Origin of the sequence: Aeromonas sp. YN13HZO-058 (assembly GCF_001921245.1) — a bacterium.
GTDB lineage: Bacteria > Pseudomonadota > Gammaproteobacteria > Enterobacterales > Aeromonadaceae > Aeromonas > Aeromonas allosaccharophila.
Genome location: NZ_MQSY01000080.1, coordinates 1 through 54,703, shown reverse-complemented (window position 1 = coordinate 54,703; position 54,703 = coordinate 1). Strand labels below are relative to the sequence as shown.

Genomic DNA, 54,703 nt, shown 5'->3' with positions numbered 1-54,703 from the left:
CTGTTGTGGGGTCATAGGGTGGTGTGCCTCGATGGTGCCGGTCAGGCGATCCGGCGCAGACCCCAGTTCGGTCGTGGCGCTCAGGATGTAGTTGTAGCGGTGCATTTGCCTGCTCCTTTGGTGGTGTCTATCTGCCAGCGGTACCCTCCATGTTTCTCCTGCTGGCCGGCAAGGCAGCGAGTGATGCCAACCCTAACAAAGCCGCCCTTGTTCTCGGCGTCGGTGACGCTATCGAACCGGACCACCTGATCCCCGCAAGTGCCAATGACTGGGGTCTTGCGCCACTGCGGCGGCTTCACTGCATCCACATAGAGGCGGCTGGTATGTCGGCCACTGCCGTTATTTCCAACTAGGCAGAAGTGCTCAACCCGGGTAGTGAAGCGGGACTCTCTGTGGATCTGTCCCATCACAACACTGGCCTCGCTGACAGTAAGGGAGAACTCGATCGCCACTTCAGGGCTGATAGCGCCCCCAGATCTAGAATGTACCCATTCTGCAACCTGCTGGATTAAGCTCATGCTGCCTCCCCGTCGTTCAGTGCCAGCATGAGCTGTTCTTCATTCGGATTCAGTAGATGCTTTGCCATCCGTGTGGCGTGGCTGAGCGTGTGATCTTCATCGGTACCATCATCCAGTAGATCTCGAATGTATCCTGCGAGCAGTCGGGTGTGGGCTGGAGTGAGTAGCTCGGCCTCATCAATCTGATAGATGACTGCCTTGATTGCCGGGAATTGCTGCCAGTCCTGGAGTGGCTCAATACCTGTAATGAGTGTGGCGAGTTGCCCCGATGCTGTTGGTTCAGCAATGACTTTTGCTTCTGGCACTGGAATTACTGGGCTGGTGGACGCGATCGCCCGGCTTGCCTCTTCGTTGAGTGCTACTGCCTGCCGGTGGATCATGTCGAGGATGAGTTGACCGGTGGTAACCAGGTCGTCACGGCGCAGACTGGCCTCTGGGCGGCGTTCCCCCTGCCAGCTGGTATCGAATATCACCACGGCGGAGGCGAAACCGCTGGAGCTTGGCTTATCTTTCTTCGGATCCCGCGGGACGTACCAGCTCGGCACCTCAAAGCCGATGCGACCGCTGATGAACTGGATAAAGTCGGCATCCTCCGGCCACCATGTTTCGCTGGTAGCGGCCTTGATAAGCAGCATGATCTTGGCACCAAGAGCCCGCTGCTCGCGGCAGTAGTTGAGGATTGACTCCATCCCAGTGATAGCATTGCCGTCGCTATCCACGCAGGGGCGGGAGTAGGGGGGGTTGGCGAAGGCAGCCCCCCCAAGGCGGCGCAGGTCTGCCGCCAGGTCCTGGATGAGTGCGTTGTCCTCGGCATCGTAGTAGTTAGGCAACAGGGAGTTGCAATCGTCGGCGAACATGTCGAGCACCACCGGTCCCAGAGTAGGGGCGAATTGGTGGAACAGGCCCCATGCCAGCGCCTTGGGGGTTTGCCACTGGTCCCCAATCTGCTTGAGTTCGTGGTCTGGCTGGGCTTGCAAGAGGGCCAGCGCCTCGGAGTAATGATTCATGTGTTCCTCATCAATCAGTTGTAATCCGTCCCCTGAATTAGGGTTTGGTCTTCTTGGCTGATACCGCCTTCTTTGCAACCTTTGCGACTTCACGGGCTGCTTTGAGGCACTCATCAAACACCTTCCCCTTGGCAAAGCTGGGTGTCCGATCGAAATGGCGTTTTGCTTCAGTAACACCAAGCGAGATTGCATGGGGAGGGAATTGTTCTTTCTCCAGCGTTTCCTTGATGTGTTTGGTAATAAAGTCGTTTGGGTGCATTGATGCCTCCGCCATTCCTTAACTGGTCTCATCACACAAGCGACAGGCAATGGGAGTCCGTGACCCGCTGATGGGCCGCTATCGCTTGTGGGATAAGGGCCCCGTTGCCGGGGCCAGGAGAGAGCATGTCGGGCTGGTTTGGCAGGGCCTGGAGCCCTGTGCCATCGTGAGCGGTGGAACTGCCCTTGATGGCGCCGCCATGGAGGTGACGGTTGGTGTTGCTTGTTGGTCAGCTGCCAGCCCGAGCAGCCAGATCAACATCAGGAGTAGTAACCACATGCGTTGCACCTGTGGTGAGGCTGAGCGCTTCACAGCGAGTCAGCCGTTCTTGTTGTCGGCACCAGTGCGCCCTCACGGGCAGACCTACCATTTAGAAACTGTCGCCTCTCGGCGAGGGCCTGGGTGGCGCTTCACAGCGGGACCAGGCGACCGCGTAACCCTGCGGTGGGAGATATGATCACCTCCTTGGGGTGGTCAAATCGGTTGGCTGTGGTGTCCTACGATTGCACTTCCTATCGGCACCTCCCGGCTGCTCGCAGCATATGGGATGGTTATCACCACAACTGTGGATTGCACTGGTTACTGAATCCGTGCCATGCAGGGCGGTAATCAGCTGTGGTTTTTAGCGTGGTTCCACTCCACCCCAATGCAATCCCAGTTGTGTCCCGGCCTTTCACCGGGTGGGTGGCTGGGGAGTCAGACCCGCCACTCGCTTTGTTCGCTGTAACTTCGCTGTCTTTCCAGCTGCCAGCCGGTCACTGATTTTGTTTTCCGGTCACCCTTATCGGCACGTATTACACCTTTCAAGGGGAGAGCGGGGAGGTGAATCAGCCCGGTTGCCGGTGTTATATTCCCAAGCGGTATGTTGCCACCGCTGCCAGTTTTCGCTGGCCCTCCGGCTGGGGTCGTCTTTCGCACTGAACACATATCCTAACTTTTGGTTAGGATATATCGGTTATTTTTTTGGTCAATAGCCAAAAGTTAAGTTTGTCGATTTTTTTTCAAATGGGTTCATTTGGTGCAAAAATGGATTTCTTTATGGGAGGGAGTCCATATGAGTGAACTGATGGAGTGTCGCGCTTGCCTCGCTCTGGCTGATGAAGGTGAGCGGGTCTGCCCTCAATGCGGGTCGAGTCTGCTGGGTAGCGTCGGGGAAGAGCTGTCGCAACAGTTGGCCGTCAAGCAACAGCTGGAGGCGTTTGTTGCCACCTATCACACTTGGGCCGAAGGAGCCTGGAATGGGGTAGGGATCGATCTAGTCCGCAATAAACTGGCGGTTCGTTACTACGATGGCTATCGCAACTGTCGCAAGATCATCCAGGGCGAGCAGGTCATAGGCGTGAAGGTGCATGAAACCGCTGGCGCAACGCACACCAAGACCAAGGGCGGAAGCCAGCTGGGGAGGGCGGTGATCGGCGGCGTGATGCTGGGAGGCGTCGGGGCTTTGCTTGGTGGCCTGACAGCCAAGAAGATCAGTACTGGTACGTTGGCAAGCATAGAGGTATTGATCTCCACCACAGACCAAGATTTTCAGTTGGTCACTATCACCCTGCTGGCAAGTGAGCACAGGGCTGATTCATCAGTGGTGGCGCACGCAAGACGAGCTGCAGAGATATGGGTAGCAAGAGTTGAAACACTCATCAAGCAGTGTGCGAGTAACGCGGTAGCGGCTGCCAAGATGAATGGCGGCAGTGTCGCTGACGAGCTGGGGAAATTGGTGTGGCTTCGTGATCGTGGCGAAATAACCCAGCAGGAGTTTGAGCTGCTCAAGGGGCAGCTGCTTGCAAATTGCAATGCAAGTTAAGATGCAAGCAGCTATTCAATCATCACCGAACAGACCAATACTGCACAGATGTGGACATCCTCATTAACCTGGAGCATTGGATATTGCGGGTTCAATGGCTTCAACCACCACTGGCCTGCATCCATCACCAGTTCTTTGAAGGTCATGTCGTTGCCATAACGGGCGATGACTTTCTTCCCGGGCGCCGGCTCAACATCGGGATCCACGATGATGATGGTGCCATCGGGATAAGATTTGCCCCCCATCGGCGCGACCATTGAGTCACCCTTCACTCGAACCGCATAGGCTCTGGTTCCCACGCGCACCGGACTTATTGTGGTTTCTTCAGCCTCTTCAAGGGTTGGTACATCCCCGCAATCCCTAAACTCGCCAGCGCTGACCCAAGCAATAAGTGGCACCTGATAGATGGGGAATGGCTGAGGCTCGACATTGCCTTCACCCGTATCGGTTCCTGTAAGTAGCCACTGCACGCTCTTACCGGTGATCCTGGCCAGCTCACCAAGTCTTTTAACCTCTGGCAAGCCTTCCCCTCTCAGCCATTTGCGCACCGATATTTCGGACAGGTCCTCTCGAAGAGTTCGCTTGAGCATGGCAATTCTGCCCCGCTGTGGCCATCCAAGTTCATCCAGAGCGAGGTTGAGTCGCTCGGCGAATGCCATTTTATCGGCTTCGTAACGCGCCATTTGTGTCTGTTTCTCATCCATATCCTAACGTCCGGTTATTATGTTGTGATCTGGTGCTAACTTTAACCTCTTGCTAGATTTGCTAACCAAGAGTTATGATTTGAGCTGTAAAAAAGACCAGAGGACGCCATGCATACCCTGATAACTCGATTTGGCTCCAAGAGTGCTCTCGCTAACGCACTGGACATTACTCCCGAGGGGGTAAGCAATGCGTTCCGGAGAGGCAAGGTCCCAGTGACCTGGGTACCCAAGCTCAAGCTGCAAGGTTTGAGCCAATCTGAACTTGCAGCTCTACCCCTCACTGATGAGGGGCGGGCGATTGTATCAGCATTTGCTGAACGGCAATAACTAGCAGTTAGGAACAACTATGACAGAGCAACGGAATGACACAATGGCAAAAGCTCAGGCAGTTTTCCGGTCATCTGATGTGATGGCTGCTGCCTACGGCATTGGTCATCGCTATAACGCCAGCGAGCTGGCGCGACTGATGGGCCGCAAACCTGGGGAGTTTTGCAAGAAGCTCAATCCTGATTGTGACGATCGCCACATCACACTGGCGGAGGCTGTCGCGATCACCGAACTCACCGGTGACAACGCGATTCTTGAGGCCTGGTCAGCCAGCCGCGGCAAGGTTCTGGTAGAGCTGCCTGCCGGCGTCGTCAGTGATGACGATCTGGTTGAGCAGGTGCTGTTGGCACAGGCGGTGTTTGGCTCGCTGATGCAGGCCATTCACGACGCTCGCGCTGACGGCATTATCGACCGGATGGAGCACGGCCAGATTGAGCGGATCGGCACTCAGGTCGCAGAGCATGTGTTGGGGCTGATCAGTACCACGGCAGTCAACGTTCGGCAGTTGCCAACGAGCGCCAGCAAGTAGAAACAAGGCGGCCCCGCACTGCGTCAACAGTCGGGGCCATGGTTCAAGCATCCAAGCATCGAACGAGGATGTGAACATGGAAAATCATACGGATATCAAGCCCATTGGGCAAGAGTGGGATGCCGCGGAGCTGGACGAGATTAATGCGTGGTCTCGTGCTCACCCCCCTGTTAAATCGTGCGGGAGCTGCAATGGCACCACCCGGCGCAACGTGATCCCCGAGGTACTGCCGCGCCTGGTTGATGGTACCAGCGGCACCTTTCTGGTCTACGGCAGCTTGAAAAGCGGGCTCAAGATCCCGGTTACCCCCGAGCAGGCCCAGCGCCATCTGCAATGCCTGCTGCAGCATCTGCAGGAGGTTCGCCATGGGTGATGTAGTTAGACTGGCGGCCTCTGTGGCCGCCCCTATCAACAGGAAGGCGAGCAGCAACATGAGTGACAACCGTCGCAGTGGTTATGTGGTGTGCTGGCGTTCGTTGCTGCAAGCAGACTGGGCCCGCAATGCCACCAAGCTGGCAGCCTGGATGCGGTTGATTGGTCTGGCCGCCTACGAGACGGGCTGTTTGCGCTACAAGGGCCGTGACTGGCACTTGATGCGTGGCCAACTGGTGATCAGTGCCACCGAGCTTGGACAGCAGCTGTGTGACGAACGCGGCCGAGGTCTCGACAAGAAGGCTACAGAGCGCCTGCTTGGCTGGTTCGCCAAAGAGGGGATGCTCGAACTACGTGGTACCCCTTGGGGCACCATCATCGAGATCTGCAACTACGACGACTATCAGGCAGCCCTGCAGCCGTTTACCTCTAATTGCGAGTCATTCGCAACAGAGCAGTTTGAGGGCGCGACAAATGGGGCACCCATAGGGGTACACATCGGGGTGCCGACCGTCCCGCCCAAAGCCTTTGCTGATGCGGCCTTGAGTGGTGATGCTGTCGCGCCGACTGTCGCGCCTATCGGGGCCCCGACCGTCACGACAACAGAACAAGAAGTAAAAGAATCAGATAGTACAGAGGATCTTAAACAGATCTCTTGTCCGGTTTCTGACGAAACCGAACGAGACCAGAAGCGCAAGGTCACTCTGGTGGTGAGCTCTGAGGCAAAGGAGGTTCTGGCGCACTTCAACGCAGTAGCTGATCGCCGCTATCAGGCCAAGCCTACCGCCCTGCAGAACATCAATGCCCGCCTGGCTGATGGCTACTCGGTCGCAGACCTGCAGCTCGTAGTGGACTTCAAGACTGCTCACTGGGCTGCTGACCTGAAAATGAGCGAGTACCTTCGCCCGATGACTGTGTTTGCCCCGCAGAAGTTCGAGAGCTATCTGGCAGCGGCCAAGCGCTGGAACTCCATCGGCCGCCCGCGCTGTGTGAACGGCGAGTGGGAGGGCTACGAGCGCAAGCGCCCCATGTCAAACCTGGTCAATGCCCAGAAACAGGCCCAAGCCATCATGGCGAACTCAGGAGTCGGCTATGACGACAACACAATCCTCTGAGGTGGCTGTGCTGCACCGAGGCGCTCTGCAGGCCGAGCACGTTGCTGCAGATCCGCTGACCCTGTTTCTGGCAAACGAGCTGTTCCCGATGATGATCGCTTACTGGCCTGCCAATGCCAACCAGCTGGACAGCAACGCCACCGGCACTGCGAAGGCTTGGGCCCTGACCATCAAGGGGTTCCCTGTCGGCTTGGTGCGTGAAGCGGTGCTCAAGCTGGCTGATGATGCCGATCGGCAGTTCGCCCCGCGCCCTGCCGAGGTGAAGGCGCTGATGGCGAGCATGATGCAGGCCGCTCAGCCTACCGCTCAGACTGGGCAAACCATATCGATTCGGGCATGCGAGATGATCGCCGAGGTCAGGGTGCTGAAGCGCGAAGGCGCGGCACCAGCTGAACGGGTGGCGGCCGAGCTCGCCAGCCTGCAGACATCGCTGCATCAGCGCGGCGTCACAGTGACAGGGAGGATTTAGTGATGGCCAGTCAATTCAGTGAAGTCGCCGAGCGCGATGTGCGTGAAGCCCCATTTTGCCGGGTTGCCATCTATCCGCCGGTGCGCGGCTGGGTGGGGGAGCGAGTGCAGCTCGAGGTTGCAATTTCACCGGAGAAGTTCGGAGAGACTGAATACCTGACTGATACCGGTTATTACCTGGTGGTTGGTGACCCTGAAGAGGTGCGGGAAGAGGCGGAGCGCATCCGTGGCAAGGTTGTCGAGCTGGTGAGGGTGGGGTCATGATGCACTACTACGCCCAGCACACGGCAACCCGCGACTGGTATGCCCCGGTGCTGACTATCGAGGAGGTGGAGCGCACCAGGGAGGCCGGCATGCCCATCATGATCGCGATCTACCTGATCGGGAAATACGGATTTGAGTCGGTGGCCGAGCAGGCAGCCGATGTTGTCGGTGATGCGCTGACCCGCGCATCTGAACACACCACCACCGGGAGGGGGAGGAGCTGATGAGCCTTGGATGGATGTTTCTGATACTGGGACTGCTTTGGCTGGCGTTGCTGGCCATGTTGATGGTTATTGTTCGCCAGTGGATTGCAGAGGAAATTGGCCCCGAACTGGACGGGGACGGGCCAGATGATGAGCCGCGGTTGGTATCGACCTGCCGCGAGCTGAGCGAACTGGCGGCCAAGACCCGGGAGGCCAGTCATGGTTAAGGGTTTCTTCTTGGTGATGTACGTCTTTGTGGCGCTGTTTGTGCTGGCCCATGTGCCCTATGAGGGTGGGGTAGGGTGGCAGATGCTACAGGCGCCGGTGGTGTGGGTGATCACGGCGGGTTGGGTGATAGTGATGTTCCCACGTCAGATCGCCCGCCTGCTACTCGCACCACTGCGGGCCGTGCTGCTGGCGGTGGTGTGGTGCGGGACCCTGTTCCTGGCGTTGGCAAAGGCGGTTCTGGTGAAGCTGAACCGCATGAATCGCGATCTGGCCGAGGAGGCCCATCATGACTGTTAAACCGAAAGAGCTGAACGAGCAGGGGTTGATCGACCTGACAGGAGTGAAGGTCTATATCGCTGGGCCAATGACCGGTTTGCCGATGTTCAACCGGCCAGCCTTTTTCGCCGCCGAGGCGTATCTCCAGGCACAGGGGGCAGTGGTAATGAACCCAGCGATCTTGCCTGATGGGTTCAGTCATGACGCCTATATGCGGATCGCCATTCCTATGTTGATGGAGTGTGAGGCAGTTGCGTTTTTGCCGGGTTGGCAGCAGAGCAAGGGGGCGCGGCAGGAGTTCACAAGGGCTCACGCATTCGGGCTTGAGCTGCTGCAATTGGATTTTGCGGCCCTGGCTTGCGAGAAGATGGTCTGCCAACATCTGCCATTACTGGTGTAGGTCATATACCACCTTGAGCACCTAACAAACGGTGATTGTTACCTGTATAAATAAACAGTAATATTTGGGTCTACCCCTATCCATGACAATCGGGAGAGTGACATGCAGGTGTTGAGTTTTGACAGCGCTGAGTTTGGCAAGGTGCGGCTGATCCAGGAGGATGGGCGCGTGTTGTTCTGCGCTGTCGATGTGTGCAAGGCGTTGGGCTACAGCAATGCGCGGGATGCCGTGAAGCGCCATGTTGATGAGGGGGATGTCGTGAAACGCGACACCCCCACAACCAGCGGAGTTCAGGAGGTCTCTTTCCTCGATGAGGGTGGGGTCTATGCCCTGATCTTCGGTAGCAAGCTGCCGGCGGCCAAGGAGTTCAAGCGCTGGGTCACTGGTGAGGTGCTGCCATCTCTGCGCAAAGTAGGCCACTACCAGATGGCGCCCAGCCCCGCGGTCAATGTGGAGGCGGTGCAGGTAGAGTTGCTGTTTGCTGAGACTGCCGCCCGCATGCTGAACGTCAGCAACTCCGGCAAGCTGGGGATGCTGCAGACCATCCAGCGCCAGCACGGCCTGCCTAATCTGCTGCCGAGTTACGCGATTGATGCGCCGAGCGATGCCACCGATGGCAGTTCGCGGGCTACCTTCTCGGCAACCGAGGGGCTCAAGCAGCATGGGGTGACCATTGGGGTGCGCTACTTCAACGCCCTGCTGGAGTCGAAAGGGTTGATCGCCAAGATGACCCGCCCATCCTCCAAGACACCGGATAAGCAGAAGGAGTTCTGGTCGATCACCCCAGCTGGCCTGCGCTATGGCAAAAACATCGTGGATCCGCGCTGCCAGCGTGAGACGGCGCCGCACTGGTATCAGAGCCGGTTTGCCGATCTGCTGGCAAAGGTCGGGCTGGGGAAGGTGGCGGCATGAGCAGAATTGAATTCGCTGTATTTAGTGAATGAAAAAGGGGCTGGAGCCCCCTTAGTTATGTCTGTAGTTTGGCGCCTTATTGGCGCTAAATAGTACGACTTGCGCAGTCACAGACAGGAATTGGGAACATCCTTCCTGACCGAGAGCGAATAATCTTTCCGTTCTTTGTGAAGTAGGGACGGAAGATGATGGAGCAATGGTTACCGCATTTCGAACAAATACCAGTGGCCATAAGGATTATCCTCAGATTAGCCGTCAATCCTGTAAACCCATACAGGATTGCCATTTTCAAGGAGAACCGCTAATCTGAGGGTGCGAATCTGAGATAAGCGGATGGGTTATCCCCCGTTGTCTTCGGAGCTTTGTGCGCTAACACTCAGCTCCATCCAAGGCCCTGTTCATACAACAGGGCTTTTTATTTTGCAAAATCAAAACTCAGCTGCTGAATGTTGAATCCCAGCAAGGTGAGCACATGCTCTGCAAACTGGTCTGCCTGCCACTCTGCATCTTCAATTTCCTCCGGAGGTTTCGGAGAGAAGTGCAGCATCGGCTTATGCCCAAGCAGAAGGTGGCCCAATTCATGGAACATGATAGAGAGCGAATCCTGATCCCGGTGGCAAGCAAGCTCATAAGTGCTCTGAGGAACACTGATCGTCATTGTGTCGGGATCGAAATGGCCTCTGGTGAGGTTATGTGTATCTTGTGCCCACTGTTCATCATCGACGACGTTTAAAGTGATGTTGTATTCCACAAGGGATTCGAAGAACTTATCGAAACGTTTGTATTTTTTGCCAATTTTAACTGCCCCGCAAAAGCCTTTTGCGAGGACTTCAATGCTGCGAGAAGACATTGGTAAAACTCTATTGCCACGCATCATGTAAGGCTGAGGGTCGTTCATTTATCACCTTTGTTCATTTGCTCGAGCAGTTCAGCAAAACGGGCCAGTTGCTCTGTTGTAAAGGGGGACTTGGCGAACCCTGCTACTAGCATCTTTTGTTGTGCAGAGAGGCCTTCCAGTCCTACGGATTCGTTAGATACTGCCGCGAGTTCTTCCAATTTGGGTACTGGGTAGCCCTTGTCTTCCAGGTATGTGCTGATTTTGCTAACCCATTCTTTGGAAACTTTTTTACTCCCAGTTTCAAGCCCGCTCAAAAATGACGATGACACGTTAAGTGCATTTGCCATAGTGAGAAGCGTTTCTCCAATCTGGATTCTCGCCATGCGGACGGCTTTGCCGAACTCAGTGAGAGCCATGGTGCATTCCTTAGTTGTGGTGGGGGTTACATCTATTTTGAACTTTATCCTACCTTATACAGGATTTCAACCTTTTTGGTGAATTTCCGTTTCGAAATTTAAAAATAATTTCATGTAATCTACCTGTAAGAGCTTGATGGTTCCCTGCACAACTTCATGGACAGCAACTGACTGGTTGTGCTGGAGGAATCTGGTCATGAAGCGTGGCTTCCTGGAGGGACCGTCTGAGGGTATAATTGGATAAGCAGGCGGCTCTCCTTGTATGGCGGTGTCGTCTCGGTCTGGCGAGTCGTGCAGATGTTGCCAAGGCCATCACTCAACAGCCAGCGGAGTACCAGGAGTATTTTCGCGATCGGCTGAACCACTACCGTGAGGTAAAGGGGTCACATGAATAGTAAATTCACCAGCCGCAGTGCTGCCAGAGCGCAGCACCTCCAGCAGCAGGCCAGCAACCCAGCTGGTGCCGCCATCAACGCCAGCGCCGAGCTGTTCCGCACTATCGACACATCCTGCCCGGGATTGACAGCCGCCGAGGCTGCCCGTCGCGTTATCGCCTCCGAATCAGCCACCCTGCGCCGTAGCGCCAGCTATCAGCTGCTCGCTCGCCTTGGCCCGTTGCTCGACAAGCTCGAGATGGTAGAGAAGCTGGGATGACCCCGACCCATCCGGTCTTTGTACCTGAGATGGGGATGGTGTTGCTGGCGGTAGGGGATGGGTTGGCCAGGCTGCGCGCATCCCTTGGCAATCGTCCGGCAATGCTGGTACCCGCCACAGAGAGGGGCGATCTGCTGGCTCAGTTCCCCGAGCTGGCCAGCTCGCTGCTTCACCCCGATATCGTCAAGGCTGCCGGTGGCGAACTGGCCTTACGCAGCGTGGGCCAGTGCCTGATCGGCGAGGGGTGTGTTGGCGAGACAGTCACCACCGAGATGGGTGGGCTGCCGCTCCCTCTGTGCTGGCACCACGATAACGAGTATCGGGATGGTCAGTTGCCATTCAACCCAGCCAAGCATTCCACTGCCATTGCGCGGGCGCTGCTGACTCGGGTTGCCGGGTGGTGCGGGGTTCAGCTTGCCCAGTTGCAGGCACGAGATCTCTGTTGGTGGGCCAGCGTTTACAAGGTGCAGGGGCATCTGCCGATCGTGGTGGTGCGCCACGCCTGCCGTTTGCCGCCACTGGAGCCTGAGCTGGTGCTGGTGCCAGGGCGCGGTTATCGGGAGACCGATGCCCGCTATCGGGTGAACCAGGATGCCCTGCTGGAGCAGGACCCTCTGGCTGAGTTGCGGCTCAAGATCCGCGCCAAGCAGGCTGTGAAGGCCATCGACCCTGATCCGCCGATGCTGCACATCCCCCGCCCCAAGATGAAGCGCTGGGAGTCAGCAAACTATCTGGCGTTCGTGCGCCAGCTGCCCTGCGTGGTGACAGGCCAGACCGAAGGGGTAGAGGCGCACCATGCGATCGGGCACGGCCTAAGCGTGATGGGCAGTAAGGCAAACGATCTGATGACCTTTCCGCTTAGTCACGATGCGCACATGGAATTGCACAACAAGGGTTGGCAGGAGTGGGAGCGTACCCACGGCAGCCAGCTGGTTCACGTCGCGATGACGTTAAACAAGGCCGCTGGCCTGGGAGTGTTTGGATGACGCCTTACAGTGGGAACAAGCCGGTAAAGGGCAGGGCACGGCCACGGCCGGTGCCAGGCAAGATGAACCAGACAGAGCAGGCCTATGCCGATCACCTGCGCCTGTTGATGCTGGCTGGGGAGATCCTCTCTTATGAGTTCGAGCCGCTCAAGCTGAAGCTGGCCGATAAGACCTTCTACACCCCTGACTTCATGGTGGTGGGCAAGGATGGCTTGATCGAGCTGCACGAGGTGAAGGGGTTCTGGGAGGATGACGCCCGGGTCAAGATCAAGGTGGCGGCCAAGCAGCACTGGATGTTCACCTTCTTCGGGGTACAGCGCAAAGGCGCCAACTGGTCATTGGAGGCATTCTGATGCGGCTTGAATATGCACTTTCAATCGGGGAGCCGCGTTCAGTGATGCTGCAGGCTATTCAGTCGCGCTCTACCGGTCCTTCTCACCTCACCCAGGCAGATGTGCTTGGGGCGCTTGGGCTGGTGCAGAAATATGAGGGCGTGGGGCTGGCGCTGATGATGGCCCGCTACACAAAAGAAAAGGCCAGTTATCGCAAGGCGGTGATCGGGGTGATGGCACACTGCAGCAAGCAGGCCCCCAAGTATGTGGGCACCATCAAGTCACGAGGTCATGCCATGGCCCTGAAAACCATTGCTGCACTGGCTGTTGAACACTATTGCCGCACCGCAGATACTCCGAATGCCGCTTGTCAGTGCAAGGGGAGGGGGAATGTCCGGGATATGGAAGCCTCCCGATTGCACGGCAAGCCCATAGACAAGGTTTGTCCACGTTGTGGCGGTACCGGCCTGCGACCTATTCCAGGCACGCAGATCCGACGAGCTATAGAGCCACGACTTGGTACCCTGAGCCGTGGTGAGTGGGAGCGGCAGTGGTACCAGTTCTATCAAGCAGTGTTAGCCTGGTGTCATGTGCAGGAGAGTGAGGTGGAAGCTTTCTACAAGCGAGTGACGACAGTGTGATGTTGGCCATCTATGACTTACCATGATAGATGCTTAAATTTCCTTAATTAAATGGTGATAGTTTAACCAGCGTGGAGATTCAAGCGAATGCGTCTAGACATCAGATTAAGCTGGTAATATTATGATTTAAAAGTTATTTTTCCGTAGAGAGCTTGAGAGGACGAAGTTATACGGAAGTAACTGCCAATGGATTAATACCGGTCGATAATATTATCGTAAATGTTTTTTATGAAGTTGTGAGGGTGGTATTATTGGTTTGTAGAGGTGGAATAGATAATAACGATGCGGTTAAGCATGACCCCCAATATTTGGTCTTTTTAGTTTAAGGTTTGGATTCTTTTTTACGGTGAATTTTTTTAGTCTTGGTGTAGCCTTACAGGAAGTTAGATATGGGTTTTATAGGTTTTTTAAAAGGCTTGTTTCGTTCCAATTCTCAATTTGAAAATATTGTGGAGACGGGCGCTAATGCAGTACTGATAGCAGATGAACCAGTCTCAGAGTCCGAATTTTCCGGAACCGACCTAGTTTTTCGATTAGCGAAAAAAACTGACCTACATTTCATTTGTTCTTTAATTACAAGCGAAGCGAAAAATGGGCATTTTAGTTCACAATTTCTTTGTGCAGGTGCAGTTGACGGTCTTCGTGAGCAGATTTTATCTACTATTGCAAATAGCAAAATGCCTGTCAATAAAGGGAAGTTCAAGGTAGCAAAACTTCATGTTCTTGCTACGAAAACGAACCCGATAGGATTTATGTGGATCACAAAATCAAAGTACGAGCATATCAATGGATGGGAGCTTTATATGTGTGCTCTTCAGCCTTCAGCTCGAGAAAAAGGGCTCGGAAGGTTGATAGTCAAGCATTCTCTTAACGTGATTAACGGCAATAAGCCAGTGTTTGTCCGCCTTTACCCAAAATCATTGGTTATGAAGAATATTTTAGAATCCCTTGGATTTCATTCTCGTAAAACAAAAGCAAGCACATTACTTTACGTATCTTATAAGAGGCGATAGGAAATTGATTGAACGGGAAAAAGATGTCCAAAGGTGGTCATTGATTTCCTGACTGTGGCGGATATTATGGTTCGTATGTACATAGACCTTTATGATTAATATCACTCTCAACATCATAATGCGTGGCAAGTTCTAACATGTCCCTGGTGGGAATTGCTGGATGGAGGACGTTGAAGCATGGGCTCCAGCCGTTTAAGTGAGAGGAAAAGCAGACTGTGAACGAAGTACTCCCTAAGGGACTCTCCTTTCAAGCATCAAAAGACCAGTGGAAAGCCCAGCACAAAGGCCAGATATATACATACAGTAGGGCCAGATACGGAGATGGGGCCAAGGATCTGGCCCAGAGAGCTCTAGAGCTAATGCAAGCCGGGACTTTTGACCCTGTAGCCGATGATCTGCTATTCAAACAGTCATGGAAGATGGATGACGTAGCCAGACAGCTTGGACTGTCTCTGGGGCAGCTCCGGCAGTGGATGCTGACAGGCATAGTAAACGGAAAGGAAATCCGGCCCCCCAAGCGGGACGTTAGAGGTGTAGACCGGATAACCGGTTATGAACTGATGATGGCACAAGAGCGCTTGCTACTTGAATAAAAGGAATGGTCATGGCTGAACGTATTGGATACGCAGTTTATAGCGAGATAGAAGGTGGCTATCTGTCCACCGCATCCCCAAGCAATTACCTCTGGGATCCTTCTGCAGCAATCATGTATGAGAATGCGGCTAAGGCGTGGGCGTCAGCGAACCGCCGCGGTCCCAAGTATGCGGTCGCAGTTGCCATCGTGCGTGATGAAAGCGGAAAGTTGCAACATGAAGAATTGCCTTTTCCAATGAAGGCAGCTCCTGGTAGTTGGATCGTGCGCATCGAGGATACCGGATTACCAATGGGTCCCCTCTATGTCACAAGCCTGAGCCGAGATGGAAAAACTCGTGCTTCCACAGAAATTCGTGATGCTAGAGGTTTTAGCCATGAGCAAGCTCTTGAGTTAGCGGCCCAACTCCAAAGTATGCCGAATCGTACCGCCAAAGTTGAGCAAGTATCGGTTTAAGGGGGGTGTGCTGGCCCATTGCCTACTGTATCGACTATCTTGATTCTCATATGAATCAAGTAGGTGAGGTCGCATGGATAGCAAATGGAAATGGCTGGCGTTGAAAGTCGCAAGGTGGGCTTTCAAGCATGGTGAGTTCTTTGACCTTTACGATGTGTCATATCTGCTTGGGATACCGACCAGCGATGCGGGTAAAGTGGTTCTCTATCTGAGGTCATTGCGCTGGGTGGAAAAACTGGCCGAGACTCGGCGTTGTAAGCCGGAACCAGGGCGAATGGCACGTCGCCGGGTCTTTCTCAAGGTTCTGGCCATTTATCCGGAGCCAGTAAAGCCAAAGGCTCCGGTGCAGGATGAAAGCGCTCTTACTTAATGCCAAACAAGATCAGCAACTATGTGAAGACGGTGGGTATTTCTCTGACACTTGTGGTGTATCGGGGGCTGAGCTGTTCCCGTTTCATCATCCACTCCGTAGTGTCCCGGCCCTTGGTGGCAAAGTAAACCTTGCCCAACCGTCCCTGATTGATCTGGTCAATCACCTTCATCAGTGCCTCGCTACGGGGATCCTGCTGCTGGTCAGCGAACAGGTCACCCTGGTACATGCTGGTCGGGGTGAAATCGGCCAACATGACGCCCCCCTTCATATAGCGGACACCATCTCGCCAGATCCGGCGCAGCAGCGGCTCAACCAGGGCCAGTAGGTCACGGGTGTCTGCGGTGGAGGCCTGCAACCGAGTCGATATCTGGTTGCCATAATAAGTCTCCTGCTCCGAGAAGGGGCTGCTCCTTATAAAGAGGGTGATGTGGCGGCACCGTTGCCCCTCGGCACGCAGCTTCTCTGCGGCCCGCTCCATGTAGCCGGCAAGGGCCTGGTGCATGGCGCCGATTTGAGTGATGCGTTCCCCGAAGCTCCTGCTGCAGATGATCTGCTGTTTGGCCTGCACAAGCTGCTCGAGGTCAGCACAGGGGATCCCCCGCAGCTCCTGCACAGTTCGCTCGACGACGACCCCATATCTCCTCCGCAGGATCTTGGCATCTGCCGACACCAGCTCTGCCACAGTGCGGATCCCCTGTGATTCCAGTTTTGCTGTCAGCCGCCGGCCAATTCCCCATATTTCTTCAACCGGAGTAATGGCCATCAGCCTGGCTCGTCTTGCCTCATCGCGCAGGTCAACCACTCCGACGGTGGCAGGCCACTTCTTGGCTGCGTAGTTCGCCAGTTTTGCCAGCGTTTTTGTCGGCCCAATCCCGACCCCTACCGTGAGGCCAGTCCACTGTTGCACCCGTTCACGGATCTGACGGCCGTATGCTGTGAGCTCACCTGCCCATGATTCGCTGAGCTCGATAAAGGCCTCATCGATGCTGTAAACCTCTACCGCTGGAGCCATACCTTCCAGGGTCGTCATGACCCGTTGCGACATGTCTCCATAGAGGGCGTAGTTGCTGGAGAACCAGACGCCGCCCATGGCTTCAAAGAACTGGCGGATCTGGAAGTAGGGAACTCCCATCTTGATCCCCAGCGCTTTCGCCTCTGCCGAGCGGGCCACAATGCACCCATCATTATTAGAGAGCACCACGATAGGTCGCCCCTTCAGGTCTGGCCGGAACAGGCGCTCGCAGGAGGCGTAGAAGTTGTTCACATCTACCAGGGCAATAGCCTTCGGCATGGTTTACCCCAGCTTGGTCTTGTGGAGTACGAAGGTGACGATGCCGAATATCTCCAGCTCCTGGCCTTCCTGCAGGGTGATCGGTGGGAAATCTGGGTTGGCAGGGAGCAGGGCTGGGAATGGGCGCTCTTGTAGCCGCTTGACGGTGAACTCCCCATCGAGGCATGCCAGCACGATTGCGCCATGGCTGGCTTTGAGTGCCCTATCTACGATGAGCAAGTCCCCGTCATTGATGCCAGCTTGCACCATGCTATGCCCACTGGCCCGGACATAGAAGGTCGCCGCGGGGTGCTCAATGCAGAGCTGGTTCAGGTCGATGGTTTGTTCGATGTAGTCCTGTGCCGGACTGGGAAAGCCGCAAACGACAGGCGATAGAAAAAGAGGCAGCTCAAGACTGTCCGGAGTTGGTTGTGGGATGGCAAACATGGTCACTCGCTTGTTACTGTTTTTTTATACAGTATAGCAATGTTGTTCAGTAATCGCAGCAGGTGTCTGTTGGATTGCATGATGTTTGGTTGTGTCGGACCGACAGAATCGGGGGCTGTGGGTTAGCTTCACCATCAGCATGGTCGAAATTGGTCAATACCAGTCTGAGACTTGTTCCGTTGATAATCCAAGGTGACACAAGCGCGGGATAATATTTTTAGGCTATTTTGTAGCCTCTTGTTGGCTCATTACATGATCCAGGCCAAGTTTATACCGATTTATACTTTCTTTATTTCATTCAGTCTTTATTATATTCAGTCTGTAATAAATTCTATATGCGAAATTGTAAGTGTTTTTATTGCATGGACCATTCGATGTAAAGTAGCAATCAAGAATTTGTTAGGCTGGATAATAGTTGATTTTTATAGTGGGAGTATTAAAGTCGTTTTTTATTACTGTGGTTGAATGACATTTTCTTTAGTTTCGATTTTTCTGTGGTGAAATATGAACTTTAATCAAAGATTTAAGTGTGAAACGTGTGATAATATAGTTGATTGTCGAATAGGAATGTCCAATAGGGATGTTCAACCAATTAGGTTTTGTTGTCCTAGTTGTGGTGAGGCAATTTATATTCATATAGAGCATGGAAAAGGAGTGAAGGTAAAAGGAGCTGCGCTAGTTGAGTTTGATGGCCCATTTAATAACGAGTATCCATTTGTAGATTTACATCTAGACTTTCCTGTTACTTTTGGTGAATATGTGATGGGGCATACTCCATTCATGAAAGCCATTCGAAGGATTGGGCATGATAATTTTAAAATTCATAATGCTCGATTAACTGCATTAAATGTTCTTCACTCAAAAACACGTGAATTAGAGCGAGTATTTAGGTTATATTCAAAGAACGTAGGATTATTCGGACAGCTATGTGAGAAAGAGTTCGGGGTAGAGTTGCGTTCAGAAAAAGCTCAAGATGTAAATTTGGCACTGTATCACGTTATTGCGATAGTATTTTTTCCGTTTTCCAAGCCAAATGAGAATGCTGAGTCGGTTAAGATACACATGAAAGGGCTTCATGATGCTCTGTCTGCCGATAAGAAAATGCTGGACCAGTTTTTTGAAAAAATAATCGAGACTTCATTCTTAAAAAACATACAGCATGATTGCCTTGAAATATATCCTCAAATATTGTCGGGGGAATTGGCATTCAGGCCAGCTTTGTTTTTAGATTTTGATCCTGCTTATGGGACTGAACTTGTTGCATTTAGAGTTTCGACTGATGATTTTCAGAAATATAAAGATTTGTATAAGGATATTTCAGAGATATTATCTCGGCAGCTAATATTGGTTGCGGGGATTAACAATATAATTCATCGTCAAGACTTCAATAAATTTAAAGATACAGGAAAAAATACACTTAAATCTCTAGACGATTTTGCGAACTTACCATATGGTTTGAAACTAAATCACTTGGATGATTGCTGGTATAGCATTGAAGAGGATGCAATAAATAACCAGCTAAGAAACTCAATTGCACATGTTAAAGCTGAGTATGATGATGTAACGCAAGTCATTACATATTACCCAAAGAAAGAAGGGATAAAACAAGAAAAGGCAGAGCAAATGTATTTCATAGACTTCATGAGGAAAATACTAGTTTCATATCGTGAAATGCACAGATTGCATCATTTGATTAAATGTATGTTTAATTATGAGTATTTGATTCGAAAAGCAGCATGAGATTAATGTGTATTGCCAAAAAATTCATATTAATGACATGAATTTAGTTCATGGTTTTTATTATATTCGGTTTAATCATGCATTGACAACACTTTACAATTTTTGCTAGATTGCCATCCTAATGATGGAGGACTGCGCCTTAATGGGTTCAGTCCTTTTTTCATTGCACGAAAAACAAAGCCCGCACAGTAATGTGGCGGGCTTTTTTGTTGCCTGAGAGATAGTGGCGACCTAGTGGTGCTTGCAACGCCACCAGGCCACCTAGCCACATGCACTAGGTCACGGGCTAAGCCAAGGCCACCATTGCTCTGCAGAGCGGGGTGAGCTTATCACGCTTAAGGACCCCTGATCATATGTACGAATTGCGATGCGGCCATTGCGGCAAGAAATTGGCAAATTTTGTGGGGCAGATCGACATTAAGTGTCCCCGTTGTAAGGCCATCAACAATGCGAGTGCCTCTGAGCCCCTGCTTGGAGGTAGTCATGGAAAAACAATTACAGGACGGGTGGGTGAGGTTGGTGAACGCGGACTCGCTGGAGTTTATCAAGACGTTGCCGGCGGCAAGCGTTGATCTGATTGCGACTGACCCGCCCTATTTCGGGGTGAAGCAGGAAGCGTGGGACAACCAGTGGGAGAGTGGGGTCGAGTTTTTGGCCTGGCTCGATGCCTTCCTGGTGGAGTTCCGGCGGGTGCTTAAGCCCAATGGCTCTGTGTACCTGTTCTGCTCACCGCGGATGAATGCTGACGTGGAGATGCTGATCCGGGATCGCTTCCGGGTGTTGAACCATATCGTGTGGGCTAAGCCATCAGGAGTCTGGAACCGGATGCGGAAGGCCGATATGCGAGCGTTCTGGCCGGCGAGCGAGCGGATCATCTTTGCTGAGCAGGTGGGGGCGGAGGGTAGTGCCAAGGCGGGATCGGGTTATGCGAAGGCATGCCATGATCTGCGCCGCCAGGTGTTTGCCCCGCTGATTGAGTATTTCCGCCATGCCCGGGAGGTGGCTGGTGTCAGTGCTGCCGATATCAACCGGGTAATCGGTACCAAGATGGCTGGCCATTGGTTTGGTGCCAGCCAGTGGCAGTTGCCGAGCCGAGAGCAGTATGTCCAGTTGCAGGCGCTGTTTGCCGAGCGGGGCAGGGCACTTGGGCAGGATTATGCCGGGTTGAGTGAGACCTATCAGGGTTTGCACCAGACCTACAGCCATCTGGTGGCATCCTATGACGAGTTGCGAGCGGAGTATGAGCAGTTGCGCCGGCCGTTCTCTGTCACCCAGGATGTGCCGTTTACCGATGTGTGGATGTATCCATCGGTGCAGGCTTACCCGGGTAAGCACCCATGCGAGAAGCCATTGGCCATGATGGAGCACATCATCCGGACCAGCAGTCGTCCTGGTGATGTGGTGGCGGATTTCTTTATGGGGTCAGGCACTACCGGCAAAGCGGCGATCAGGTTGGGGCGGCGGTTTATCGGGGTGGAGCTTGAGAGGCCGCGGTACCTGCAGACCTGTGCGGAGGTGGAGGCGTTGATAGGCGCGGGTAAGTAGCGTTAAGAGGCTGCCTGCCGACGGGGACGTGTCGGCAGGTAGCGCAATTATTGAATTTCATGTACCGCTAACCAGTTGATGAGCTTGTTGTTGAAGGCATCTGAATCAAGAGCATGGTGCGCTCTACGATGGCAATTTGGGCACAATGCGATCACATTTACTGGATGGTCAGGTCCACCATCTGAAAGCCGAAATACATGATGAACCTCCAGAAACGGGCCCTTCTTACTGAGAAATGGGGCTGGTTGTGTGCAACCTTCGCAATTGCCGTTAGATCTTGCAAGGGCATAGCGCTTAATGGCTTCAGAACGTAACGCTACATTGGTTACCTTTTGTTGTTGAGTGGCATTACTCGGCGCATCCGTCAGCGCAAGAGCTCTGAGCTGTGCCAAAGAGAGTTTGGATGGTAGCTTCTGGAGTGCTGTGTAGCTGGCATGTGGTGTTTGAATTTGGTTCCCATTTTGTATGACAGCGAGAAACCCAAGGTGGAAGATGATTGCCACTCTTGGAACCCCATTACGGTCTGGTCGTAGTTCAGTATGATGTCCTAAACATTCGACTTCACCGAGAAAACGAACATTGTTGTCTGGCTGATATTCGAACAGAAGAATGATCTTGCCATGTGCGGCATGACTGGCAATGGCTTCGTTCCCACGAACCATTTGCATATCGCCCGTTTGCCCTTCACCCGTGTACCAGAACGTTCCATCTGGTCCTGGCTTGTCGTGATATCCATATGCAGCTCCAGAATCGCTGGTAAAGGCAAAAATATAGGGCACTGAGGCCGGTGTGGATATCCCGCCTTGTTGCTGTCCCTTGAAGGGCCCATGGATATTAAGTCGTCTGTTGTAAATGCCACCGATGATGAATGGATGAGTTGGGACTATCACGTGGATTGCTCTCAGGCTGCTTAGTGAAGGATCTGATTTATCAGATATTTTTACTGAGGTTACGTGAAGCTGAACGTAGATAGCAAGCCGGAAAGTTGTCAATTGTGACTTGCCATGGTAAAGCGGCGCTCATGTTGGGGCGGCGGTTTATTGGTGTGTAGCTTGAGAGACCGCGGTGCCTACAGACGTGTAGCGAACCAGACAAATTAGTGACTAAAGAACGAGCATGTATAGGGTATTAATAATTCAAGAGAGGGCCGCAGGCCCTCTCTTGCTATATACCTTGTTGCTAAGTGTAAACCGCACTGGTTGTATTTCTTGCATCTACCACGGTGCAAGGCTCGTTGCGGCCAATCTTTATGGTCTTCACAACTAGCTTATGGGGTAATCCTCCTAAAATCAGCAATCATTTGCACCCCAGGCAAATGAACTACCACCACCCTAACAGGTTACGGCCGGTCAGTGCACCCCAGACAAGGGCATTCAGTGAAAGCGAGATAAAAACAGCGGCAGAGCCCATGTCTTTCGCCCTGCCAGACAGTTCATGATGCTCAGAGCCAATTCGATCAACGACCGCTTCAACTGCAGAGTTGAGGATTTCCACAATAACGACCAACCAGCTGATGATTATCAGCAGTAAAATCTGGTTAAGTCCGTCGCCAACGAAAAATGCCAGTGGCATCAGTAGCAAAATGAGCAATAGCTCTTGGCGAAACGCTGCTTCATGTCGCCAGGCAGATGACAACCCTTTCATGCTGTAGTTGGTTGCATGAATGATGCGGGTGATCCCTGTTGCACCTGGTTTAGCCATTTCGTCTTCCTCTCTCGAATTTTAAATATTGCAAATAAAGAGGGGCACTCGAGTGCCCCAGATAAGGTTTATTGCACTGTCCGGCACTGGCTGAAGATATCCAGTCCTTGGTCATAGACCGCCGTATTTACATCCCAGATCCCCAGCACAGATGAAAAAATGTTGTCGTGGGAATAACGGGTATCAGCCGCTTTATTCTGCAGGCAATTAATATCAAGCCCTTTCTCTTTGGAGAAACCGGGCGACATCCATACCTGCATCGGCACTCGGGTCTGGTCATCGGGAGCAAATTTATATGGCGTACCGTGCAGATACAGCCCCAAGGCACCCAGGGACTCACCGTGATCAGAGACATAGATAAGTGCAGTGTTGTACTTATCTTCATACTTTTTCAGCTTGGCAATCATCTCTGCAATGACAAAGTCGGTGTAACGGATCGTGTTGTCATAGGTATTAACCAGTTCTTCATCCGTGCAGTTTTCGATATCGCTGCGAGTGCAGTCAGGTAAGAATTGTCGATGAGTATCTGGGTAGCGTTTGTAATATGTCGGACCATGGCTACCGATCAGGTGGAAGCCAACCAGCTTGTCCCCTTTCATTTGTGCCACTTCATCATCGAGGTTTTGCAATACCACCTCGTCATAGCAGGTGTTTTTATCGCAGAACTGTGGGTGATCTTTCGGTTGGATTTCGATATTTTGCACCCGGTCACATACTCCCTTGCAACCACCATCGTTTTCTTTCCAGAAAACTGATACCCCGGTCTTCTGCAACACATCCAGTAGCCCTTCGCTATTGCGAGCTCGACTGTCGTCATACTCCTTACGGCCCATGTTGGAGAACATGCAAGGCACAGATACAGCGGTCGCGGTACCACATGAACGAACATCATTGAAAGAGATCACATCACCACTCTTGCTGGTGAAGGCATTGGTCTCTTTTTCATAGCCGTTCATTGAGAAGTTCTTACCACGAGCGGTCTCCCCGACCACCAGGAACATCAGAGTCGGCTTGTCCTCTTTTGCAACCCGAGTGGCATCATCTCCGAGAGTGCTAAAGGGAACAGGCTCAGCCATGTAACGCTTATACAGATACTTGGTCGTACTGTAGACAAAATTTGCAGGGACGATTTCACGATTAAGGGTCTGATTGTTGCGTCCAACCGAGGCATAGTCTTGATAGTAGAACGCGGCAATAACACCAATGACAGCGAGCGAGGCCAACATGGAGAATCCGCGCTGGAAGAGCCCCCTATACCATGTATTGGGATACTCAATTTTCACGAAAAACAGCAATGCCGCAGGAACAACACCTGCTAGCAGAACCCAGGCAATTATCGGTAGGTTGATATACGCATAAGCTTCGCTCTGGTTGGTCTCGAAGATATTCTGGATCATGTCCCGATCAAACAGGACGCGGTACTTCATCATGGTGTAGCTGACGATAGAGCCAGTGATAAAGAGAAACGCGAAGAATGGTTTGATCAGATAACGTACTGAAAAGGGCATAAAGACGAAGTTAAGTGCTGCGACCAGCAGGATGGGTATTGATATCGCAAACCCTAGTTTGAAGTGCTCCAGATTGGCGAGGATGTCATAAAAGTGGAGCAATACGGGCCAATTTTGCAGAAAGGCAAACACTAGCGCCAACAATAAAATAAATGGAACAACTTTTATTTTAACAACTGAAGGCATGACTTCTTCCTTAAATATATTTCAAATATTAAACTTTATTTGCATTCCATTACAGCATGGGGATGGTAACAGCTTCGGATGAGTAAGGTTTACAGATCGTTTGTAAAGATATGTAAAGTTGTGACCTTTATCAATAACCAGGCCTTTGATGCAAGATAGCACTTGAGGCTTAAGGAAAAATTAAGAGGAGGTTGATGCTCAAATGGTTGAAATTTGGTCATAAAGCGTATTGTTGACAACATTTACCAGGCTTAAGCATTTCTTAAGAAAACACTGACATGCTGTATTGGACGGATCTTCGTCGAACCACAGGATGGGTGGGCTATGCATCACAGTGTCAGCTCTTCAGTCAGCAAAGTGCCAGAGATCACTTTGGCATTCTGGATTATCAAAATATTGGCAACAACGCTGGGGGAAACCGGTGGAGATGCTGTCTCCATGTCGATGGATCTTGGTTATCTGCTGAGTACCGGGATCTTTGCAGTTATCTTTTTTATCGCTGTGAGTGCTCAAATTTCAGCCAGGAGCTATCACCCCGCACTGTATTGGACCACCATCATTGCGACCACGACAGTCGGAACAACATTGGCTGATTTCGCAGATCGTTCTTTGGGGTTGGGTTATGCAGGGGGGACAACCTTGTTGTTCACCCTGCTAATGGGCTCTTTTTATGTCTGGTATAAATTTCAGGGAACCGTATCTACTGGCGATGTCAGTTCACCGCGAACAGAGATGTTTTACTGGATCACCATCATGTTCTCCCAAACTTTGGGCACAGCATTAGGAGATTGGGTCGCTGATGATGGTGGATTTGGCTACACCGGTAGCATGATCCTGTTTGGTGCCATATTGCTGGCCATAGTCGCAACTTATTTTTTGACCTCAGTATCTCGCACTTTGTTGTTCTGGGCTGCGTTTATCATGACCCGGCCATTAGGCGCTGTAGTAGGCGATTTTCTGGATAAACCACTTAAAAGCGGTGGGTTAGAATTGAGCCGATATTCAGCATCTTTTAGTTTGTTGGCTGCCATCGTAGTGCTTGTATATCTATCGACACTTAGAAATAGAATCACAGAGCCGCAAAAATTGGATATGGAATAATTTAATGGTGGCACAAGCAACACTGAAAGTTGCTTGTGCCATATTGCAATGGCGTGGAGAAAGTTATGAACAATAATGAAATCAAAGTCTGGGATCTTGTAGTTAGGTTTTTTCACTGGGCGACCGTCGTACTATGTGTGCTCAATCTCTTTATTCTCGAAGAGGGGCATCGTAACCATCGTTATGTCGGCTATACCTTGTCTGGATTGTTGGTGATCCGAATTGTTTGGGGTTTTTTTGGTTCTTATTACGCAAAATTTTCTCAGTGGTTTCCCACTCCAGCCCGTATAACTGGTTACGTCCAAGCGAGCATGAAAGGTGAGCACCCCTATCACGCAGGACATAACCCTATGGGCTCCTTGATGATTATCTTGTTACTGACCTGTTTGGTTGGTACCGCTGTTACCGGGATTCTGACTAACTATGAGGATCTGTTTGGTGATGAGGTAATGGAAGGCATCCATGAGTTTTTTGCCAAAGCGTTGCAGATAGCGATTTTCGTGCATGTATTAGCTGTCATTGCGATTGACCGATTGACTCACGGTGACTTAATTCGGGCGATGATTACTGGCAAGAAACGTGTGCCATCTGGTGTAGATGTTGTCGATAAATGTTAAAGTGGATTTCATACAGCAAAGAGCGGCTTTCCCGCTCTTTTTATTTCTCTGTTTCTTCCTGGTCGGTTTATCGAAATTGTTGATCGGTTCGGTGCCGCCAGGTTTGGTGCGTTTGGTAATATTACCAGCTGACCAAAAGCATGATGGCCACCAAGTTTCATGGTCAACCCAATTTGGTTACATCTAGAACTTTATGCTCGACTTGATAGTCAATGGCCTGAATTCGTGATGATCCCGCCTCGTCATTTCATCAGTACCGCAGCCAATGTCGGGTTCTCACAAGATGCTGATCAACTCATGCTCGATATGGCGGCCAAAGCAAAGACGGTTATTATCAGCGTGGCTGCCGATCTGCTAGCCGGTTTCCCTGAGCATATTAGCAGTGCCATCTTAAATAGGATGTCCAGCCAAGCAGCAAGGTTCATGGTGAGGTAAGCACATGAGGTTCGGTGAAAGAATCGAGTTGACCCTGATGAACAGCGAGAGATGGCCTAAATGGCCAGTACACAAAGACAAAGGCAACTTATCCGGCAGTATGCATCGAAGTAGCTCCTATTCATTAGCGGTGCGGGGATCTGTCGTTGCAAAGTATAGAAATATTGTCTTGGACAATCACCTGCAGTTTTTGCTAACGTTGCCATCTAATGATGGAGGACTGCACCTGAACGGGTGCGGTCCTTTTTATATTCTACGTTTAAACCTCTGCCTTGCAGGGGTTTTTTCGTTTATGGGGGGCGGATGAGCAAAGAGGAAAGCATAACCACCGTGGCAGCCCTTGGTGGCACCGCAGTGAAGTCCGGGCCTCCGGTTTTAGTATCCAGCATGACGCTTGCCGGCTACTCGCTCAATGACTGGGTGCTGGTGGCTACGCTCTTGTGGATTGTGGTCCAGATGGGCTGGTTCTTGTGGCAAAACATCCTTCGTCCCCGTTCTGGGCATGGGGGTGAGTGATGAGCAAGGTTCGCATTGCCATTGCTGCATTGACGCTCAGTGCGGCCGGGTTTGTGGGGATCTTGAATCGAGAAGGCTATGAGCCCGTGGCTTATCCCGACCCGGTTCACGGGACTACGCTGCCGACGCTGGGGTTTGGTAGCACCGAGGGGGTGAAAATGGGCGATACCATCACCCCGCTGCAAGCTATCAACCGGAGCCTGCGGGAGGTGCTGTCGTTCGAGCTCGCCTTGAAGGATTGCATCTCGGTACCGCTCTATCAGTTCGAGTACGATGCCTATGTTGAGCTCGCCCATAACATCGGCCCCAGGGCCTTCTGCCGCTCCACCATCGTGAGGCGCCTGAACGTTGGCGATTATCCCGGAGCCTGTGAGGCCATCTTACTGTTTAAGCGCGCCGGCAAGCAGGACTGCTCGGTGCCGGGGAATCGAGTATGCCCTGGGCTTTGGAAAGACCGGTTGCGCCTCAATGCCAAGTGTAAGGGGATGTGATGGTGATGGCACCGTTCCCGCAAAGCAACGCGATCTCCTTTCTTGTCGGCGCACTGGTGATTGCTGCATTGGCCTGTACGGGGGTGGCCCTATACCAATCTGGTCATTCAGCTGGTGAAGAGAGTGAGCGCAAGACCTGGCAGGCAAAATGGGATAGGCAATCTGCTGAACTGGCAGAGGCCAGGGCCCAGAACGTTCGACTGGCACGTGAGGAAGAGCAACGTCGCCAGCGTGCTATCGACAAGGTGAGGCAAGATGCGGAACAACAAATCGCCCGGGTTGAGACTGATGCTGCTGCTGCCAGTGTTGTTGCTGCTGGGGTGCACGAGCAAGCCAACCGCTTGGCAGCCAGAGCCAGTCAATGCCCCAGCCATTCCAGCACTGCCCAGTCTGGCGATGCAGCCGGACAGTCCGCCGTGGTGCTCGCCGACCTGCTCAGCAGGGCTGATGCGCGAGCGGGAGAGCTGGCAAAAGCGTATGACCGAGCTCGAGCATCAGGTCTGGCCTGCCAAAGTGCCTACCTCTCCTTGAAGAACCCCGATTAACAGAATTGCCGCACCGGGTCACCCCCCCGTCCCGCGTTAATGTGTGCCGGTACGGCACCTATCAGGAACAGCCATGCCTCCACGAGTGCCAAAGGTCTGTCGTGAGCGAACATGTCACCAGCTTACCACCGAGCGTCATGGCTACTGTCCCGCCCATGTTCATCTACTCGATGGCTGGAAGAAGGTGGCCAAGGTCAGTGCTGATGACCGCGGCTATGACTGGGCGTGGCGCAAACTGCGCAAGCGTATCTTGGTGAGGGATAACTACCTCTGCCAGGTGTGCCTTGCCCTTGGCATAGTGACACCCGCAACCCAAGTGGATCACATCGTCAATAAGGCTGCTGGCGGTACCGATGCAGAGTCCAATCTGCGGGGCATATGTGACCCTTGCCACGACACCAAGACACGGACAGAGGCACTGGCAGCCCGTCAGGCTGGGCGCCAGAGGGGGTAGGGGGGATCAAATCCTTCCAGCTTTTCGCTTCCCCCACTGCTCCGCCTCGTGAAATTTTTATACCCGCGAAATTAAAAATTAAAACCGGAGGGCTCATGACCGGAAAAGCGGGGGTGCCGGGCCGGGGTCGCAAGCCAAAACCAACATCCGCCAAGCGCTTGGCCGGCAATCCAGGTAAGCGAGCTCTCAACCAGAATGAGCCCCATTTCACCCCGCTGCTCGGGGTGGCCTGCCCAGAGTGGCTGGCAGAAGATCAATGGGCTCCAACGCTATGGGGCATGATCATCAAAGAGCTGTGCGCGGCCGAAGTGCTGTGCATTACCGACCTGCATAACCTGGAGGCATTCTGCGCGGCGTACTCTCGCTGGCGCCGCGCTGAAATTGAGATCACCCGGCACGGCTTGGTGGTCGAAGGGGCCACTGGCGGCCCGGTTAAAAATCCAGCCTGTACCGTGGCCAACGAATCACTCAAGCAAATGACAACGTATGGGGCCCTGCTCGGGCTGGACCCGTCCAGTCGCTCACGCCTGATTGGCGGTAACAAGAAACAAGGAGAGAGCAACCCGTTCAACGACTTTTAGGGATGACCGATGGCAGCACGCAAAAGCTATCCCTACGTCAACGTGGCCAATGGCTACGCCCGCGATGTGGTGCGGGGCAAGATCATCGCCTGCCGTTATGTGATCCAGTCCTGTCAGCGCCATCTAGATGATCTGGCCAAAGAGAAGAGTGCAGGGTTTCGCTACCGCTTTGATAAGGACAAAGCCGAGCGGGCAGCCAAGTTCATTCAGCTGCTGCCCCATACCAAAGGAGAATGGGCCTCCAAGCGATTGAAACTCTCGCTGGAGCCTTGGCAGCTATTCGTTATCTGCGCTGCGTTTGGGTGGGTACGAAAGGGCAGTGGCCTACGGCGCTTTCGTGAGGTGTACACCGAGATCCCGCGTAAAAATGGGAAGTCGGCGATCTCTGCTGGCGTGGGCTTGTATTGCTTTGCCGCGGATAACGAGTTCGGCGCAGAGGTGTACTCAGGGGCCACGACTGAGAATCAGGCCAAGGCTGTATTCACCCCGGCCCGGTTGATGGCCAAGCGGACACCGGCTTTGCTTGAGCGTTTCGGTATCGAGGTGAATGCATCCAACCTTTGCACACCAGCAGACGGAGGGCGTTTCGAGCCGTTGATCGGTAATCCTGGTGATGGTCAGTCGCCATCCTGCGCTGTCGTGGATGAGTACCATGAGCACGCCACGGATGATCTCTATATGACGATGCGGACGGGGATGGGCGCACGCCGTCAGCCGCTTATCTGGATCATCACTACCGCGGGCTACAACATCGATGGTCCCTGCTACGACAAGCGGCGGGAAGTGATTGAGATGTTGGCAGGCACTGTGCCGGATGATGAGTTATTCGGGATCATCTACACCATTGATGAGGGGGATGACTGGACTGATCCGGCAATGCTGGTCAAGGCCAACCCCAACTTGGGCGTCTCAATCTATGCCGAGCAATTGCAATCGGCGCAGATCAAAGCCACCCAGCAGGCCAGGCAGGCTAACAAATTCAAGACCAAGCATCTCAACGTCTGGGTTGCCGCCAAGACGGCCTTTTTCAACCTGGAGCGCTGGAATGCTTGCGAGGATAAAACCCTCACCCTCGATCAGTTTGTGGGTGATGAGTGCATCCTTGGCTTCGATCTGGCTCGCAAGCTCGACATGAACTCAATGGCTCGCCTGTTCTGGCGTGACATCGACGGGCGTCGGCACTACTACTCGGTTTCCCCTCAGTTCTGGGTCCCAGAAGATACGGTCTATAACACCGACAATCGACGTTTGGCCGAGCGGTATCAAAAGTGGCTTAACACAGGCGAGCTCAGTACCACCGATGGGGCCGAGATCGACTATCGGGAGATCTTCGAGGAGGCGAAGGCCGCGGCGCAGCGGCATCACGTCATTGAGACGCCACTCGATCCGGCGGGCGCGATTGCCCTGTCTCACTCGCTTGCCGACGAGGGAATGACACCCATCACCATCACCCAGAACTATCAGAACATGTCTGGCGCCATGAAGGAGCTGGAGGCCGCCATTCAAGCAGGGCGCTTTCACCATGATGGCAATAGCTTGATGACCTGGTGTATTGGCAACGTGGTAGGAAAAAATCTGCCCGGCAACGATGACATGGTGCGCCCGGTCAAGGAGAGCGCGGATCAAAAGATAGACGGCGCGGTCGCGCTGATGATGGCCATCGGCCGGGCCATGGTGCCTGACCGGGAAGAAGAGAGCTCCATCTACGAAACCTCGGACGTCTTATGTTGATACAACTTTCAATTTTCATCGTGGGCCTGATCGGCGCTGCGGCGCTGGCCTATGGTGCCAGCCTCTACTCACCGCCTTTGGGGTGGGTTGTAGGCGGCATGCTCTGCTTGGCCTGGTCATTTTTGATGAGCAGAGCCGTTGCCGCAGCAGACTATGCCAAGCGTAACAAGGGGGATAGCTGATGTTCCTGCCAATCATGTTCGGCAGCGGGCGCAAGGGGGGGAACTTCAGTCAGTGGATCAGCAGCATGGGCGGCAGGACAGCAAAGTCCGGCGTGCTGGTTACGCCAGAGACAGCTCTGACCCAAGGCGTAGTGAGAGCCTGTGTCACTTTGCTGGCCGAGTCAGTCGCTCAGCTACCCTGCGAACTGTATCGCCGTGAAGATGACTCACGTAAACGCGCAACCGAGCACCCGCTCTACGATATTATCCACGCCAGTCCAAACCAGAAAGATACCTCGTTTGAGTTCAACGAACTGCGAATGGGGCATCTTGGCCTGCGCGGTAACAGCTATAGCCTGATTGACAGGGACGGCAGTGGTTACATCACAGAGCTGATCCCGGTCAATCCGGACAAGATAGCAGTGCTCAAGGGGCCTGATGCGCTGCCCTACTATCAGCTGCTAGATGGCAGCAACCAGATCCTGCCGATGCGGATGGTGCATCACGTCAAGGCATTCAGTCTTGATGGCTATCTGGGGCTGTCACCGATCCAGACCAACCCTGATAGCATCGGGCTGGCTATGGCAGTGGATGAGCATGCCGGGCGGGTGTTTGCCAATGGCACCACCTTGTCAGGTGTTATCGAACGGCCAGCCGAATCAAAGGCGATCGGCGATCAGAAAGTCGTCAACGCCATTCTGGATAGCTTTACGTCCCGCCACTCCGGGCTGCGTAACTCCTTTTCTGTCGCAATGCTTCAGGAAGGAATGCAGTACAAACAGTTGGCGATGAATAATGAACAGGCCCAGCTGCTTGAGTCGCGGAAATATGGCGCCATCGAGATTTGTCGGTTGTACAAAATCCCGCCACACATGATCGGTGAGTTGGAGCGGGCGACCAACAACAACATCGAGCATCAGGGGCTGCAGTTCGTTATCTACACCCTGCTGCCGTGGGTCAAGCGCATCGAGGCCGCCATGATGCGCGACCTCTTGTTGCCCCAAGAGCGAAAAGACCTCTACATCGAGTTCAACCTCTCCGGCCTGCTGCGGGCAGATCAGAAGTCCCGTTACGAGTCATATGCGCTCGGTCGCCAGTGGGGCTGGCTCAGCGTCAACGATATCCGCCGGTTGGAAAACCTGCCCCCGATCCCGGGTGGTGATATCTACCTGACCCCGCTCAACATGGTCTCTACCGGCAAGCTGCCGCAAGGCATCAGCCAAGCGACCCAGGAACAAATCAAGGAAATCGAGGGCATCCTATGCCGAAGCTGATGATCAACTACCCGCACCTGGCCAGTCAGGTATTCGGTGTGCCGCTCTATGTCACCCAAGAGGTGCTGGCAGGGGTTAAGAGTCTGCTGCTGCCGCGCATGCTCGGCAACCAGATCGCGGTGATGGCGGCTGATGACTTGCCAGATGGGCTGGAACCCAAGCAGCTTGAGGCGCGGAGCGAATCACAGTACCGCGTGGAAGGGCTGGCAGTGATCCCGCTTCACGGCATCCTGGTAGCGCGGCGCGGTCATATCGATAACGCCTGCACCGAGCTGACCAGCTACGAGTGGGCGCGGGCGCAGATTGCCACGGCGCTCGCTGATGAGCGGGTCAAGGAGATAGTGCTCGATATCAACTCCGGCGGCGGCCATGCGGTCGGATGCAAGGAGCTGGCCGACTACATTTTCAGCAAGCGCACCGTCAAGCCGATCACCGCGCTGGTCAACTTCTCAGCCTATTCGGCTGCCTACTTCATCGCCGCAGCCTGCCGCAAGGTGGTAGTCAGTGAAACCGGTGGCTGCGGCTCTGTCGGCGTCATCATGGAGCACATGGAGGTGAGCAAGTGGGAGCAAGAGGTTGGGCTCAAGTTCACCACCTTCTACCGCGGCGACCGTAAAAAGGACGGCACCCCCCATGAACCGCTCAGCGACGGCGCCATGGCGGCCATCAACCACCGCATGGATCAGGCCTACGACCTGTTTATCAGCTCGGTGGCCCGCTATCGCGGCCTGTCCGTCGAGCAGGTGAAGGCCACCGAAGCCACCCTCTACAGCGGGGAGGAGGCGGTCAACAACGGGCTGGCTGACGAACTGGCCAATCCGCAGGACTATCTCAACGCTCTGGCTGCTAGCGTGGCCAAGTCAGCCAAACCTGCTCAAAGCATTGGCCTTCGGGCCCGCGCCATCGAAATGCAGAACCAACTCTAGCCCAGCGGCGGAGTCCATCCCAACAAGCCCCGAAAGGGGCTTTTTTTATGTCCAAAGGAAACCAATCGATGAAGACTATCGAAGCCCTCCGCCGCGAGCGTGGCGAAATCGCCGCCCAGGTCAAAGCCTTGGCAGAACTCGAAGCCAGCGGTACCGCCCTCACCGACGAGCAACTGCAGCAGTTTGCTGACCTAGAGAGCGAAGCAAACAAGATCAGCGCAGCCATCGCCCGCCAGGAGAGCGCCGAGCGCCTGATGGCGCAGCAGGCGGTACCGGTCAATGCTCACGGGTCCCAGGCGCCTCCGGCTGTCCATGTGAAGCAGGAGCTTAAACAATATCAGGGTGCAGGCTTTGCCCGTATGGCGATGGCAGTCGCGGCCGGCAAGGGCGACCTGCAACTGGCAGAGAAGTTCGCCGCCACAGAGATCGGCGATCAGCAGGTGGCCATGGCCATCAGCACCGCTGCCGGGTCAGGCGGCGCTCTGATCCCCGAGAATCTGCACTCCGAAGTGATCGAGCTGCTGCGACCGCGCACAATTGTTCGCAAGCTTGGTGCCCGCGTATTGCCGCTGCCCAACGGTAATCTCTCCATGCCAAGTTTGACCGGCGGCGCAACCTCTGGCTACGTCGGTGAGGGGAAAGATGTACGCGCCACTGCCAGTTCATTCGGTGACGTCAAGCTCTCTGCGAAAACCATGATTACTCTGGTACCGATCAGTAACCAGCTTATCGGGCGCGCAGGATATAATGTTGAGCAGTTGGTGCTGGGTGACTGTATCGCCTCGATGTCAGTGCGCGAGGATAAAGCCTTCCTGCGCGATGATGGCACCAACGACACCCCGACTGGCTTCAAGCCCGTTGCCACAGCAGCAGGGCGAGTTATCGAGTGGGCTGGTGAAGCTAATCTCACCACCATTGATACCTACCTCGACAAGCTCATCCTCAAGCTTATGAACTCCGACAGCATGATGATCACCCCTGGCTGGGGCATGAGCCCTCGCACCTGGATGAAGCTGTTCGGCCTGCGCGACGGAAACGGCAACAAGGTCTATCCCGAGATGGCTGCCGGTCTGCTCAAGGGCTACCCCATTGCGCATACCAATACCATCCCGGCAAACCTCGGCACCGGTCAAAACGAGTCTGAGATCTACTTCGCCGACTGGAATGACGTGGTGATCGGCGAGCAGGACAACATGACTGTCGATTTCTCCACCGAGGCTACCTATGTGGATACTAACGGCGATCTGATCAGCGCCTTTGCGCGCAACCAGTCTCTGATCCGCTTGGTAGGCAACCACGATGTGGGCTTCCGTCACCCAGAGGGTCTGGCGCTGGGTACCAAGGTTACCTGGTAAGGCCACAGCAGGGTGCCGCACTGGCGCCCTCTTTCATCACCTTGTAACAAGGAGCCGACATGGCCAAGCCATCGAAAGGCGATAGCGCAGGGCAAACACCTGCCCCTGACGCCGATCACGAGCAGCAGAGCGGCGAACTGCCGCAGGAGCCGACCAGCAATGCAACTGACACCCCCCAACCCGATGCCGACGCAGGCTCTGGGCCAGCAGTCGGCTCAGGTACTGGCGAAGGCAGTGATTCAGACCCTGCCCAACCTGCAGCAGCTCAAGCGCCAAGTGATGCAACAGGCGATGCAGCCGGAGCTGGCACCGCGCCGCTGACCGGCGAGCAGTCCACTGGCGCACCTGACGTCGATCACGAGCAGCAGAGCGGAGATGAGCCCGCGCCTGATCATGATGAGCGGGTGCTGGTGCGCTTCACCGGCCCATGGAAGAACTACAGCCGCGGCGATATCACCCGCCTGTCACCTGCAGAAGCCGAACTGGTGTTCAAGAAAGCGTTGGCGGAAGCAGTGGCAGAACCAGACCTGGAGTAAACATGTTGCTGATAACCGTGGCGGAGGCCAAGGCGCAATGTCGTATTGAGCCAGATGAAGTTGACGAAGATGCGTTGTTGACTGGCCTGATTGAAGCGGCGATCAGCCATATCCAGTCTGATATCAACAAGCCGTTGGTGGCTGAAGGGGAAGAGGGGCAGGCCCTCACTCCGGCGCTGAAGCTGGCGGCATTGCTGCTGATTGGACACTGGTATACCAATCGCGAGGCGGTGGTGACAGGGACCATCGCCACCACCCTGCCGTTGGCCTACGAGTCATTGATCCATCCCTATCGTGAAATCGTGGTTGGTTAGGGGGAAGCATGGTTAAAAGTGGCGAACTGAGCACCAGATTGATGCGCTTTGGCGCAGCGACAGGATCGCCCCCCGTATGGCCACCACTGGGGAAAGTATGGGCAAAGGTTATTGACCCAAAGGCCGCAGGCCGTGAGGCGCAAGCCAGCATTTACGCGACTGGATCGACCATGATCACGGTACGTTACCGTCATGACCTGCTGCCAGGTCAGCTGCTTAAGGGGAGAGCCTGTTGGTATCTGATTGAAGATATCGCCAGCGAACCCGGGGCCCTGCAGATCTCGGCCCGCAAACTTTCAGGCGAACCGGCCACCTACACCCCGAAACATGGGGTGGCCTATCCGGTAACCGTCTTTATGGCGGCTGAAAACCTGATGGTGGGGGCGCGTAGCGAACCGCGCCGCCAGATAGACCTGATATTGCCTGAGCTGGTCTGGCCGTTTGCACGCCAAGGTGACCAGATCACCCTGCGCGGACGCAGCTACCGCATCGAGGGGGTGGTCGATGGCAGCGACAACGGCACCACGCTGCGAGTGATGGTGGTCTGATGCCGGGGGGGCTGAGTCGTAAGCGCAGGGCCAAAGCTATCAACGTCACTGGCCTGAGCGAGAGCAAAGAGGCCTTTGAGGCGCTCCCCGCCAAGATCCGCAAGCAGTTGGTGGCAGTGATCAATGAAGTCGCCCGCGATACACGCAATGACATGGTAAACCGGATCGCGGCAGATGGTTTCAATACTGCCTCGGTCAGGGCCCGGATCAAGTTCGACAAGGCAACGGCAACCCATGACGTGGCGACGCTGAGCCTTGACTTGAAAAAGGTACCGTTCAGTCGCGTCAAATTCTCCTCAATTCGAACAGATGGAACCGGAACCCGAGCCAGCGTCTGGGTGCTGCGTGGCGGCAAGCGGGTGCAGGTCTACGGTTTCATCAACCCCTACGGCAAGAAGCGCCGACCAATGATCCGATACAGCAAAGCGGGCAAACAACGGTTGGTCATGGCTGGTGGGGTCGGGCTGCGCGGCTGGTGGAATGACATCATCACCGAGCAGTATCTGGCCGAATTGCAAGCCAAGCTCACCAACACTTTTAACAGGAAGATGACATGACAGAAGCCACCGTCATCATCGATCAGCTACTGGCCAAACTGGGGGCTGTGAGCTCCTTGGCTGGTGATGGGCAAGTGTGTGACAGCGATCCGCAAATTGACCAGTACACCCCATTACCACTGGCGCACTTTCGGGAACTGAGCGAAGGCAAACCTGAACGGAGGGGGCGTGAATGGAAACGTACCCGCAATATTCAGGTGGACCTCTACCAACCCGCGAGCGCCGGCCGTGCCGGGCGTGACCAACTGTTATCGGAGGTACTGGCGGCATTGGTGCCATCGACCGCTGGGGTTCCGCTTGTTGGCACGTCACTGATCTCCATATCGGTTGGCAACATCATTCTCGAGCCAGAGGAGATTGGCAGCGACACCCTGTTGACCTCGATCCTATTCACTCTCACCTATACCGCCAGCCTCTAGGTTGGCAACAATCCTGGATACCATAGGAGCATCCAAGCATGTCATTTACCGACAAAGGCCTGCTGTTGGCTGGTGATGTCTACATCGCCGAAATCAACAACGGCGTGAAAGGGCCCCTGATTGGCCCCATCAACGTCAACGAGATCACCGTCACCCCGCCGACCACCGAGGAAAAGTCGCGCATCTCCAAGAAGCGCAGCACCTTCGGCCAGGCGCTGGACTCGGTTCAACTTCCGAAGGACCCGGCCAAGCTCTCCCTGAAATGGGACTCCATGACCAAACAGCTGCTGGCCGATGCCATCGCCGGCAAACAGGTGGCCTTCACCCAGTCCGAGGCTCCAGTGTCGGACGAGCTGGTCACGCTCAGCAAAGAGGGGTGGGTTGAGCTGGCGAACGCCTACATCAAACCTGGCTCGATCACCGTCAAGCTGAGTGCTGGCGGCACGGCGCTGGTACTGGATACCGACTACAGGGTCAACGGCAACATGGTGATGGCGATCAGCGACCAAGCGGCTGCAGCCTGCAAGATCGGTTACACCAAAGCAGCGGTGACCGGCACCACCTACACCGGCACCACAGAAACACTGAAGCCTCGCTACTTCCTGATCGACGGTGAGAACTTGGCAAACCCTGGGCAGCGCGTGCGCGTCACCATCGACCAAGCCATGCTGGCAGCCCAGGGCGCATTGGCTTTGATGAGTGGCGAGTTTATGGAAGGGGAGCTGGAAGGCTCGCTGGTGACCCAGCCCGGCAAATCCGAGCCGTATCGGATGGAAATCCTTAACTGAAAAGGTTGTTGATTGCTGAGTCCCATTCACTGAGGGACTCAGCCGCTCATTTAATATATAGTCAGCTCATTAATAACACTGAGTGGTGATATTGTGAGCAAGAACTATGAAGTCAAGAACATTGAACATTTTCCATTATTAATTTATTCAGTAACGATATATCTATTTATTGCTGGTGCCGCTTATGTGTTTGGTTATTGGGCTTTGTTCCCAATAAATATATTTGACTATATGGGCGTGGTAGATATAGCAAAATCATCAGTGCCAAGTATTATGTTTTCATTCGGAATTGCATCATCACAAGTAATTACTCATCTGTTTGTTAATCGCTTTTCAGATGAAGTTGTACCAGTGCAACACAGTAAATTAACAGTTTATCTAACAAAACACATTAAGATAATATACTTGTTTTTTATGTTGTCTTTCTGTGGCCCCTTCGTTTTTATAAATGAACGGCCTGAACTAGTAATAAAATATGATAGTTATATCATTCTGGTTTTATGGGGTACTGTTCTATTTTCAGCAGTGCTAACCTACTTGTATATGGTGGTTAAGGGATTTGCAGATGAATTAAACGCTAGGAAGTATGCAATAGGATTGACAATTATTACGCTTGTTACATTAGCATTTGCATGCTTCACTATTGGTTTTACGAAATCTGTCAATATTATTAATGGAAAAAAGTTCAATTACGTTGACTACTCATCTGAAAAAATGGGTAGCGTTAAATTTAGTGTTATGGAGAAAGACCGATATTTAGGGTTCTATGGTGGTAAGAATTTCATGTGGGATCCTTTGAGTCGTTCTATAAAAATAGTGTCCGGTGATGAAGATATAGAAATCAAGGAATACAGGGTGTCAAGAAAATAAGGTGTTCCGTATAAGTGTATTTAATTGTTGTGTCTATTTACATTAACCCGCCTCGGCGGGTTTTTTCATTTTTGAGGATTCCCTATGGCCAGCAATGACACCGATATCCAGTTGCGGATCCGCGCTGCTGTTGAAGGGCTGGCCGAGATCAGCAAACTCATTGCCGAAGTGGACACCCTTGGCGGTGAGACCGAATCCAGCAGTGAGCAGGTAAGTGGCCTTGGCGATGAGCTGCTGCGGCTTGGTGAACAGGGTGCCACCCTGACCCAGTTTACCAACCTCAAGCGCAGTACCGCTGATTTGGGGGATGGGCTGGAACAAGCCCGTACCCGCGCCACTGGCATGGGTAAGGCGTTGGCTGATGCCAAGCAAGAGCTGACCTCATCCAATATGGCTTATAGCGTCAGCCGGCAGGAGACCGAACGGCTGGCCGCTGCGCATGCTGAAGCCAAGGCAAAGGTTGATCTGCTGCGCCAAGCAAACAGCGAAGCCACCATTGTCACCAAGGAGCAGCGCCAGGCACTTAAGGATGCCCGTGAGCAGGTACGCTTGCTTGGTGATCAGTACAAAGAGAGCTCAGGTCAAACCAATGAGCTCAAGCGTGGGTTGGAATCCAGCGAGAAGGCGCTGCGCCAGCAGACTCGTGAGTTCAGTTCGGCCCGCCGTGAAGTGCAATCTCTGGATACTCAGTATCAGCGCCAGAACGTGACTCTTAACGAGCTGCGCCGTTCGCTTACCGATGCTGGTATCGATACTCGCAAGCTGGCCAGTGAGCAGAAACGGGTAGATGCCGCCAGCCAGCAGGCAGCCAATCAGATCACCTATCTGAAAAACCAGCTGACCGGACAGGCTGGCGCCCTACGAGCCAATGCCAGTGGCTTGACAGAATACAGCCAGAAGGCCAAGCAGGCAGAGCATAATACCGAAAGCCTGCATAGCGCCGTTGAGGATGGTGAGCAAGGGTGGTCAGCACTGGCCACCAAGATCGGTGGGGTTGCCGCTGCATATTTGACCTTTGACCAGCTGGTTGCCAGAACCACAGGCATGGTCAGAACTGCGGACGAGATTGAGCGCCTTGGTGTATCACTCAAGAGCGTGGAGGGTAGTGCTGCAGGCGGCGAGAAAGCGCTGGCCTGGCTGCGTGAGTTCAACGAAAAGACGCCATTTCAACTCAACGAGATCACTACCGCCTTTATCAAGGCGAAAAACTATGGCCTCGATCCTTACAACGGGGTACTGCAGGCCGCAGCCGACTATACCGCCAAAACAGCGGGCTCTTACCAGGATCTCGAAGGGGTCATCGTCGCGCTTGGGCAAGCCTATGTTAAGGGCAAGCTGCAAGCCGAAGAGATGAACCAGCTCAACGAACGATCAGTTGCAGCGGCCCAGTTGCTGGCAAAAGCGATGGGCAAGACAACGGACGAGATCATCGCGATGGCTTCGGCTGGGAAGCTTGGCAGGAATGAAATCTACCTGCTGATCAAGGCGATGGGAGACGATGCTGCCGGGGCGTCAGAGGAAATGGCGCAGACCTTCAGCGGGATCTGGTCGAATTTTCAGGAGCAGCTGAATAAAGTCGAGCTCGCAATTGCTGATGCGGGCATCTTCGCTTTCATCAAGTCAGAACTTGCAGATGTCACCGCACAGATCCGAGCGGCTGCAGATGATGGAAGTTTGGCTGACTGGGCCAGAAGTGTTTCTGACGGGATGAAAACGGGAGCAGTGGCCATTCGCGGCATCACTGAAACCATCATTGACCTCAGTGCCGGGGTGGGGATCCTCGTTAAAGCTTGGGGCACCATGAAGGTCATCCAGTGGAGTGCTCAGCTACTCGGTATGGGGCAGGCCATGAAGACCGGTGTGGTCATGCCGACAGTAGAAGCTGGCAAAGAGATGGACGTTACCAGCAAGAAAGCGGTCAAGCTCAATGGTGTACTCAGCGCCTTGACCATGGGTAACGGAGCCTTGTTGGCGGGGCTTTCAGTGCTGGTTTATGAAGGTGGTCGGGGTCTAGTCAAGCTGGCAGAGGATGCCGGTGTTTGGGCTGCAAAGATGGGGGAGGCGGGAGAGATTGAGCAGCGGGTTGCTGAACAGTCCAGAGCCTTCATTAACCAACTGCAGCGCCAAGGGATGACCACCATGGCACAGTTTGACGAGTTCAAAAACGTTCAGGTCCTCACTGCCCAGGAGGTTGCAAACCTCTCGGCAACAGAACGAGCCGCCTATGAGCAACGGCTGCAGGGACACCGTGAATACCTGACTGGTCAACTGCAGGTGCAGAAGGCTCTCGAGGCATCAGGCCTCAAGGCCGAGGCTATGCAGTATCAGGCCGATGCAGCACTGGCGAGCATGCGCCAAGGGTTTATTGACCTTGCGGCTGGGGCGGATATGGCTGGGCAAGCTATTGATGCCAAAACCCGCCCAGCAGTGGCGAAGCTGGTTGCTGATTTCGACATGCTCAAGGCAAAAGGCAAGGAGACCGCCACCGGCATCAACGAGATGTTCAAGGGGCTGCAAATGGGGGACTCCACCTCTTTGCAGAATATCACCTTGGCTCTCGACTCTCTGCGTGACCAGGGCAAGGTCACACAGACCGAGATCGACACAGGACTTCGCAAAAGCCTGCAGGATATGAGTCTGCAGGATCTCGAGGTGCTGAAAGTTCAGTCTATGGCTGCTTTCGAAACCATGAAAGGTGGTGTGATCAGCACGGCTCAGGTAACCGAATCAGTTCTTGCTGAAAAGCTGCGTCGTCTCGGGCTGGACTATCAAGAGCTGCAAACCGGGATTGATGCGGTAGGTCGGGCCACTATTGACACCTTCCGCGCTATCGCCACAGATGCATCCGCCACCTCGGTAGAAATTGCCGCGTCGATGAAAGCAGCGGTGAATAAGGCAGATACCGCGCAAGAGCTGGAAGAGTTGCGGAAAATCTGGGCGCAGTTGGGGCAAGCCGGGAAGCTGTCATCTCAGGAGCAAGCTCGTGGACTTGGTTTCCTCGATGAGAAGATCAGGGATACCCGCCGTAAAGCGGCCGAGATTGGTGACGGTTTTAATACCGCCGCCGACAAGTCCAAAGCGGCAGCTGACACCATGAAGGAAAGTCTGAAGGGGGTGCAGCAAGAGGCGCAGAAAACCAAGAGTGACGTTGAAGACACCATGGCGAGTGTCAACGCTATGAACTCTTCATCTGGCCGTGGAGAGGTAACCCGCACCGTCAATGCCGGCACTTTCTTCTACAAGACGGTAGATATCAACCAACTGCGCGGTAATGCCGATGCTCTTGCCAATACCTTGGCTGGTGTCGAGGATGAGCTCGCCCGTTACAGCCAAAAGGTCAAAGATATTCCGGCCTATAGCGAGTGGAGCAAGTATTACGGCGAAAAGTTCCAAAAGGAGATGGAGGCTTTGCGGATACAGCTCCAGAAAGAGCTGAACAAGGCGCAGATGAAGGAAGTAGATAAAACTCAGACCACCTCCCAAAAGGCCACCGCCTCTCCCCCTAAAGCCCAAACGCAAAATGACCAACGACGGCCCGTAAGCGGCAAGACAGTCACCATTCACCTTAATACCCCCAATGGCAATGCAGAAGTCCAGTCTGATGAAGAAAATCTGGATGCTCTGTTGCGCCTGTTGAAGCAGCAAGGACTGAGAAGCTGATGATCAAATTGGCCGACATTGAGTTGCCTGATGACCTGGATTGGAGTGATGAGTTCGAGTGGGAACCTATCGGGCAAGTGATCACGCCAACTTTGTCTGGCGCGATCATTGTAGAAGAAGCCGCTCAATCGGAAGGGCGGCCGATCACATTGCGATCTGATGGCGAGGCTTGGGTGATGCGCTCGACTGTTGTTGCACTTCACGCTTTAGCATCAGCGCCATCGGCAAAGATGCCACTCGAGTTAAATGGACGGCACTTCACGGTATTGTGGCGCCGGGAGAGTGGTGGCGGGTTCGAGGCCAAGCAACTGTATCGGATTGCTGATCCTGACGAGTACACCCCTTATGAAATCACCCTTCGCCTTATCGAGGTAACCCCATGACCATTCTCTCTGGCGATATCGTGCTGTTGGCCAGCCAGCGCCTGGTTGATACCGATGATGGCGGTGGTCGCATCACTGGTCGCGAGATCATCAGCGGCAACCATAACAGCCTGTTCCCTGATGTCAGCGATATGGATCGGGCCTATGGCACCGTGAATATGCGCAAGGCGTTTCTGGCGGTGCAGACGGACGACACCGACACCTACTATGGCGCCAATGCCATGGTGCTGCTGCCGCCCAGTGATCCCAGCGTCAACCTGACGCTGATGACCACCAAAGACCACAACGACACCCGCGACAACGCCCGCAACACCCTGGAGCGCTATCAGGCCCGAGGCCCGAAGTGGCAGGGGGTGCTCTACGATACCCAGCTGGAAGGGCAGCGGGCGATCCGCATCCTGCAACGGATTGAGTTGCGGTTGCCGGAGATCGGGGAGGTGCTGGTGCTGGTCGGCAACGAAGGGAAGGGGAACGAGGTTGAGCAGTATGTGCGGGTTGACCGGGTAACAGCCGAGCAGCGCAAGTTCGGGGTGGCTGGCTACCAGGGTGAGTTCACCCGCAACGTGGTCACTTGCGTGATCACTGACCCGCTGCGTCACACCTTTGAAGGCGAGCAACCCAGCCCCTATGACCAGGCAACCACCAAGACCACCCTGCGGGAAACCGTGGTGGCCGATGCAGCCAACTACTTTTCGACCACCAAGCTGGTCGCGGATGCGGCGCTGGGGGCAATGCGGGTGCAGGCCAAGACCATTTTCACCCAGCTGGTACCCAGTGCCCGCAGTGAAACCCCGGTGGTCGATCTGACCGCTGCCGGTGAGCTTGGCGCCCTGCTGGAATCCGGGGTGGGCAGTCCCCACACCTTCACTACCACCTCACCGGTCAGCCCCAGTCAGGGGCTGTTCCTGGGGATTGGTGCCATGCCGGGCAGCGTATCGGTCGCCATCGGTGCGGCAGTGATCACCGACAAGGGCGGCGAGCTGTTCCTGGTCGGTACCGTGGTGGGGGCTATCGACTACGGGCGCGGCCTGCTGACCTTCAACAGCCAGTGCCCGAACTATGGCGCGGCCAGCAAAACCGTGAGCTTTCGCCCGGCTGTGATGCCATCGCGCATCGCTGACACGGCCCAGATCCAGATCGCCGCCAACAACCGGGGTTATGCCTACACCGCGACCCTGCTGCCCACCCCTTGCCCCGGTTCGCTGACCGTCAGCTATCTGGCCCAGGGCAAATGGTACGACCTGAAAGACAACGGGCGCGGGGAGCTGTTTGGCCAGGACAAATCCTATGGCTCTGGCCTGCTCAACTTCACCACCGGCTCTGTGGTGCTGACCCTGGGGGCGCTGCCGGATGTGAACAGCGCGATCATGTTCAGCTGGGGTACCAAGGTCTCTTACCTCAACCGTGCCAGCATGGTGCTGGATCCGGTGCAGCTGACCCATAAGCTGGCCCATGAGGGGATCACCCCAAACAGCCTGACCCTGACCTGGCAAGCCGGTGGCACGACCAAAACCGCCATCGACAACGGGGCGGGCCAGCTGACCGGCGATGCCACCGGTACCATCAATTATGTGACCGGCGATCTGGCCCTGCGGGTGGCAACCCTGCCGAATGGTGGGCAGGAGTACCAGGTTGTTTACCAGTACGGCGACCCGGATACCCAACGCTTTGACTACCCTGCCCGCAACCCGGACGGGACGATCACCATGCAGCTTACCAAGCAGAACCTGACCCCCAGGATGGTGTCGGTTCGCTGGAATGCCCTTTATGAGGAGGTGAAGGACGACACCGAGCTGGTGATCGCCCACCATGACCCGATCATCAGTGTGCGCGACAACGGCGCGGGCAAGCTGCTGGATGCGGCAGGGGTAGAGCGGGGCACCGTCAACTACAGCACCGGCAAGATCACTATCAAGCCGGATGGTCAGGGCGGTATTCCGAAAACCCGCTATGAGTGGCGCACCATCGGCACCTATGGCGATGGCCATGGCAACACCATTGCCCGCCAGCGCTGGACGTTGGTGGAAATCTACTATGTGCAGGCGGCGTACCTGTTCCCGGTGGACGACAGTGGTTGGGTTGAGGTGGAGTACCGCAGCAACAACGCCAGCAGCGCTGGCCAGGACACCGTGACGGCCACCCCGCTGGTGTTGGATATCACCCCGCGCAACGGCGAGGCGATCCTGGCCAACTCAGTGCGCTTTGCGCTGGGCGGGTCGAACTATGTGGACAGGCAAGGGATCCTCTATCGCAATATCGACCCAGCCACCGGGGCCGGTGAGCAGGCCGGGACGCTGGATTATGCCACCGGCAAGGCGACCGTCACGGTCTGGAACCCCGGCGCGGCGCCAGTACCTGCCCTGAGTTCGCTGGTCACCAGCCTGGTAGCCCAGACGGTGGATGAGGTGACATTCAGGACGCCGGGGGCACCCATTGCGCCATCCAGCCTCTACCTGAGCGGCAACACCGCAGATGGTCGCCGGTTCGAGGTGACCGCCAACGGCGATGGCACCATCACCAGCCAGGATGTAACCGGCAAGGTGGACTATCAGACCGGGGTGGTATCGGTGCGCTTTGGCCGTCTGGTGACGGCAGCGGGCAACGAGGCTAAACCTTGGTACGACCCCGATATGGTGGTCGATGGCAAGATCTGGCGCCCGTTGTCGGTAGTGGCTGACACCATTCGGTTTAATGCGGTGGTCTATAGCTATCTGCCGCTCGATGCGGATCTGATCAAGCTGGATCCGGTGCGCCTGCCGTCCGATGGCCGGGTGCCCTTCATTCGCAAGGGTTACATCGTGGTGGTGCATTCCACCAAGCGCAGCGCCTTCCCCATGGGAGTACAGGCAGGGCAGCAGCTCAACACCGGGCGCGAACGGTTGGCCTATTGCCGGGTGGAGGATAAGAACGGCAAGGAGCTTTCACCGCAGCTCTACAGCGTCAACATGAACAGTGGGATGGTGACCTTGGCCAGCCCGCTGAACCTGACCGGCTATGTGGAGCCGCTGACCGTGGTTCACCGGGTCGAGGATATGAGCCTGGCCACCGATGTGGAGATCTCGGGCCGCATCACCCTGGCACGGCCCCTCAGTCACAACTATGAGGCGGCGGATACCCAGGTATCCAGCGCCCTGATCATCGGTGACCTGTGGGCCCGCTATGGCAAGTTGTTTGACCAACGCACCTGGACAAATAACTGGTCTGATTTTCTGATTGGCGACCCCTGCACGGCGGAATACAACGATACGGATTTTCCTATCGTGGTGACCAACCGGGCGACCCTGCAAGAGCGCTGGGCCATCATCTTCCAGACCACCACCACGTTTATTCTGGTGGGGGAACATGTGGGCCAGATTGCGGTGGGGGATGTGAATACCGACTTTGCCCCCATCAACCCCAACAACGGCCAGCCCTATTTCAGGCTTGACCGGCGTGGCTGGGGAGCAGGGTGGGCTGCGGGCAACGTGCTGCGGTTCAACACCTACGCCGCCAATTACCCGATCTGGTTTATCCGCACCATCTTGCAGTCGGTGGCAGCGGTGGATACCGACCGTTTCGAGGCCCAGCTCAGGGGCAACGTCAACCGTTAACAAAACAGGCGGGGCAAAATGCCCCGCTACTTTTTTGCAGTGGGGCGCTGGCACAAAGAGCGCCCCACCATGGAGATCTGATCATGGCTGAATACAAGGTCAAATGGTTTGCAAGCGAAATGCAAGGCGCCCCGAGTCTGGGGGATACAACGGCTGGAACCTTGGTTGCTTTACTCAAGTCGGTACTGGTCACCGGCTTTGGCACCCTGACCATCAACACGCTGGCTTTCGATACTGCCAAGGGGTGGGCGGTGGCGACCTTTACCGGTGGTCATACCTATCTGCAAGATTCAGTTATCCAGGTCGATGGGGTATCCCCTGCCGCCTACAACGGCGAGCATCGGGTGATGCAGGTCAGTAGTACCCAGGTGTGGTTTGAGATTGACGGCGGCAACCCTGGCTCAGCGGGTTCTGGCGCGGCCATGACCATGAAGGTGGCCCCACTGGGCTGGACGATTACCCATGAGAGCGGTGACGGTAAGGTGATCATCGTGCGCCCGACCAATATAAACGAGTCGGGTAATGTCTCGCTGCGCATCGACAATACCGCGTTCAGTGGTTGGATTGGAGCATCCTATCAGGGGTGTTTGGCCAAGGTGGCGATGGTTGAGGATGTGGTGGACATCAACACATATACCACTATTTTTGAGCACCGTTGGCCCTGCACCGGACGAAATTCAAATAAGCGTTGGGATTTGGTGGGCGATAGCCAGCTGTTTTACTTCATGCCAGCTTATGCGGCAGGTAACTGGCAGTTTATGTATAGCTTTGGCTATATCCGCTCTATTCGACCAGGTGACCGCTATCACGCCGTTCTCAATCACTACCCAACCACCAACCCTGATGAAGCAGGCCGGAACTGGGCTGGCAGTTCAGGCGGGAATACATTGTGGGGCAACCAGTATCCGTATTTTGACAATGCAAACTATCGGGTTATTGCTCGCCCATACCATCAGCTCTTTGGCGCCACCAACTGGTTTATCAAAGGGCTGTTTGGTCGATTCGGCAACGGCTTGAATATTCCAAACGGCCCGGACAACGGTTTTTATGTGACCCAGGATCCCACCATCGTAATGGAGACTGGTAACCACCTGCGTGGTTATTTGCCTGGGTTGGTGTGCCCGTTCGCCACGGTTGCAGCTTGGGATCGAAAGAACTTTAAAGACCTGCCCGCGATACCTGGAAAACTGTTGCGGTTTATTCGGGTCGGGTTTGAAGAAAACAATTACACCTGGGGTCAAGTCACCTTAATGGGTTTTGACCTGACCGGCCCATGGAGGTAAGTCATGGCAACCTTCTTGCCGAGCCGGGGGTTTTTAGTCGTTGTTCAATCCCAATCTGGCTCTGGAAATATACCTTTTTACAACGTTGAAAGTACGGATGGGCCTGATTGGGCTGCCAATTTTGGCGACACAGCAGATCTAGGTATTTTCAGATTTATCTACGGCTCTGGTGCTGGGGGGGATACGGGGGTACTCCCTACCAAGACGATCACCCTTGCGCCAAGAAACTACGTTTTCAGGTTGGAAATACTCAACGCAAGCTGGACTCCAGATTTTTCAGATATGGATTTGGAGTTGCTGGATGATGCTGGGCTGGTACTGGCAGCAATTCGCACCCGTACTGATGGAAACTATCGTCATGGCCTTTGGTATGGCCCGAACCTGGCCAGCCTGACCAAGGCACCCCAAGCAGGATCATACCCGATTACCTTTGGCGCCTTGAGCTTTACCGATAGCGCTTTAGTCTTTACCTCTGACCCAGATAGCAACCGCAACCAATCGTTTAGCTTTGCCTGCCAACCGCAAAAATTTGCAGCAATGCGGTTTAGTAATCTCCGAGCCCAGTCAACGTATACCGGGAATGCCTCTGCTTTTGTGCGGGTGATTATTCAGAAAGGCCCGACTCAATTTAATGGCGATTTTGCAGCGCTGACAGCAGAGCAGCACACCGCTTTGAAGCCGGATTTTGTCTTGCCTGCCGGTGCGGCTATTACTCATCAACCGGGGGTTGGGCTGGTTGCCTCTGGCACTGCTCCATCCTATGCCTTGGCCAGAAGCATATTGCCTGGTCAGACTGGAGTGTTATTTGATGCAGCCGGTGCCGTGGCCGCCAAGCTGGCCTATATCAACGGTATGGCAGTGCTGACGGTCGGCGGGGTGACTACTCAAGGGCCTGCTGATGCGCCATATCTCGGATTAGCAGCCATCAACGGCCAGGTGTTTGGGTACTACCAGACCAAGGTATTTGTCAGGTCAACGAAATTCATTGCCCCACCCAAAACCAAGATATGGATAGAACTTCAACCGGGTGCCACATTGGCAAAAATAGGGATTGAATCCGTACCACTACAGGTCGAGTTTACCTATGTGCTGTTCACCACCCCGATGACCATTACCGTGGCCAACCAGGAGACCCGCGCCCAGTACCTGCCGCAAGATATGGCGTGGCAAGGGAAACCGCCGTTTTATCCTGGCCCGTTGAGTATCCAGCAGATGAGCCAGCGAGTGATCTGCAAGGGGCGGGATTACTTCTGGATCCGCGATGGGGTACGCAACGTGGAGCAGGGCTATATCGAGAGCACAGTGACCATCAGCGGGATGGGGGTGCGGCGCCGGGTGCTCTGCTTCACCCAGGATGGCGATCTGGTTGGCGAGACCTACAGCCGCGCAGCGGATGGGGTCTATCGGTTCGATCTGCTGTGGCTGAATCGCCGTTATATGCTGGTTGCCCAGGACGACCCAGCCTTTGGCCCAGCCGATTACAACGCTGTGGCCGCCGACTATCAGGCGCCGAAACCCTACCAGCCAGGCGAGGGGGTGGCACCTGCGCCGTTCCCCATGCTTGCCCCGCTCAAGAGGAAATAACCATGATCTCCTATGCCGAAGGGCTGCGCACCAGTCGCGTCCAGCTGTTGGCCACGGCCATTGATACGGGTACCGGGGCCAGCGCCAAGCTGACCATCTACACCGGCACCAAACCGGCGCCAGGGGCACCCCCTACTGACCAGCTGGCTCTGGTGGTGCTGACGTTCAGCCACCCTTGTGCCAAGACGATCAGCGCTGGGGTGCTGACCCTGAAACCTCTGGCTGAGCAGATGGCCACCGCCAGCGGCGCCCCCACCTGGGGGCGCATTGTTAACCGGGATGGGGCCTTTGTGGCGGATCTCGATGTGGGGGTGCCAGGCAGTGGCGCCGATCTGGAGCTGCCCGCAGCGGAGTTTTTTGTCGGTGCGCTGATCCGCATCAATACCGCCACCATCACTGAACCGTAACCGGGGGCCCCATGGCCAGAAAGGATGCGAGCTTAGAACTACGCAAGGCCAGGAACAGCACCGGCCAGCTGGAGCTGAATCAGTCTGAGGTGGTGCGGCTGGTCGGTATCCTTAACGGTACCACCATGCCACCGCGCCTGAGCGCATCACCTGAGCTGGTGCTGGCATCGGTATTGGCTGGCGCCCCGAATCGCTCCAGCGCGATGCTGGGCGGCTCAGTGGTGCTTGATGCGGTGCTTGCCAGCCACACCCATAGCCGGGGTCAGCTGGTCGGTGAGTTCGTCATTGAATGCACCATGGCCAGCACATCCCGCGCCCCGGTGCCGGTGATCGCCGGGGAGTATGACCAGAACGTATTCCGGGGCCCTGCCAATGCCATGGGGGATGTTTGGGATCGGGCAGATGGCCATTCCCAGCACCTCAGTAGCGAATGGCAGAAGGCCGGTACCGAGCGGGCAACCAGCGGCTCCCTGTGGCAACAGGCGGCGGCTCATCAGCAGCAGGTGGCCGAGCTGGGCGAGCAGATGCCCCAGACGTTCATGGCCAATCAGCAGCGCTTTGCAGAGGGACTACCGGTCAGCCAGCAGAACCGCCAGGGCTATGACAGCCTGGCCGCTGGCCATGTGGCCAATCAGTCCCTGTGGGTCGAGGCGGCGCCGGTCAGTAGCTGGCGCCTGGTCGGGTTCACCAACCCGCCGCGCTTTGACCAGGTTTGGCAGGCTGACCAGTGGCAAGAGGGCATCCCCATCGGTAAAGGGGTGGCCGCTCAAGCCTGGCACCACGGCCAGCCGCTGATAGATGGCTGGCGTGATGGCTGGGATGAGGCCACCTTGCCAACCTGGGGCAAGACGCCACCGCCAGAACCACCCAAGCCACCCATCCGCCCCGACAAGCGCACCCTGCGCCTGGAGTTCGGGCGCAAGCGCGACACGGCAGAGCTGGAGTTCGTCTGGCAGGGCAGTGATGCGGCAATCGTCATTCCAACCCGGAGGGTTTATCTGGTGAGCAATACAGCAAAGGTCGTGCGGGTACGCGATGGGCTCGATATCCCTGCCACGGCGGTGAGTATCGAACTCGACACCGACTCCTGGGCGTGGCAGTTCAGTGCCCAGATCCCCCGTATCGCGGCGGCTGCGTTGACCGATGAGGAAGAGGTCAGCATCCATATCAACGGTCAGCAATGGGACTGCGTTTGCGATGGCTGGCAATCGAGCCAGAGCTTTGGCCGCGAGTCGGCAACGCTGACGGGACGCTCTCGCACCGCTTACTTGTCGCCGACCCATGTATTGGCGCAGGCGGTGAGTGAGCGTGCTGCCGCGACCATGGCCCAGCTGGCAGCCGCCGTATTGCCGGTGGGTTGGACGTTGGATTGGCAAGCGGCTGACTGGTTGGTGCCTGCCGGGTTCTTTAGCCTGGATAACCAGACCCCGATCGAGGTGGTCAAGTATCTGGCCGAGGCGGCCGGTGGTTTTGTGCTGCCACACCAGCGCAACCGCCATCTGGTCATCAAGCCACGTTATCCCACTGTGCCGTGGCAGCTCGATACTGCTCAGGCGGATGTGGCGATCCCCCGTGCCATCATTACCACCCTGGGTAGTGACTTCCAGCCGGGTCATGCCGCCAACGGGATTTGGGTGAGCGGTGGCCACCAGGGCATCAGTGCGCGGGTGGTGCGCCAGGGGACGGCTGGCGAACAGCAAGCGCCGACCATTACCCACCCATTGGTGTGTGATGTGACGGCAGCCCGTGCCCAAGGTGTGGTGGGGCTGGCCAAGACCATGCCCAAGCGTACCCAGACAATCGAGCTGCCGTTGTCTGCTGATACCGGCTTGATCCTGCCGGGTGCGCTGCTCGCAGTGGACGGTTGGAAAGGTTACAACCGGGGCGTCAGAGTCTCTGCTGCGTTGCAGAACCGGGCCATGACGGTGCGCCAACAACTGAGTGTGGAGCGATTTGTATGAACCTGTTTAAGCGATTCCTTGAGCTGGTACCCGGTGCAGATCCCTTGCTGGTTGGTACCGTGACCGCAGTCGGTTCCACGACCACGACTCTCAGCGCGTTGGCGGGTGGAACGGTCACAGTACGGGGCACCGGGGTCGCCATCGGTAAGAAGGCATTTTACAGGGGAGGGGAGCTGGCAGGAGAGGCACCGGATTTACCGACCTATGAAATAGAGGTCTGATTGAGGGCGCACAGTAGTCAGTAGAAATCAGTTGCAGAGATGGGCCGAATAACTGGTCGTTAGACCACACAATCAAAATTAGTACAAAACCTAGTACAGAGTTTTAAGGCGATGATCTTTTTCATTTTAAAACAAACCGTTAATTACATGGCTCGTAATCGTGGAAGTAGAATGTGGGCTCGTTGCCGGCGTGTGCTGTTTTGCTCATGTTGCTCGAGATGAGTATCCGATGACGGCGCCTGGCGCCAGGGTGGGCGGTGCCAGGCACCACAATTGCCTGCATGGTAAACCATAGCGCAGGCAGAACGAAGGGCGAGCCGTGCAGGTGATGGTTTATTGGGCGGTAAGTGCTGAGTGGTGGTGGGCGACAGTCTGGTTTGCGCTGACTTCTGCCTGAAAATGTGACATGTGAATTTATACACCCTTAAAAGGGGCGGATATCCTCTGTATGATGGTTCCACTAGGCGCTTATTGTTGTTTCTTCAATAAGTAAGCGTGAAAAGCAGCTATCTGTAGAACATGAGGATTCTATGCTCCACGAACAGGTATTTCTCAAGGAAAGTTTTCCCCGTATCGAGGTCATTTGGGCTGCACACAAGTTTCCTCTTGATGAGTCGGCCGTATTAAGCGCGGAGCTAAACCAGTTTTCGGTTCGCCTGCCCGTTATCGGCTCATTCAGTGCAGGCAAGTCGTCACTGATCAACTTCTTGCTCGATGAGAGCCTCCTCTCCGTTGCAGTCAACCCCGAAACCTGTCTGCCAACCGAGCTTCGCTTTGCTGATGATGAATTGCTTATTCTGCATCATCCCACCAAGGACGCTGTGCCGCTGGACCGTGCTGCACTGAAGGCTCAGGATTTTGGCAATGTTGAAAGTGACAGTTGGGTTGAGGTCGCAACACCATCTCCGGCACTCGCTCGGCTGGACGGTATGACACTGGTCGACATGCCGGGTTGGGAGTCTGGTATCGAGCAACACTCGGAGGCCATTGATAATTATCTGGAACGTAGTTCTGCATACTGCATCGTTGTGAGTGTCGATGAAGGAGGGCTCAAGGATAGTCTGAAAAAGATTATTGAAGAGTTGGCCATTAACAAGAAGCCGATGATGCTGGTGCTCACCAAATGTGACAAAAAAACGCCAGAGGATGTAGCGAGTGTGCTGACTCAGGTGAAGGATGAGATTGAAGCCATCAGTGGGACACCGTTGCTCTCCATCAGTACGGTAAGCCGTAAAACCAAATCGAGTGGTGATACCACGGAAGGATGGGCGCGCGCATTGCAGCAATTGTTGCCGCTAAACGAATTGTTCTTTCATCAACGTGTCGGTATGCGTGCAGCGCGGCTGATCGATACCTTGGTTCGTCATCTACAGCAATTGCTCAACAGCGAGAACCTCACGATTGAAGAGCTCAAAAGCAAGCAGGCGCTGTTACGCCAACAGCAGGATCAGCTACGCCAGGATCTGCACCTAACTGAGCAGCAGCTGCAGGAACAGGTCACGCCCATTGCCAGCTTTATTTGTGAGCAGTTTTCAAGTCGACTGAAAGCACAACTCGAAAGCCTTGCCAGTAGCCTGCTCCATCAGGGGGATATCAATGGCATCGTCGGGGCTTCTCTGCGTATGGCGTATGCGACGGGTATGGAAGAACGACTCAAGCCATTGATCAGTGGCAAGTTAAGCCAGCTGGAGCGTCTTGCGGAGGTCTCGTTCGGTGAACTGAATTTTTCACATGATTTCCAGTGGGAGGGCAAGGGGAGTGGCATGTTCCAGGATGTGCTGAGTGGCCTGTGGCCCCTTGCGCTGGCGGCACTGACACGCATACCCGCTTTGATGATATTTGCCCCGATCCTCAAGTCCATTCTCGGCTCGTTGTTTGACAATGCCGCCGAAGAGATGGCTAAGCGCGAGCAAAGGGAAGAGGCACGTCAATACGTGCTGACGACCTTGATCCCCGATTGTCTTGCTCAGGTTCAGGTGCCAATTACCGCAGCACTAAGCAAGAGCATTGAGCAGGTAATGGAGCAGGTGAAGATCGAGGCAGATCGCAATATCAGTCATCTGCAACTGTCGCTGCAACAATTGACCGAGCAGTTGGCAGCCGAGCAAGAAACTGACGCCAACAACAAAACACGTTACCAAGGTGAACAGGCTGAACTGGTCGTGTTACAGACCAAACTGAAGGAGTTTGCCCGTGGCTGATCACCTGTGTACCCAATTGAGTGAGCAAGCGGTGCGTGAGCGCTATGCGCTGCTTAGTCAGGCTTGTGAATCTACTGCTGGCACGGGTAATCAGCAGCTTGAGCAGCAGTTACAAGCCCTTGAGCAGATCATTGAGCAGGAGTTGCCCGCGCTGGCCCGCAAGGGAAGCCCGGATAACATTACCGATCTGCTGCAAGCACTGCGGCTGGAGATGGCCCGCTTTCGTGAATTCTGCGAATACCCGGCCTTGCCAAGCAAGGTGGTCGTCGGACTGGGCGGGAGTTTTAGTGCGGGCAAATCATCGCTTATCAATGCACTGATCGGTGATCGTCAATGTCTGGTCACCGAGGTGGATCCGACCACTTCATTGCCCACTTATTTAGTGCAGAGCAAGAGTGAGCAGACCGAGGTGCATGCCATCAACCTGTTCAATCGGGTCGTTTCTTTAAGCCATGAGCAGTTTCGTACCCTGACCCATGATGAGAAATCCCGCTATGGTAGCCAGGTCAGCAGCCTGCTCAAATCGGTCGTCGTCGCTCATCCGGGTCTGCCATGGGGCAATTTGGCTCTGCTTGATACTCCGGGTTATAGCAAGGCTGACCAGGCGGGTAGTGAGCGTACCGATGCCAATCTGGCTCGTGCCCAGCTCAATAGCGCCCAGTTTATCGTTTGGTTGATACCGGCGGATAAGGGCACCATCACCGAGGAAGATATTGCCTTCCTTGGCACACTGGATCGCGCCATTCCCAAGCTGGTGGTGATCAGCCGTGCTGACAAGCATCTGGCCGAGGAGATCGAGCAGATTGTGGCACTGGTGCGTGACACCTTGGCCAAACGCGGCGTGTCTGTGCTCGATGTGATCCCCTTTTCCAACCGCCCCCGCTCGAATTATAGCGCCGAGCCGTTATTAGACTATTTTGCCCAGTGGAATAAGGCTCGCCGTGAGCTGGTTTTTGCCCAGCAGTTCAAGCGCCAATTTATGGTTTATCAGCGCTTTATTGATGAAGAGAAACAGCAGGCGCAGTTACGGCTAAGGAAGGTGCGAACAAGTGGATCGCACCTTCACCACGAACTCTTTGTCCGCATTTGAAATGCCCATCACTCCAAAAA

The 54,703-nt window shown here is 54.7% G+C and carries 64 protein-coding genes (1 of these 64 cut by a window edge); 52 read left to right on the top strand and 12 right to left on the bottom strand.

All coding sequences use genetic code 11. The features are described from left to right. The 4 genes in view from BSP75_RS20725 to BSP75_RS20710 are tightly spaced (at most 37 nt apart) and all read right to left on the bottom strand, a layout consistent with a single transcriptional unit that may run on beyond the window. Positions 1–105 carry the 5' portion of a hypothetical protein gene (locus BSP75_RS20725; protein ID WP_075114497.1) on the bottom strand. Its footprint begins 90 nt before the window's first position, so the window shows 105 of its 195 coding nt (coding positions 1–105); the start codon lies at positions 103–105; its stop codon lies beyond the left edge, outside the window. After that, the gene (locus BSP75_RS20720) at positions 81–518 is read right to left on the bottom strand and encodes a hypothetical protein (protein WP_075114496.1); all 438 of its coding nucleotides are present in this window, start codon (positions 516–518) and stop codon (positions 81–83) included. The genes BSP75_RS20725 and BSP75_RS20720 overlap by 25 nt, the downstream gene beginning before the upstream one ends. After that, positions 515–1,525 carry a phage N-6-adenine-methyltransferase gene (locus BSP75_RS20715; RefSeq protein WP_075114495.1) on the bottom strand — a complete coding sequence of 337 codons (1,011 nt, stop codon included), beginning with the start codon at positions 1,523–1,525 and terminating at the stop codon, positions 515–517. The genes BSP75_RS20720 and BSP75_RS20715 overlap by 4 nt, the downstream gene beginning before the upstream one ends. Positions 1,526–1,562: 37 nt before the next feature. Further along, positions 1,563–1,784: a hypothetical protein gene (locus tag BSP75_RS20710; RefSeq protein ID WP_253186659.1), complete on the bottom strand. Its 222-nt coding sequence runs from the start codon at positions 1,782–1,784 to the stop codon at positions 1,563–1,565. Positions 1,785–2,838: 1,054 nt separating this feature from the next. On the opposite strand from BSP75_RS20710, the gene BSP75_RS21950 reads away from it, so the two are divergent. Beyond that, positions 2,839–3,588 carry an SHOCT domain-containing protein gene (locus BSP75_RS21950; protein ID WP_075114493.1) on the top strand — a complete coding sequence of 250 codons (750 nt, stop codon included), beginning with the start codon at positions 2,839–2,841 and terminating at the stop codon, positions 3,586–3,588. Between the two features lie 11 nt (positions 3,589–3,599). On the opposite strand, the gene BSP75_RS20700 is transcribed toward BSP75_RS21950, so the two are convergent. Next, the gene (locus BSP75_RS20700) at positions 3,600–4,292 is read right to left on the bottom strand and encodes a S24 family peptidase (RefSeq protein WP_075114492.1); all 693 of its coding nucleotides are present in this window, start codon (positions 4,290–4,292) and stop codon (positions 3,600–3,602) included. Between the two features lie 370 nt (positions 4,293–4,662). Between BSP75_RS20700 and BSP75_RS20695 the strand changes: the two genes are divergently transcribed. The 10 genes from BSP75_RS20695 to BSP75_RS20650 all read left to right on the top strand — a co-directional run bounded on the left by BSP75_RS20695 (position 4,663) and on the right by BSP75_RS20650 (position 9,386). Further along, positions 4,663–5,148 carry a phage regulatory CII family protein gene (locus tag BSP75_RS20695; RefSeq protein WP_253186658.1) on the top strand — a complete coding sequence of 162 codons (486 nt, stop codon included), beginning with the start codon at positions 4,663–4,665 and terminating at the stop codon, positions 5,146–5,148. A 76-nt stretch (positions 5,149–5,224) separates the two neighbouring features. Continuing rightward, positions 5,225–5,521: a hypothetical protein gene (locus BSP75_RS20690; protein ID WP_075114490.1), complete on the top strand. Its 297-nt coding sequence runs from the start codon at positions 5,225–5,227 to the stop codon at positions 5,519–5,521. Further along, positions 5,514–6,635 (top strand): conserved phage C-terminal domain-containing protein, encoded by a 1,122-nt coding sequence (locus tag BSP75_RS20685; RefSeq protein ID WP_075114489.1) that lies wholly within the window; start codon positions 5,514–5,516, stop codon positions 6,633–6,635. Before BSP75_RS20690 ends, BSP75_RS20685 begins: the two co-directional genes overlap by 8 nt. Beyond that, a complete protein-coding gene (locus tag BSP75_RS20680) occupies positions 6,613–7,104 on the top strand; it encodes a hypothetical protein (RefSeq protein ID WP_083617278.1) in 492 nt (163 codons plus the stop codon). Before BSP75_RS20685 ends, BSP75_RS20680 begins: the two co-directional genes overlap by 23 nt. A 2-nt stretch (positions 7,105–7,106) precedes the next feature. Further along, positions 7,107–7,367 (top strand): hypothetical protein, encoded by a 261-nt coding sequence (locus tag BSP75_RS20675; RefSeq protein WP_075114488.1) that lies wholly within the window; start codon positions 7,107–7,109, stop codon positions 7,365–7,367. Then, complete coding sequence (locus tag BSP75_RS20670; RefSeq protein ID WP_075114487.1) at positions 7,364–7,591, top strand: hypothetical protein; 228 nt, start codon at positions 7,364–7,366, stop codon at positions 7,589–7,591. Before BSP75_RS20675 ends, BSP75_RS20670 begins: the two co-directional genes overlap by 4 nt. Then, positions 7,591–7,797: a hypothetical protein gene (locus BSP75_RS20665; protein ID WP_148140790.1), complete on the top strand. Its 207-nt coding sequence runs from the start codon at positions 7,591–7,593 to the stop codon at positions 7,795–7,797. The genes BSP75_RS20670 and BSP75_RS20665 overlap by 1 nt, the downstream gene beginning before the upstream one ends. Then, a complete protein-coding gene (locus tag BSP75_RS20660) occupies positions 7,790–8,095 on the top strand; it encodes a hypothetical protein (protein WP_075114485.1) in 306 nt (101 codons plus the stop codon). The genes BSP75_RS20665 and BSP75_RS20660 overlap by 8 nt, the downstream gene beginning before the upstream one ends. Further along, entirely contained in the window at positions 8,085–8,474 is a 390-nt protein-coding gene (locus tag BSP75_RS20655; RefSeq protein ID WP_075114484.1) for a DUF4406 domain-containing protein, read from the top strand. The genes BSP75_RS20660 and BSP75_RS20655 overlap by 11 nt, the downstream gene beginning before the upstream one ends. Before the next feature lie 102 nt (positions 8,475–8,576). Next, positions 8,577–9,386: a Bro-N domain-containing protein gene (locus BSP75_RS20650; RefSeq protein ID WP_075114483.1), complete on the top strand. Its 810-nt coding sequence runs from the start codon at positions 8,577–8,579 to the stop codon at positions 9,384–9,386. A gap of 415 nt (positions 9,387–9,801) precedes the next feature. On the opposite strand, the gene BSP75_RS20645 is transcribed toward BSP75_RS20650, so the two are convergent. After that, positions 9,802–10,284, bottom strand: coding sequence for an ImmA/IrrE family metallo-endopeptidase (locus BSP75_RS20645; protein ID WP_075114482.1), 483 nt, complete (start codon positions 10,282–10,284; stop codon positions 9,802–9,804). Then, on the bottom strand, positions 10,281–10,640 hold the full coding sequence (locus tag BSP75_RS20640) for a helix-turn-helix transcriptional regulator (protein ID WP_075114481.1): 360 nt from the start codon (positions 10,638–10,640) through the stop codon (positions 10,281–10,283). The genes BSP75_RS20645 and BSP75_RS20640 overlap by 4 nt, the downstream gene beginning before the upstream one ends. A gap of 387 nt (positions 10,641–11,027) precedes the next feature. On the opposite strand from BSP75_RS20640, the gene BSP75_RS20635 reads away from it, so the two are divergent. The 8 genes from BSP75_RS20635 to BSP75_RS20605 all read left to right on the top strand — a co-directional run bounded on the left by BSP75_RS20635 (position 11,028) and on the right by BSP75_RS20605 (position 15,684). Next, positions 11,028–11,294, top strand: coding sequence for a hypothetical protein (locus BSP75_RS20635; RefSeq protein WP_075114480.1), 267 nt, complete (start codon positions 11,028–11,030; stop codon positions 11,292–11,294). After that, positions 11,291–12,280, top strand: coding sequence for a DUF968 domain-containing protein (locus BSP75_RS20630; RefSeq protein WP_075114479.1), 990 nt, complete (start codon positions 11,291–11,293; stop codon positions 12,278–12,280). Before BSP75_RS20635 ends, BSP75_RS20630 begins: the two co-directional genes overlap by 4 nt. Next, positions 12,277–12,633: a DUF1064 domain-containing protein gene (locus BSP75_RS20625; RefSeq protein WP_075114478.1), complete on the top strand. Its 357-nt coding sequence runs from the start codon at positions 12,277–12,279 to the stop codon at positions 12,631–12,633. Before BSP75_RS20630 ends, BSP75_RS20625 begins: the two co-directional genes overlap by 4 nt. Next, positions 12,633–13,253: an antitermination protein gene (locus BSP75_RS20620; protein WP_075114477.1), complete on the top strand. Its 621-nt coding sequence runs from the start codon at positions 12,633–12,635 to the stop codon at positions 13,251–13,253. Before BSP75_RS20625 ends, BSP75_RS20620 begins: the two co-directional genes overlap by 1 nt. A 389-nt stretch (positions 13,254–13,642) precedes the next feature. Then, complete coding sequence (locus tag BSP75_RS21735; RefSeq protein ID WP_148140789.1) at positions 13,643–14,266, top strand: hypothetical protein; 624 nt, start codon at positions 13,643–13,645, stop codon at positions 14,264–14,266. 215 nt (positions 14,267–14,481) lie between these two features. Next, positions 14,482–14,859, top strand: a complete 378-nt coding sequence (locus BSP75_RS20615) for a hypothetical protein (protein ID WP_075114476.1) — start codon at positions 14,482–14,484, stop codon at positions 14,857–14,859. Between the two features lie 11 nt (positions 14,860–14,870). Then, positions 14,871–15,314 (top strand): hypothetical protein, encoded by a 444-nt coding sequence (locus BSP75_RS20610; protein WP_075114475.1) that lies wholly within the window; start codon positions 14,871–14,873, stop codon positions 15,312–15,314. A gap of 73 nt (positions 15,315–15,387) precedes the next feature. Next, entirely contained in the window at positions 15,388–15,684 is a 297-nt protein-coding gene (locus BSP75_RS20605) for a hypothetical protein (protein ID WP_075114474.1), read from the top strand. A 19-nt stretch (positions 15,685–15,703) separates the two neighbouring features. On the opposite strand, the gene umuC is transcribed toward BSP75_RS20605, so the two are convergent. Further along, a complete protein-coding gene (umuC, locus tag BSP75_RS20600; RefSeq protein ID WP_075114473.1) occupies positions 15,704–16,978 on the bottom strand; it encodes a translesion error-prone DNA polymerase V subunit UmuC in 1,275 nt (424 codons plus the stop codon). 3 nt (positions 16,979–16,981) lie between these two features. After that, positions 16,982–17,404: a translesion error-prone DNA polymerase V autoproteolytic subunit gene (gene umuD, locus BSP75_RS20595; RefSeq protein WP_075114472.1), complete on the bottom strand. Its 423-nt coding sequence runs from the start codon at positions 17,402–17,404 to the stop codon at positions 16,982–16,984. Between the two features lie 654 nt (positions 17,405–18,058). Between umuD and BSP75_RS21945 the strand changes: the two genes are divergently transcribed. The 3 genes from BSP75_RS21945 (at position 18,059) to BSP75_RS20580 (ending at position 20,689) form a co-directional block, all read left to right on the top strand. Then, positions 18,059–19,144, top strand: a complete 1,086-nt coding sequence (locus BSP75_RS21945) for a hypothetical protein (RefSeq protein ID WP_216219202.1) — start codon at positions 18,059–18,061, stop codon at positions 19,142–19,144. A gap of 353 nt (positions 19,145–19,497) precedes the next feature. Beyond that, the gene (locus BSP75_RS22175; protein ID WP_075114470.1) at positions 19,498–19,716 is read left to right on the top strand and encodes a Com family DNA-binding transcriptional regulator; all 219 of its coding nucleotides are present in this window, start codon (positions 19,498–19,500) and stop codon (positions 19,714–19,716) included. Next, positions 19,628–20,689 (top strand): site-specific DNA-methyltransferase, encoded by a 1,062-nt coding sequence (locus BSP75_RS20580; RefSeq protein ID WP_075114469.1) that lies wholly within the window; start codon positions 19,628–19,630, stop codon positions 20,687–20,689. The genes BSP75_RS22175 and BSP75_RS20580 overlap by 89 nt, the downstream gene beginning before the upstream one ends. 47 nt (positions 20,690–20,736) lie before the next feature. On the opposite strand, the gene BSP75_RS20575 is transcribed toward BSP75_RS20580, so the two are convergent. The 3 genes from BSP75_RS20575 to BSP75_RS20565 form a co-directional block, all read right to left on the bottom strand. Further along, a complete protein-coding gene (locus BSP75_RS20575) occupies positions 20,737–21,579 on the bottom strand; it encodes an HNH endonuclease signature motif containing protein (protein WP_216219201.1) in 843 nt (280 codons plus the stop codon). Between the two features lie 430 nt (positions 21,580–22,009). Further along, positions 22,010–22,390, bottom strand: a complete 381-nt coding sequence (locus BSP75_RS20570; RefSeq protein ID WP_075114468.1) for a diacylglycerol kinase — start codon at positions 22,388–22,390, stop codon at positions 22,010–22,012. Positions 22,391–22,458: 68 nt separating this feature from the next. Beyond that, the gene (locus BSP75_RS20565; RefSeq protein ID WP_075114467.1) at positions 22,459–24,084 is read right to left on the bottom strand and encodes an MCR-3-related phosphoethanolamine--lipid A transferase; all 1,626 of its coding nucleotides are present in this window, start codon (positions 24,082–24,084) and stop codon (positions 22,459–22,461) included. A gap of 324 nt (positions 24,085–24,408) precedes the next feature. Between BSP75_RS20565 and BSP75_RS20560 the strand changes: the two genes are divergently transcribed. The 30 genes from BSP75_RS20560 to BSP75_RS20420 all read left to right on the top strand — a co-directional run bounded on the left by BSP75_RS20560 (position 24,409) and on the right by BSP75_RS20420 (position 54,683). Next, positions 24,409–25,185: a hypothetical protein gene (locus tag BSP75_RS20560; RefSeq protein ID WP_075114466.1), complete on the top strand. Its 777-nt coding sequence runs from the start codon at positions 24,409–24,411 to the stop codon at positions 25,183–25,185. A 65-nt stretch (positions 25,186–25,250) separates the two neighbouring features. Beyond that, the gene (locus tag BSP75_RS20555; RefSeq protein ID WP_075114465.1) at positions 25,251–25,802 is read left to right on the top strand and encodes a cytochrome b/b6 domain-containing protein; all 552 of its coding nucleotides are present in this window, start codon (positions 25,251–25,253) and stop codon (positions 25,800–25,802) included. Positions 25,803–25,961: 159 nt separating this feature from the next. After that, positions 25,962–26,237 carry a hypothetical protein gene (locus BSP75_RS20550; protein ID WP_075114464.1) on the top strand — a complete coding sequence of 92 codons (276 nt, stop codon included), beginning with the start codon at positions 25,962–25,964 and terminating at the stop codon, positions 26,235–26,237. Positions 26,238–26,540: 303 nt separating this feature from the next. Next, complete coding sequence (locus BSP75_RS20545) at positions 26,541–26,753, top strand: hypothetical protein (protein WP_075114463.1); 213 nt, start codon at positions 26,541–26,543, stop codon at positions 26,751–26,753. Next, the gene (locus BSP75_RS20540; protein WP_075114462.1) at positions 26,753–27,244 is read left to right on the top strand and encodes a lysozyme; all 492 of its coding nucleotides are present in this window, start codon (positions 26,753–26,755) and stop codon (positions 27,242–27,244) included. Before BSP75_RS20545 ends, BSP75_RS20540 begins: the two co-directional genes overlap by 1 nt. Continuing rightward, positions 27,244–27,789, top strand: coding sequence for a DUF2514 family protein (locus BSP75_RS20535; RefSeq protein WP_253186657.1), 546 nt, complete (start codon positions 27,244–27,246; stop codon positions 27,787–27,789). Before BSP75_RS20540 ends, BSP75_RS20535 begins: the two co-directional genes overlap by 1 nt. A 73-nt stretch (positions 27,790–27,862) precedes the next feature. Beyond that, positions 27,863–28,243: an HNH endonuclease signature motif containing protein gene (locus BSP75_RS20530; RefSeq protein ID WP_075114461.1), complete on the top strand. Its 381-nt coding sequence runs from the start codon at positions 27,863–27,865 to the stop codon at positions 28,241–28,243. 95 nt (positions 28,244–28,338) lie between these two features. Then, on the top strand, positions 28,339–28,824 hold the full coding sequence (locus BSP75_RS20525; protein WP_075114460.1) for a phage terminase small subunit P27 family: 486 nt from the start codon (positions 28,339–28,341) through the stop codon (positions 28,822–28,824). A gap of 9 nt (positions 28,825–28,833) precedes the next feature. Further along, positions 28,834–30,555: a terminase large subunit gene (locus BSP75_RS20520; protein ID WP_075114459.1), complete on the top strand. Its 1,722-nt coding sequence runs from the start codon at positions 28,834–28,836 to the stop codon at positions 30,553–30,555. Then, a complete protein-coding gene (locus tag BSP75_RS20515; RefSeq protein WP_075114458.1) occupies positions 30,549–30,737 on the top strand; it encodes a hypothetical protein in 189 nt (62 codons plus the stop codon). The genes BSP75_RS20520 and BSP75_RS20515 overlap by 7 nt, the downstream gene beginning before the upstream one ends. Further along, a complete protein-coding gene (locus tag BSP75_RS20510; protein ID WP_075114457.1) occupies positions 30,737–31,990 on the top strand; it encodes a phage portal protein in 1,254 nt (417 codons plus the stop codon). Before BSP75_RS20515 ends, BSP75_RS20510 begins: the two co-directional genes overlap by 1 nt. Then, positions 31,978–32,916, top strand: a complete 939-nt coding sequence (locus BSP75_RS20505; RefSeq protein WP_075114456.1) for a S49 family peptidase — start codon at positions 31,978–31,980, stop codon at positions 32,914–32,916. Before BSP75_RS20510 ends, BSP75_RS20505 begins: the two co-directional genes overlap by 13 nt. Before the next feature lie 68 nt (positions 32,917–32,984). Beyond that, positions 32,985–34,271, top strand: a complete 1,287-nt coding sequence (locus tag BSP75_RS20500) for a phage major capsid protein (RefSeq protein WP_075114455.1) — start codon at positions 32,985–32,987, stop codon at positions 34,269–34,271. A gap of 59 nt (positions 34,272–34,330) precedes the next feature. Then, positions 34,331–34,807 carry a hypothetical protein gene (locus tag BSP75_RS21730; protein ID WP_148140788.1) on the top strand — a complete coding sequence of 159 codons (477 nt, stop codon included), beginning with the start codon at positions 34,331–34,333 and terminating at the stop codon, positions 34,805–34,807. Between the two features lie 2 nt (positions 34,808–34,809). Continuing rightward, positions 34,810–35,121: a head-tail connector protein gene (locus BSP75_RS20495; RefSeq protein WP_075114454.1), complete on the top strand. Its 312-nt coding sequence runs from the start codon at positions 34,810–34,812 to the stop codon at positions 35,119–35,121. 8 nt (positions 35,122–35,129) lie between these two features. Beyond that, positions 35,130–35,669, top strand: a complete 540-nt coding sequence (locus BSP75_RS20490) for a head-tail adaptor protein (RefSeq protein WP_075114453.1) — start codon at positions 35,130–35,132, stop codon at positions 35,667–35,669. Further along, a complete protein-coding gene (locus BSP75_RS20485) occupies positions 35,669–36,226 on the top strand; it encodes a hypothetical protein (protein ID WP_075114452.1) in 558 nt (185 codons plus the stop codon). Before BSP75_RS20490 ends, BSP75_RS20485 begins: the two co-directional genes overlap by 1 nt. Continuing rightward, positions 36,223–36,645: a hypothetical protein gene (locus tag BSP75_RS20480; protein WP_075114451.1), complete on the top strand. Its 423-nt coding sequence runs from the start codon at positions 36,223–36,225 to the stop codon at positions 36,643–36,645. Before BSP75_RS20485 ends, BSP75_RS20480 begins: the two co-directional genes overlap by 4 nt. Before the next feature lie 38 nt (positions 36,646–36,683). Then, positions 36,684–37,433, top strand: a complete 750-nt coding sequence (locus BSP75_RS20475) for a hypothetical protein (RefSeq protein WP_075114450.1) — start codon at positions 36,684–36,686, stop codon at positions 37,431–37,433. A 93-nt stretch (positions 37,434–37,526) separates the two neighbouring features. Next, positions 37,527–38,303 (top strand): hypothetical protein, encoded by a 777-nt coding sequence (locus tag BSP75_RS21725; RefSeq protein ID WP_148140787.1) that lies wholly within the window; start codon positions 37,527–37,529, stop codon positions 38,301–38,303. Positions 38,304–38,387: 84 nt separating this feature from the next. Continuing rightward, positions 38,388–41,963, top strand: a complete 3,576-nt coding sequence (locus tag BSP75_RS20465; RefSeq protein ID WP_075114448.1) for a tape measure protein — start codon at positions 38,388–38,390, stop codon at positions 41,961–41,963. Next, positions 41,963–42,346: a hypothetical protein gene (locus BSP75_RS20460; protein ID WP_148140786.1), complete on the top strand. Its 384-nt coding sequence runs from the start codon at positions 41,963–41,965 to the stop codon at positions 42,344–42,346. Before BSP75_RS20465 ends, BSP75_RS20460 begins: the two co-directional genes overlap by 1 nt. Continuing rightward, the gene (locus tag BSP75_RS20455) at positions 42,343–45,936 is read left to right on the top strand and encodes a curculin (mannose-binding) lectin protein (RefSeq protein ID WP_075114446.1); all 3,594 of its coding nucleotides are present in this window, start codon (positions 42,343–42,345) and stop codon (positions 45,934–45,936) included. The genes BSP75_RS20460 and BSP75_RS20455 overlap by 4 nt, the downstream gene beginning before the upstream one ends. Positions 45,937–46,019: 83 nt before the next feature. After that, the gene (locus BSP75_RS20450; protein WP_075114445.1) at positions 46,020–47,219 is read left to right on the top strand and encodes a hypothetical protein; all 1,200 of its coding nucleotides are present in this window, start codon (positions 46,020–46,022) and stop codon (positions 47,217–47,219) included. Between the two features lie 3 nt (positions 47,220–47,222). Further along, a complete protein-coding gene (locus BSP75_RS20445; RefSeq protein ID WP_075114444.1) occupies positions 47,223–48,803 on the top strand; it encodes a hypothetical protein in 1,581 nt (526 codons plus the stop codon). 2 nt (positions 48,804–48,805) lie between these two features. Next, on the top strand, positions 48,806–49,210 hold the full coding sequence (locus BSP75_RS20440; protein WP_075114443.1) for a hypothetical protein: 405 nt from the start codon (positions 48,806–48,808) through the stop codon (positions 49,208–49,210). An 11-nt stretch (positions 49,211–49,221) separates the two neighbouring features. Further along, the gene (locus tag BSP75_RS20435; RefSeq protein WP_075114442.1) at positions 49,222–51,171 is read left to right on the top strand and encodes a hypothetical protein; all 1,950 of its coding nucleotides are present in this window, start codon (positions 49,222–49,224) and stop codon (positions 51,169–51,171) included. Further along, a complete protein-coding gene (locus BSP75_RS20430; protein WP_075114441.1) occupies positions 51,168–51,392 on the top strand; it encodes a hypothetical protein in 225 nt (74 codons plus the stop codon). The genes BSP75_RS20435 and BSP75_RS20430 overlap by 4 nt, the downstream gene beginning before the upstream one ends. A 530-nt stretch (positions 51,393–51,922) precedes the next feature. Beyond that, positions 51,923–53,593 (top strand): dynamin family protein, encoded by a 1,671-nt coding sequence (locus BSP75_RS20425; protein WP_075114440.1) that lies wholly within the window; start codon positions 51,923–51,925, stop codon positions 53,591–53,593. Further along, on the top strand, positions 53,586–54,683 hold the full coding sequence (locus BSP75_RS20420) for a dynamin family protein (protein WP_075114439.1): 1,098 nt from the start codon (positions 53,586–53,588) through the stop codon (positions 54,681–54,683). The genes BSP75_RS20425 and BSP75_RS20420 overlap by 8 nt, the downstream gene beginning before the upstream one ends. Positions 54,684–54,703 lie beyond the last annotated feature (20 nt).

Excerpts from the sequence above, each read along its gene's own strand:
- BSP75_RS20490 (WP_075114453.1), top strand. The coding sequence starts at position 35,130 with ATGGTTAAAAGTGGCGAACTGAGCACCAGATTGATGCGCTTTGGCGCA.
- BSP75_RS20675 (WP_075114488.1), top strand. The coding sequence starts at position 7,107 with ATGGCCAGTCAATTCAGTGAAGTCGCCGAGCGCGATGTGCGTGAAGCC.
- BSP75_RS20630 (WP_075114479.1), top strand. The coding sequence starts at position 11,291 with ATGACCCCGACCCATCCGGTCTTTGTACCTGAGATGGGGATGGTGTTG.
- BSP75_RS20700 (WP_075114492.1), bottom strand. The coding sequence starts at position 4,292 with ATGGATGAGAAACAGACACAAATGGCGCGTTACGAAGCCGATAAAATG.
- BSP75_RS20580 (WP_075114469.1), top strand. The coding sequence starts at position 19,628 with ATGGAAAAACAATTACAGGACGGGTGGGTGAGGTTGGTGAACGCGGAC.
- BSP75_RS20525 (WP_075114460.1), top strand. The coding sequence starts at position 28,339 with ATGACCGGAAAAGCGGGGGTGCCGGGCCGGGGTCGCAAGCCAAAACCA.
- BSP75_RS20505 (WP_075114456.1), top strand. The coding sequence starts at position 31,978 with ATGCCGAAGCTGATGATCAACTACCCGCACCTGGCCAGTCAGGTATTC.
- BSP75_RS20445 (WP_075114444.1), top strand. The coding sequence starts at position 47,223 with ATGGCAACCTTCTTGCCGAGCCGGGGGTTTTTAGTCGTTGTTCAATCC.
- BSP75_RS21950 (WP_075114493.1), top strand. The coding sequence starts at position 2,839 with ATGAGTGAACTGATGGAGTGTCGCGCTTGCCTCGCTCTGGCTGATGAA.
- BSP75_RS20605 (WP_075114474.1), top strand. The coding sequence starts at position 15,388 with ATGGATAGCAAATGGAAATGGCTGGCGTTGAAAGTCGCAAGGTGGGCT.
- BSP75_RS20720 (WP_075114496.1), bottom strand. The coding sequence starts at position 518 with ATGAGCTTAATCCAGCAGGTTGCAGAATGGGTACATTCTAGATCTGGG.
- BSP75_RS20495 (WP_075114454.1), top strand. The coding sequence starts at position 34,810 with ATGTTGCTGATAACCGTGGCGGAGGCCAAGGCGCAATGTCGTATTGAG.
- BSP75_RS20650 (WP_075114483.1), top strand. The coding sequence starts at position 8,577 with ATGCAGGTGTTGAGTTTTGACAGCGCTGAGTTTGGCAAGGTGCGGCTG.
- BSP75_RS20435 (WP_075114442.1), top strand. The coding sequence starts at position 49,222 with ATGGCCAGAAAGGATGCGAGCTTAGAACTACGCAAGGCCAGGAACAGC.
- BSP75_RS20465 (WP_075114448.1), top strand. The coding sequence starts at position 38,388 with ATGGCCAGCAATGACACCGATATCCAGTTGCGGATCCGCGCTGCTGTT.
- BSP75_RS20485 (WP_075114452.1), top strand. The coding sequence starts at position 35,669 with ATGCCGGGGGGGCTGAGTCGTAAGCGCAGGGCCAAAGCTATCAACGTC.
- BSP75_RS20645 (WP_075114482.1), bottom strand. The coding sequence starts at position 10,284 with ATGAACGACCCTCAGCCTTACATGATGCGTGGCAATAGAGTTTTACCA.
- BSP75_RS20635 (WP_075114480.1), top strand. The coding sequence starts at position 11,028 with ATGAATAGTAAATTCACCAGCCGCAGTGCTGCCAGAGCGCAGCACCTC.
- BSP75_RS20715 (WP_075114495.1), bottom strand. The coding sequence starts at position 1,525 with ATGAATCATTACTCCGAGGCGCTGGCCCTCTTGCAAGCCCAGCCAGAC.
- BSP75_RS21735 (WP_148140789.1), top strand. The coding sequence starts at position 13,643 with ATGGGTTTTATAGGTTTTTTAAAAGGCTTGTTTCGTTCCAATTCTCAA.
- BSP75_RS20625 (WP_075114478.1), top strand. The coding sequence starts at position 12,277 with ATGACGCCTTACAGTGGGAACAAGCCGGTAAAGGGCAGGGCACGGCCA.
- BSP75_RS21730 (WP_148140788.1), top strand. The coding sequence starts at position 34,331 with ATGGCCAAGCCATCGAAAGGCGATAGCGCAGGGCAAACACCTGCCCCT.
- BSP75_RS20520 (WP_075114459.1), top strand. The coding sequence starts at position 28,834 with ATGGCAGCACGCAAAAGCTATCCCTACGTCAACGTGGCCAATGGCTAC.
- BSP75_RS20480 (WP_075114451.1), top strand. The coding sequence starts at position 36,223 with ATGACAGAAGCCACCGTCATCATCGATCAGCTACTGGCCAAACTGGGG.
- BSP75_RS20530 (WP_075114461.1), top strand. The coding sequence starts at position 27,863 with ATGCCTCCACGAGTGCCAAAGGTCTGTCGTGAGCGAACATGTCACCAG.
- BSP75_RS22175 (WP_075114470.1), top strand. The coding sequence starts at position 19,498 with ATGTACGAATTGCGATGCGGCCATTGCGGCAAGAAATTGGCAAATTTT.
- umuC (WP_075114473.1), bottom strand. The coding sequence starts at position 16,978 with ATGCCGAAGGCTATTGCCCTGGTAGATGTGAACAACTTCTACGCCTCC.
- BSP75_RS20450 (WP_075114445.1), top strand. The coding sequence starts at position 46,020 with ATGGCTGAATACAAGGTCAAATGGTTTGCAAGCGAAATGCAAGGCGCC.
- BSP75_RS20540 (WP_075114462.1), top strand. The coding sequence starts at position 26,753 with ATGAGCAAGGTTCGCATTGCCATTGCTGCATTGACGCTCAGTGCGGCC.
- BSP75_RS20460 (WP_148140786.1), top strand. The coding sequence starts at position 41,963 with ATGATCAAATTGGCCGACATTGAGTTGCCTGATGACCTGGATTGGAGT.
- BSP75_RS20455 (WP_075114446.1), top strand. The coding sequence starts at position 42,343 with ATGACCATTCTCTCTGGCGATATCGTGCTGTTGGCCAGCCAGCGCCTG.
- BSP75_RS20515 (WP_075114458.1), top strand. The coding sequence starts at position 30,549 with ATGTTGATACAACTTTCAATTTTCATCGTGGGCCTGATCGGCGCTGCG.
- BSP75_RS20660 (WP_075114485.1), top strand. The coding sequence starts at position 7,790 with ATGGTTAAGGGTTTCTTCTTGGTGATGTACGTCTTTGTGGCGCTGTTT.
- BSP75_RS20610 (WP_075114475.1), top strand. The coding sequence starts at position 14,871 with ATGGCTGAACGTATTGGATACGCAGTTTATAGCGAGATAGAAGGTGGC.
- BSP75_RS20555 (WP_075114465.1), top strand. The coding sequence starts at position 25,251 with ATGAACAATAATGAAATCAAAGTCTGGGATCTTGTAGTTAGGTTTTTT.
- BSP75_RS20670 (WP_075114487.1), top strand. The coding sequence starts at position 7,364 with ATGATGCACTACTACGCCCAGCACACGGCAACCCGCGACTGGTATGCC.
- BSP75_RS20545 (WP_075114463.1), top strand. The coding sequence starts at position 26,541 with ATGAGCAAAGAGGAAAGCATAACCACCGTGGCAGCCCTTGGTGGCACC.
- BSP75_RS20430 (WP_075114441.1), top strand. The coding sequence starts at position 51,168 with ATGAACCTGTTTAAGCGATTCCTTGAGCTGGTACCCGGTGCAGATCCC.
- BSP75_RS20680 (WP_083617278.1), top strand. The coding sequence starts at position 6,613 with ATGACGACAACACAATCCTCTGAGGTGGCTGTGCTGCACCGAGGCGCT.
- BSP75_RS20655 (WP_075114484.1), top strand. The coding sequence starts at position 8,085 with ATGACTGTTAAACCGAAAGAGCTGAACGAGCAGGGGTTGATCGACCTG.
- BSP75_RS20685 (WP_075114489.1), top strand. The coding sequence starts at position 5,514 with ATGGGTGATGTAGTTAGACTGGCGGCCTCTGTGGCCGCCCCTATCAAC.
- BSP75_RS20565 (WP_075114467.1), bottom strand. The coding sequence starts at position 24,084 with ATGCCTTCAGTTGTTAAAATAAAAGTTGTTCCATTTATTTTATTGTTG.
- BSP75_RS20510 (WP_075114457.1), top strand. The coding sequence starts at position 30,737 with ATGTTCCTGCCAATCATGTTCGGCAGCGGGCGCAAGGGGGGGAACTTC.
- BSP75_RS20440 (WP_075114443.1), top strand. The coding sequence starts at position 48,806 with ATGATCTCCTATGCCGAAGGGCTGCGCACCAGTCGCGTCCAGCTGTTG.
- BSP75_RS20710 (WP_253186659.1), bottom strand. The coding sequence starts at position 1,784 with ATGCACCCAAACGACTTTATTACCAAACACATCAAGGAAACGCTGGAG.
- BSP75_RS20695 (WP_253186658.1), top strand. The coding sequence starts at position 4,663 with ATGGCAAAAGCTCAGGCAGTTTTCCGGTCATCTGATGTGATGGCTGCT.
- BSP75_RS20690 (WP_075114490.1), top strand. The coding sequence starts at position 5,225 with ATGGAAAATCATACGGATATCAAGCCCATTGGGCAAGAGTGGGATGCC.
- BSP75_RS20535 (WP_253186657.1), top strand. The coding sequence starts at position 27,244 with ATGGTGATGGCACCGTTCCCGCAAAGCAACGCGATCTCCTTTCTTGTC.
- BSP75_RS20665 (WP_148140790.1), top strand. The coding sequence starts at position 7,591 with ATGAGCCTTGGATGGATGTTTCTGATACTGGGACTGCTTTGGCTGGCG.
- BSP75_RS20500 (WP_075114455.1), top strand. The coding sequence starts at position 32,985 with ATGAAGACTATCGAAGCCCTCCGCCGCGAGCGTGGCGAAATCGCCGCC.
- BSP75_RS20560 (WP_075114466.1), top strand. The coding sequence starts at position 24,409 with ATGCATCACAGTGTCAGCTCTTCAGTCAGCAAAGTGCCAGAGATCACT.
- BSP75_RS20620 (WP_075114477.1), top strand. The coding sequence starts at position 12,633 with ATGCGGCTTGAATATGCACTTTCAATCGGGGAGCCGCGTTCAGTGATG.
- BSP75_RS20425 (WP_075114440.1), top strand. The coding sequence starts at position 51,923 with ATGCTCCACGAACAGGTATTTCTCAAGGAAAGTTTTCCCCGTATCGAG.
- BSP75_RS20550 (WP_075114464.1), top strand. The coding sequence starts at position 25,962 with ATGGTCAACCCAATTTGGTTACATCTAGAACTTTATGCTCGACTTGAT.
- BSP75_RS20475 (WP_075114450.1), top strand. The coding sequence starts at position 36,684 with ATGTCATTTACCGACAAAGGCCTGCTGTTGGCTGGTGATGTCTACATC.
- BSP75_RS20640 (WP_075114481.1), bottom strand. The coding sequence starts at position 10,640 with ATGGCTCTCACTGAGTTCGGCAAAGCCGTCCGCATGGCGAGAATCCAG.
- umuD (WP_075114472.1), bottom strand. The coding sequence starts at position 17,404 with ATGTTTGCCATCCCACAACCAACTCCGGACAGTCTTGAGCTGCCTCTT.
- BSP75_RS20570 (WP_075114468.1), bottom strand. The coding sequence starts at position 22,390 with ATGGCTAAACCAGGTGCAACAGGGATCACCCGCATCATTCATGCAACC.